The organism is Thermosynechococcus sp. TG215 (genome assembly GCF_031583455.1).
In the GTDB taxonomy this organism is placed as follows: Bacteria; Cyanobacteriota; Cyanobacteriia; order Thermosynechococcales; family Thermosynechococcaceae; genus Thermosynechococcus.
The window spans coordinates 918,119-975,092 of the sequence record NZ_CP134178.1 but is presented as its reverse complement, the minus strand read 5'-3'; the positions used below and the strand labels follow the sequence as shown (position 1 = coordinate 975,092).

Here is a 56,974-nt window from a genome sequence, read left to right as displayed (position 1 = left end):
GAATTTTATCCCCGTCCCGCAGGGGCCGACCCGAACGGACGACATAGCGATCGCCAGCATTCAAACCACTGAGGATTTCCACTTTGTCCTCCCGCCGTTGGCCCAGGGTGACCTGCCGCTCCTGCACGCGATCGCCAACCACCACAAAAACGCTGCCTTGCCGTGAGGATAGTTGCCCCTCCTCAAAACCACTGAGGGCGGATTGCGGAATCATCAAGCGCGGCGCATTCGCTCCTTGGAAGGCCACCCGTGCCAGTAAACCACTGCCCAGGCGTTCATCGGCATTGTCAATCACGACTTCCACAGGAATCAGACGGGCAGCGGCAGCGGCAGGTGAAATTCGCGTAATCCGTCCTTCATAAGTGCGGTTGGGCACGGCATCAAACGTCACTGTTGCCCCTTGGCCGGGAGCTAATCTCGCTAATTCCCGTTCCGAGACTTCCACAACAACTTTGAGTTGACGAATATCGCCAAGGCGAAGAACTTCTCCCCCCGGTTGCAGTAGGTTGCCCACTTCTGTCAGTCGCTCTAGCACCACGCCATTGAGGGGCGATCGCAGGAGGGCTTGATTCAACCGTGCCCGTGCCTGTTGGACAAAGGCGATTTGGGCTTGCACCCGACCTTGGGCAACGGCCACCCCCTGTTGGGCGGTCACCACCTCTGCTTCACGAGACCGCAGTACCTGCCGTGCTGTTTGCGCCGTTGTGCGTGCCTGTTCCGCTGCTTGTGCTGAGACGGCACCATCCCGCAGCAGGGTTTCAAGGCGGCGGGCGTCACTTTCCGCCTGTTGGAGGGTAAGACGGGCTTCTTCGACGGCTGTACGGGCGCGATTGACGGCGGCTTGGGCTTGGATCACCTCGTTGCGACGGGCAGCCAGTTCTGCCTCTGCTGCAAAGACGGCATTTTTGAGGACAACGGGATCCACCTCCGCCAACAGTTGCCCCGCTTGCACGCGATCGCCCACATCTACACTCAGGTGAAGAACTTGTCCCTCCACCTGCGATCGCACCATCACTTCACGGTAGGGGCGAGTGGTACCTGTCAGGGTTGAGCCTGTTTCCAGCCGTTCCAAGCGTGCCACCGCCACATCAGCAGTAACCCCTTCACTCTCCGGACGCGCGACTGCCGGTGATTCTAAGCGATTTATTGCCGACTGGCATCCCCCCAAGAGCACCGCGATCGCGATCGCCCCCAGCCATTGTTGTTTCGCCATCATCTGTCTATTTATCTTCCCAACTGCTGCCGATAGCCTATCACACCGTCCCCAACTGCATCAGTAACACCTCCCAGACAAGGCGAGGCTGAACGTACTGCTGCAAATACTGACGGGCACGCTCCAATTGCTGAAGCATAGACACCTTCTGCGGGAACGATCCCCCTTGCCAAATTTGCTGCTGCATTAGACCGAGGAGCCAGAGCTGTCGTTCCACATCAAGGGATTGGCTAATATCTCGTGCCAATTCCAAAGCAGTTTGTAAAGGGAGGGGTGTGGTCAGTTGTTTGCCGAGGTGGCGGAACGGCTCAGGAATCTCTCGCCATGTTTGCCACGCTTGCAGAACTGCTCCTGGGGAGCCAGCTCCTAGGTCAAAGAGGGCGGGGCTAACCTCCTGCCAAAATTCAGGGGGGGCGACCTGTCGCAGGACCTGTTCGAGATCGGAACGGTTGAGGGGATAGAAGGGAATTTTCTGACAACGGGAAACTATCGTATTCAAGAGTGCTGACGGACTGGGAGCAATGAGAATCAACGTGGCACGCCCCGGTTCTTCGAGGGTTTTTAGCAGGGCATTGGCGGCGGCTTCGTTCATGGTTTCAGCTTGGGTCAAGACCACTAGCGATCGCGACGCACGCATCGGCGGTTGGCTGAGGTGACGGCTGAGTTGGCGAATTTGCTCTAGACGAATCTGGGGGGCACTGCGGGGAATCTCCTTCTCAGCGGCGAGGAGTTGGCGACGGGTGTAGAGCGTCCCTTGGACACTGTAGGTGGGTTCAATCCAGAGGACATCCGGGTGGTTGCTGAGATCACTGGCCTCGTTGAGAATTGCTTGCAGAAAACAGCGGGCAGTGAGGGCACGGCCTACCCCTTCAGGTCCAATAAAGAGATAGGCGGGGGCGAGTCGCTGGCGATCGAGGGCATGGGTCAGGAGTTGCACAGCGGTTGGCTGACCAATGACAGAGCGAAACCAATTCATGGTTTGGGGAAATGGGCTGCAACATAGGCAATGGCACTGGGGCGATCGCTGACAAGGCCATCAAGCATTGCCGATCGCAGGGCAAGGAGAATTTGCCGTAACTGCGGTCCGCGAGGATAGCCCAACTGTTGCAGATCATGGCCATTTAGGGGCGGCTTTTGCAATCGCCAATGCCAGAGATACTCCCGCAATAGGGCGACATCCCCTAAATCGGCTGCGCTACCTTTTGCCTGCTGTACTGCGGCCAAAAGCACAATGACGGGTAAGGGGTGACGCTCTAAAAATTCACAGTAGCGACTGCGCTGTTGCTGGCTCTGCCGCAATCTCTGCCACTCCTGTTGGCATTGAGGAAAAGTGTCCAGCCACTCACAGATGTGCTCCCCCAGTTGCAGTTGACGGGCGATCGCCCCCGCCGTGGGGACAGTCACAATCAAGGCCAAGAGTTCTAGCTCCCACAGGGGAAAGGTTTGCCACTCTTGCCGCTCAGGCACTTCTGGCCACCACTCCCAAACCAATTTCAAGCGCACCTTGGCCGCCTGATCAAACCTCACTTGGCGATCTAAACACTCAAGGGCACCCAATTCCGCCAGCAGGGTCAAGGCACGCTCACCGCCAAAGTGTTCCGTTGGCGCAAGGGGCAGTTCAAGGATGTGGCGCAGTTCATTGCGCAGCCGACTTTGGAGGGAAGGCCGTTTTGAGGTGGGGCGATCGCGGGTGGCAAAGACACCACTGGTGAGGGCATATTCAATGTACTGGCGGGTTTGCGGCTCTAGGTCAAAGCCAAGGCGCACAGCAAAGCGCACGGCTCGAAAAATCCGCGTCGGGTCTTCAATAAAGCTATTGGGGTGGAGCACCCGAATCAGTCGCCGCTGCAAATCCTCCCGTCCGCCAAAAAAATCAAGGACTTCCCCATGGCGCGGTGGTGTTAGGCGCATGGCTAGGGCATTGATGGTAAAATCGCGGCGGTAGAGATCTTGGCGAATCGAACTGGCAGCCACTTCCGGATGCGCGGCTGGATAGGGATAAAACTCACTGCGGGCGGTGGCAATATCCACAGCAAACCCGGCTAAGGGCAAGGCCTTCGGCCAGTGAAGTGCAGCGGTTTGAAACTGACCGTAGATCTGTAAATCGGTCTCTGGGTAGAGGTCATGGAGCGCTTGTGCCAAATGCACGCCAGCAGCTTCCTCCTGTTGCACCCCATCCACCACCAAATCAAACTCCCGTGTCGGTAAATGGTGATTCCCTTGGGCGATCGCCAGCAGCAGATCCCGCACTGCGCCACCCACAAGGTATAGTTGCCAGCCGCGTTCCTTGGCGATCGCTGCCGCCCGTTGTAGTAGTGTCCACAGTTGCTCCGGCAGCCGTTGTTGCAGTGCCTCGTAAAGATTTAGGGTTGGCAAGGGGCAGACCGTTTCCGTTTCGCGGCTGAGGGCATAGAGGTGGCGCAGCACATCGGTACGGGTGACAATTCCCACAAGATCACCTTGCTCATTCACCACCGGTAGCCGCCCAATATCGTACTGCACCATTAGGGCTTGAATCTCTGGCAGTGGCGTTGTCGGGGAAACCGTGCGCACCGGTGCTTTCATGTATCCTTTGACCGGGGCATGGGCAAAGCCGTGGTGCAGCGCTACATCCAAATCTCGCCGTGAAATAATCCCCAGCAATTCCCCTGCGGCACTCACCACCGACAGACCAGAGTGGCCATAGCGCAGCAAGACGCGGTGGGCATCGGCAATGGGGGTTTCTGGACGTACTGTTCGTACGGGTGAGGACATGAGTTCTGCCGCTGTTGGCGGATGGGGAATCTGTGCTTGAAGCGCTGTAAATATCTCTTTGAGCACCGCCTCTGGCTGGTCTGTGGTCATCGTCACTGCGGCGGCTTGGGCATGGCCACCCCCGCCAAGGGGAGCCAGCAAATGGGCAACATTGACATTGGGAATTTGGCTGCGGGCAATAATGGCGAGATGATGTTGGCGATAGTAGTGCCCAAGGAGAATGGCATCGCATTCACTGAGATCCGCCAATTGGGTGATTAACCGCGAGAGGCCGGGGAGATACTCCGCCGTGTGCAGCAGCACCCAGCCCAGCCGATAGCCCTGATAAACTACTTGCTGGAGATTTGCCCATGCTTGGCGTAGATAAGGTTGCAGGTCTGCACTCAAGCCAGCCTCGGAATAGGTGGCGATCGCCCGCTGATTGGCGCCTTGGCTCAACAGCCACGCCAAGGCCTGCACATCCCGCACCGTGGTTTGCTCAAAGGTCAAGGAACCCGTATCGGCGTGAATCCCTAGGGCAAGAACCGTTGCTTCTGTGGGTGTGAGGCGAATCTCTGCGGTCTGCAACTGCTCGCAAATGATAGTACTGGTGGCTCCAACGGGTTCTAACCATTGCTGCTGGGAGACAATATCCCCCGTCATCTCCAAATGGTGATCGTACAGGCCAATTTGGACTTGGGGTTGATCCAGCCATCCTGCGGCTTGCCCCAACTGGCGACGCCACTGCGTATCCACCACCCAAATCTGGCGCAATTGACTGGGGTCAACGGCTCTTGCTTCAATGAGGAGATATTCATCGCGATGGTAGGCCAAAAACTCCCCCACCTTGGGATGGGTTCCCCCAGTCAAGACAATTTTGGTTCCCGGATAAAGGCGTGTGACACCGACGGCTGCCCCAAGGGTGTCAAAATCAGCAATTTGATGACAAAGGACAACATCCATCAAAGATTCCGCAAGGGGATTGCAATCATAGCGTAGCTTAATGGCCTAGGCAATAAATGAGTACAAAAATTAGTGTTAAGTATTTTAGTACAGGAAGGGAATCAGTTTCTTCACCCTTTGCCGATACGTGGCATAGTCCTTAAACTTGGCCAACAGCCACTGTTCTTCTTGAGCGGCCTTGTGGTCAAAGAAGATAAAGAGGGCGATCGCCCCCAGCCCGTGGGAAAGACTCATTTGCCATACACCATAGGCCAAGGCCAAAAAGATCACACTGCTATAGATCGGATGGCGCACCCAACCATAAACCCCCGTGGTCACTAACTGACTGTCCTCCTTGGGATGGGGTAGGGGCGTCAAGTTGTTCCCTAGGTGAAACAAGCCAGCCATGCCTAGACCAAGGCCAATCAGACCCAAGCCAAGGGTCAATCCTAGGCGCACCACCAAGGGCAGGCTAACCACTCGGACCACTGGCAAGAGAATAAAGCCGATACTGAGTACCGTTTGGCCAATGACCCAAAATTCTCCCCGTTGATTGCGCCACCAGTCTTTGCTGAAGCCCCACTCTTCCAGTTTATTCACCTTGGTTGCCGCTGTTGGTGGATATCTTCAATTCTAGCGATCGCGCGCTCATTCCACAGGGGGCAACAATTTTGTGGCTTTCGCACTGGCCTTTTTCGCCTTCGTCTGGCCACTTCCCAGTTTACCCAAGGATTCTTGGAGTGTGCCCATCGGGCAAATCGCGCACCATGCCCGCTGATTAAAGATCACCCCCAAGAGAATCGCAACAATGGAGGTGACGACGCACATATTGACAAAGAGGCCACCCACCGCCACCCAGTTGCCCCATGCCAATGTCATGCGAAGGGCAAAAACCGTCATGATGAAGCTAAACACCGCCCAGCGAAAACTTTGTTTTTTGAAGAGTTTGGGATAGGGACGGTGGGGACTAAAGTGATAAAGCACAATGTCTAGGAACGCGCCACGCGGGCAGAGGTTGCCACACCAATAGCGGCTGCGAAAATAGGCCAGCACAGGAATACCCAGCATCATGGCCAGCATGAGGTACCCCAACCAAGGATACCAGAGGCCACCGATCGCAATTAGAAAAAATAGCCAAATCATTGCCCACTGACTGGGCTTGCCCCTCAACGATCGCTTCATAACCTGCCTAGTTTTATAGTCTTATATGACTATAGAGTTATTTAATAGAAAAAATCAAGGCCTAGATGCAGTGTCTTTATGACTCTTTACGTTGCTCAGGGGAATAGCTAGCCGTGCCGCTCTAGGGCCAATTGCACCAAGCGATGGACTAATTCTGGAAAGGGCACACCACTCGCCGCCCACAGTTGGGGGTACATACTCAGGGCGGTAAACCCCGGTAGGGTATTTACTTCATTAATCAGGATTTCGCCAGTGCTGGGTACATAGAAAAAATCAAAGCGGGCAAGGCCAGCGGCATCAAGGGCTTGAAAGGCCTGTAGGGACATCGTGCGGATCTGCTCACTCACCGCTGGGGGAATCTCCGCAGGAATATGGAGTTGAGCGCGGCCATCGGTGTATTTGGTTTCGTAGTCATAGAACTCGCTGCTGTAGGTAATCTCCCCCACCACCGAAGCTTGGGGTTTATCATTGCCGAGCACCGCGCACTCTAGCTCACGGGCAACCACACCCGCTTCCACAATGATGCGGCGATCCAGTTCGGCAGCGGCCTCAAGGGCAGTTGTCAGTTGTTGGCGATTTTTGGCCTTGGAGATGCCCACGGAGGAGCCAAGGTTGGCAGGTTTGACAAAGCAGGGATAGCCCAATTCAGTTTCAATGCGATCGCACAAATGGTTGTAACGACAGGGATCCGACCACAGGTCACTGCGCTGCAGGGCTACGTAGCGCACTTGGGGTAAGCCCACAGCCCCAAAGACCGTTTTCATCAAGATTTTGTCCATACCAATGGCCGAGGCAGCCACCCCCGAACCCACGTAGGGGCGTTGCATCAATTGCAGCAGGCCTTGCATCGTACCATCTTCACCATTGGGGCCGTGGAGAATCGGGAACCAAACATCAATGGTTTCGGCAACCGCAGGAAACTGCCACAGGGAGTCCTCTGGTGCTGCGCCCTCGGGGATGCCAACATGGTCTGTGGAGCGCCAGCGGCCATCTTTTTGGATGTAGATCGGAATCACTTCATAGCGATCGCGATTGTCGCCCTCGGTAAAGGCTTGGGCGATCGCTGCCGCCGAGACCACCGAAACTTCATGCTCCCGTGAGCGACCGCCAAACAATAGCCCGACCCGCAGACGACCCATAGGACAAACCCGTGTGAATGTGACGGTTTCTTGGTACGATTTTCAAGGATTATACAAAGTTTGGGAGTTGCTATGGACGTGGGGCAAAAAGTGCGCGTCTGTCGAATTCGCGATCGCGTCGCCCAAGACATCATTCAAAAACTCGGCCAAGTGGGTCAAATTACTGGTTTTAAGATGACCGATGGCAGTGGGGTTGGCGTCATTGTCACCTTTGACGATCGCTCCAGCACTTGGTTTTTTGAGGACGAAATTGAAGTCGTCGGCTAATTCCTGCCCTGCCGCCTTTTTCACAGCAACTGAGCGGGGTCAATAAGACCTCAGATTTGGATCCCACTGAATCCGATAGAAAAAGGCTGCATTAGTGGTACGTTGTATTGTGGTGCGCTTGCACCAAACGCTGCATTCCACTTTCAGTCTCGATCGTTGTGCCCCTTGGGGAGCGATCGCCCTCTGAAAAAACGCAAATGAATTTACCTAGACAGTAGGCAAACGTCCATGGTCATATCAGCAGAACGAACCAATGTAGGCTTTATTACTCAGGTCATTGGCCCTGTCGTTGACATTGAATTTCCCAGCGGCAAAATGCCCGCCATTTACAACGCCCTGCGGATTCAAGGCAAAAACGAGGCCGGCTTAGACGTGGCTGTAACCTGTGAAGTGCAACAACTCCTTGGCGATAACCGCGTCCGTGCCGTTGCCATGAGCAGCACCGATGGCTTAGTGCGGGGAATGGAAGCCGTAGATACCGGTGCCCCCATCAGCGTGCCCGTAGGGACAGCCACCTTGGGTCGCATCTTCAACGTGCTGGGTGAACCCGTGGACGAAAAAGGCGCTGTCAGTGCCACTGAAACCCTGCCCATTCACCGTCCTGCTCCCAGCTTTACGCAACTGGAAACCAAGCCCTCGGTGTTTGAAACGGGCATCAAGGTGATTGACCTGCTCACCCCCTATCGCCGTGGCGGTAAAATTGGCCTCTTTGGCGGTGCGGGCGTCGGCAAAACCGTGATCATGATGGAACTGATCAACAACATTGCGACCCAACACGGTGGAGTGTCGGTGTTTGCTGGCGTGGGCGAACGTACCCGCGAAGGCAATGACCTCTACAACGAAATGATTGAATCGGGCGTGATCGACAAAAACGATCCCAGCAAATCTAAAATCGCCCTTGTGTACGGTCAAATGAACGAACCCCCCGGCGCACGGATGCGTGTGGGTCTGTCGGGGCTGACGATGGCCGAATACTTCCGCGATGTCAACAAGCAGGATGTGCTGCTGTTTATTGATAACATCTTCCGCTTTGTGCAAGCCGGTTCTGAGGTGTCGGCGCTACTCGGTCGGATGCCCTCTGCGGTGGGATACCAGCCCACCCTCGGTACCGATGTGGGTGCCCTACAAGAGCGGATTACCTCGACCACGGAAGGTTCGATTACTTCGATTCAAGCGGTCTATGTGCCTGCGGACGACCTGACTGACCCTGCTCCGGCCACGACCTTTGCCCACTTGGATGGAACAACAGTGCTCTCCCGTGGTCTAGCCGCAAAAGGGATTTACCCCGCTGTGGATCCCCTTGGCTCCACCTCCAACATGTTACAGCCGAACATTGTGGGTCAGGAGCACTATCAAACGGCACGGGCGGTTCAGGCCACCCTTCAGCGCTACAAAGAGCTGCAGGACATTATCGCCATTTTGGGTCTCGATGAACTCTCAGAGGAAGACCGTCTAACCGTGGCGCGGGCACGCAAAATTGAGCGCTTCCTGTCTCAGCCCTTCTTTGTGGCGGAAGTGTTCACCGGTGCCCCCGGCAAATACGTCACCCTCGAAGAAACCATCAAAGGCTTCCAGATGATCCTCAGCGGTGAGCTGGATGATCTGCCCGAACAAGCCTTCTACATGGTGGGCAATATCGAAGAAGCCAAAGCTAAGGCTGAAAAACTCAAAGCCTAGGTTTCACAGGTGTCCATACAGGGTGGGGCAACCCGCCCTTTGATCATTGAGTGGCAAGGGAAGCGTTATGGTGATGACCGTCCGGGTAATTGCACCCGATAAAACCGTTTGGGATGCCCCCGCTGAGGAAGTGATTTTGCCCAGCACAACGGGGCAATTGGGTATTCTCTCAAATCATGCCCCTCTCTTAACCGCCTTGGAAACGGGCGTGATGCGGGTGCGCCAAGACCGCGAATGGGTGGCGATCGCCCTCATGGGGGGCTTTGCCGAAGTTGAAAACAACGAAGTGACCATTCTTGTCAACGGTGCTGAGCGCGGGGACACAATTGACCTCGAAAAAGCCAAGTCCGAATTTGCTGAAGCACAGGCCGCCCTCGCTAAAGCCGAACAGGGGGAATCTAAACAGGCCAAAATTCAAGCCACCCAAGCCTTTCGTCGTGCCCGTGCTCGCTTGCAGGCCGCAGGGGGCGTGGTCGAGATTTAGGTTCTTTCCCTGATTTGCTGAACTGCAATTGCTCCCCCTAGGGGGAGTTTTTTGTTTAACTGGCTTCCTCCGTTTGCTGCCGCAGGTAGGCTTGGATAAAGGGATCGAGGTCACCATCCATGACCTCTTGAATGGCTGTCGTTTCCACCTCCGTGCGCAGGTCTTTGACCAGTTGATAGGGATGGAAGACATAGTTGCGAATTTGGTTGCCCCAAGCCGCTTCAACAGCATCACCGCGAATATCAGCAATTTCCTTGGCCTTTTGTTCTTGGGCAATGACTAATAGCTTGGCCTTGAGAATGGCAAGGGCTTTTTCCTTGTTTTGTAGTTGCGATCGCTCCTGCGTACAGCGGACGGCCAAGCCCGTTGGCTTATGGACAATGCGCACGGCTGTTTCCACCTTGTTGACGTTTTGTCCTCCCTTGCCGCCACTGCGAGAGGTGGTAATTTCTAAGTCGCTTTCGGGAATCTCTACCGTAACGGATTGATCCAGTTCGGGCATCACATCCACGCCGGCAAAGCTGGTTTGCCGTTTACCATTGGCATTAAAGGGAGAAATGCGCACCAGCCGATGGGTGCCCTTTTCAGAGCGCAGATAACCGTAGGCATAGCGCCCCCGAATTTCTAGGGTGGCTGACTTAATGCCCGCCTCCTCCCCCTCCGATAACTCGGCCAGATGGGTTTGGTAACCATGGCGCTCCGCCCAGCGGGTGTACATTCGCAGCAACATTTCTGCCCAATCCTGAGCATCAGTCCCGCCAGCACCAGCATTGATCGTGAGAATGGCGTTGTTTTTGTCGTAGGGGCCACTGAGGAGTTGTTCCAGTTCCCATCGACTCAACTGGGCGTCTAAATCCTTGAGCAGCGTAGTCGCCTCTGTCACCAGCCCTTCATCCGGCTCTAGCTCCAGCAGTTCCAGTGCCGTTTCCACGTGTTCAATCGTTTTTTGCCATTGCTGAAGTTGGTTGAGGGCGTCTTTGGCTTCGGTCAACTGTTGGAGTGTGACTTGGGCGATCGCTTGATCATTCCAGAAGTCTGGCTGAGCGGCGGTGTGCTCAAGGTCGTGAATCTTGGCGTTTAAGGCCGCCGGGTCAAAGATAGTCCTGGGTATGACCCAGGCGATCGCGCAACAAAGAAAAATCGCGTTTGAGGGTACTTAAATCAATCATTCTACGATGCAAAAGAGAGGAATTCTGTTGATATTTTATCAAAGGCTTGCCCGCTTCCTCACTGTAGCGTCGGGCATTTCTAGGCTAGCTGCGGGGTTGAGTGACCGAATGTTAAGCTTCTTGCCCTTGCCCTGAGTCCCTTCCAAGTGTCACCATGATCGGTAGGTGAACTCTGGGGAATCTAACCTATGGCCATCAAGAACCCGCCCGAAGTACCCCGTAATCGCTGGATTGGTAATCTGCTTCTTTTCGTGGGGTTGGGATTTCTCCTATTGAACCTACTTTTCCCCCAACTTTTTGCCCCCCGTCCACCTCAGGTTCCCTACAGTATGTTTATCCATCAGGTGCAAGAGGGGAAAGTGGCGCGTGCCTATGTCAGCCAAAATGAAATTCTCTACCAATTAAAGCCAGAGGGAGATAAACCGCCCCAAGTACTAGCGACAACGCCAATCTTTGATCTGGAGCTACCGAAACTCCTACAGGAAAAAGGTGTTGAGTTTGCCGCTGCCCCCCCACCGCGCAACAGTTGGTTGTTGAATGTCCTTGGTTGGGTCATTCCGCCGATTGTGTTTGTGCTCATCTTTCAATTCTTTGCCAGTCGCCAAGCGGGCGGTGGTCCTCAGGGGGTTCTCTCCATCAGCAAAAGCCGCGCTAAGGTCTATGTCGAGGGTGCCAACACGGGGATTCGCTTTGATGATGTGGCTGGGGTTGAGGAAGCTAAGGCGGAGCTGGTCGAAATTGTTGATTTTCTGAAAAATCCCCAACGCTATATTCAAATTGGTGCCCGCATTCCCAAGGGGGTGCTGCTGGTGGGGCCACCGGGAACAGGGAAAACCCTGCTGGCCAAAGCTGTTGCTGGCGAAGCCAATGTCCCCTTCTTCTCCATTTCGGGTTCGGAGTTTGTCGAGCTATTTGTGGGTGTCGGGTCGGCCCGCGTACGGGATCTCTTTGAGCAGGCGAAAAAGCAAGCCCCCTGTATTGTCTTTATTGATGAGTTAGATGCCATTGGTAAGTCCCGTTCCAGTGCCGGTTTTTATGGCGGGAACGATGAGCGGGAGCAAACCCTCAACCAACTGCTCACAGAAATGGATGGCTTTGATGCTACGGGGGCAACGGTCATTGTCCTTGCGGCAACCAACCGCCCAGAAACCCTTGATCCGGCATTGCTGCGCCCTGGACGCTTTGACCGCCAAGTCTTGGTCGATCGCCCCGATTTGAGTGGTCGGGAGGCAATTTTGAAAATCCATGCCAAAAAGGTGAAACTGGCTCCTGAAGTGGATCTGCACGCGATCGCTGCCCGTACACCGGGGTTTGCTGGCGCAGACTTGGCCAACCTAGTCAATGAAGCAGCCCTACTGGCGGCGCGCAATCAACGGGAAGTGGTGACGCAGCAGGACTTTGCCGAAGCCATTGAACGCATCGTGGCTGGCCTTGAGAAAAAAAGCCGTGTCCTCAACGACAAGGAGAAGAAAATTGTCGCCTACCACGAAGTCGGTCATGCCCTTGTCGGCTGTGCGCTGCCAGGCAGTGGTCGGGTAGAGAAAATCTCGATTGTGCCCCGTGGCATGGCGGCTCTTGGTTACACATTGCAGTTGCCGACGGAGGATCGCTTCCTCCTTGATGAGCAAGAATTGCGCGCCCAAATTGCCACGTTGCTAGGGGGACGATCGGCAGAGGAAATTGTCTTTGGCACGATCACAACTGGAGCCGCGAACGATCTACAACGGGCCACAGATTTGGCAGAGCGGATGGTGCGCAGCTACGGCATGAGCAAAGTCCTTGGTCCTCTTGCCTTTGAGCAACAACAGGCGAGCTTTTTGACGAACAATGGCATGATGCTACGGGCAGTCAGTGAGGAAACCGCTCAAGCCATCGATCGCGAAGTCAAAGAAATTGTCGAGTCAGCTCACCAGCAGGCGCTCAGTATTCTTAAGGAGAACCGTGACCTTCTCGAAGCGATCGCCCAAAAACTCTTGGAAAAAGAAGTGATTGAGGGCGAAGAACTCCACGAACTACTGAGCCAAGTAAAAACCCCAACCGCTGCCTAACCAAGGGAGCTGCAAAACCGCCAAAAAAAAAAGACCAGCGGATTACTGGTCATTCAGTCCAATGTTTTTGTCTCAGAAGAGAAGTCAAGGCGCACACAAAGCGGTGAGGGCGATCAAAAAGCTGCACTGCCTTAGCTCCCCTTCTTCTTCCATGATAATGTAGCGAGAGTCACAAAAATTCACATATAAAATCTTTAGGCATTTCTACTCAAACCCATAACCGCAGGTAATCAGTTTAGCGGCCACCGACGGTAATGGCATCGACTTTAATGTGGGGTTGACCAACGGTGACGTAGATGCTGCCGCTAATCGAGCCACAGAAACCGGGGGCAAGGGCGAGATCGTTGGCAGACATTGAAATTCGCTGCATGATTTCTTTGGCTTCGCCAATCAGTGTGGCTCCCTTGAGGGGCTGTTTGATTTGGCCATGTTCAATCCAGTAGGCTTCCTCAACGGCAAAGTTAAATTGCCCCGTGGCACCGACACTGCCACCCCCCATGCGTTTGCAGTAAATGCCGCGATCAATGGAGGCAATTAAGTCCTCAACACGGTATTCACCGGGGGCAATGTAGGTATTGCGCATCCGCGAAGCGGCAGCATAGGTATAACTTTGGCGGCGGCCACTGCCCGTGCGAGGGTGCCCTGTGCGCATCGAACCCGCGCGATCGCTCAGGAAATTCTTAAGGATGCCATTTTCAATCAGCAACGTGCGCTGCGTCGGCATCCCCTCATCGTCCATATCAATACTGCCAAAGGCACCGCTGGTAATTCCCTCATCCCAAGCGGTCAAGTTTTCATGGGCAATTTTTTCGCCTTTTTTATCGGCAAAGGGGGTCGTACCGCGTTCAATTTGAGTGGTTTCCAAGAGGTGACCACAGGCTTCATGGAAGATCACCCCGCCAAATTGGTTGGCCATGATCACCGGGTAAGTGCCCGATTCCACATAGTCAGCATAGAGCATTTTGCCCGCCGCTTCGGCAACGGTATCGGCCAAGGTGGTGTAGTCCCACTGGCGCAAAAAGTCTGGATTACTGGTATCGCCATTGCGCTCACCAATGGAGGCGCGGTGCTCGCCATCCGCACAGAGAACAGAGGCCACTGCTGATTGGGTGAGGCGAATATCGCGACCAAAGGTGCCATCACTGGCGGCCACCATGACCTCTTGCCAATCGCGAAAATAACTGAGGCGGCGGGATTGCAGATGCTGGGTTTTCTGGCGTAGGCGATCGCTGCCCGCCAGCAGAATATCGGCCACTTCAGCAATAGAACTACAGGCGGCTAGCCAGCCTTCCTTGCGGCCTTGGGCATAGTCCCGCAGCAATTCAAGGTGGATTTCAGGCACGTAAGCTTGCGGACTGGGCAAAAGCAGCCCCATTAAGCCAAGGGCTTTTTCAAGGGCGGCGCGCAAGCCGTTGAAGCTGAGATCATTGGTGCTGACATAGCAATCACTGGTACCGCGAAAAACGCGAATACCCGCCCCTAAACTCAAGCGAGGGGAGACACTCGTCAGGCGATCGTCCTCGACAAGAGTACTAAGGTAATGGTTGCGCTCAAGGAAAATCTCGACAAAATCAGCGCCAGCCGCCCGCCCAAGGCCAAGGAGCGTAGCGAGGGGAGATTCCCAAGAGCCATCAAAGCGATCGCCTTCGGGGGAATAGCTAAGGTGGGCAAGATCTGCAGAACGAAGGAGCGTGGCTGGCATTGTTAACAATCACTTAACATATCCCCACTATAGCAAATTCCCCCTTGCAGCCTAGTTTTCAGCTTTGGCTAAAAAGGAGAGGTGGTAAAGGGTATCCTTGGCGGGGTGGGCTTGCACCTCTTGGAGCACCACCGTTCCCTGCCACGGCAAATCGGGGATCGAAAGCTGGATCGGGGTTTTCTGGAGACGGGCATCCCGCACCAAAAATTCGGCGGCATGGGTATCCACCACCAAGGAAATCGAAGACTCAATCGTCGGGCCGTAGAGGACGGCAGGGGTTTTGCCCTCACGGCGTAGGGCATTGGGTTTAGCATCGGCAGGGCGTAGGTGCCCCTCAATAGCTAAGGAACGAGACATTGCTACAACTCCAATTAAGATAAAACGGGATGGACTTGGGTGCCATCATCCTTGAGGAGTGCCCGTTTCGGACCATGGATCGGATCCTCAACAATGATGGTTTGGCTGCGCTCTGCCCCCAACGAGACAATGGCGATGGGCACAGACATAATTTCAGCCAAAAACTTGAGATAGTTCAATGCCGCCTTGGGCAGATCATCAAGGGAGCGGCAATGACGGGTGGATTGCTGCCACCCCGGCAGGGTTTCATAGATGGGACGACAGCGGGCAAATTTGAGGGCATTGCTGGGGAAGTGTTCGCAGCGCTCACCGTCAATATCATAGGCAACACAGACTTTGATCTCTGGCAGCTCATCGAGGACATCGAGCTTCGTAATTGCTAAGCAATCGAGACCATTGATGCGCACCGCATAACGGCCAATCACGGCATCAAACCAGCCACAGCGGCGGCGCCGTCCAGTTGTGGTACCAAATTCAGCACCGCGATCGCCCAAGAGTTCTCCCACCTCATCCAGTAATTCCGTTGGAAAAGGCCCTTCGCCGACCCGCGTGGTATAGGCTTTGGCCACACCAATGACGCGGTCAATCATCGTTGGACCAATCCCCGCCCCGACACAAGCACCCCCGGCCACAGGGTTTGAGGAGGTGACGTAGGGATAGGTGCCATGGTCAAGGTCTAAAAGAGTACCTTGGGCACCTTCAAAGAGAATGTTGCGCCGCCGGCGGATGGCATCATCCAGCACGAGGGAACCATCGACAATGTGCGATCGCAGGCGCTCACCGTAGGCACAGTACTCTTCAATGATCGGCTGCGGTTCGAGGGGCGCCAGTCCGTAGAGCTTTTCGAGGATCAAATTCTTTTGGGCGATCGCCCACTCCAGCTTGGCGGCCAACTGATCAGCATCCAGCAGATCCAGCATGCGAATCCCCGTGCGCTCCGATTTATCGGCATAGGTGGGGCCAATGCCGCGTCCTGTGGTACCAATGCGCCGTGAGCCACGCCGTTCCTCAGCAGCAATATCCAACTGGCGATGGTAGGGCATCGTCACATGGGCTGTTTCTGCAATCAGCAGATTCTCAGTGCTCACCCCCAACTGTTCCAGTTGTTCGAGTTCCTCAAGGAGCACCTTAGGATCCACCACCGTTCCCGCCCCAATGATGCACTGGGTATCGGGGTAGAGAATCCCTGACGGAATCAGGTGCAATTTTAGGGTCTGGTCTTTGACGACAATCGTGTGACCTGCATTGACACCGCCCTGATAGCGGACTACCACATCGGCAGACTTGCTCAGGAGATCGGTGATTTTACCCTTGCCTTCATCGCCCCACTGGGCACCAACAACGACGACGTTTGCCAAGTGATTTTCTTAACTCGTTAATTAACACAATCGTCTATTGTAACCCTTGGGGCAAATGCACACAAGCGCGCGATCGCAAAAATTTTGCCATTGCCCTGCCCGTCCTAGGGGCGATCGTGCTAGCATAAATAATGCTTTGAATGCCGATGTAGCTCAGTGGTAGAGCACTCGATTCGTAATCGAGCGGTCGTGAGTTCGAATCTCATCATCGGCTTGGCTCACCCATTTCCAATCGTCTGCGAGCAGGAACAGACTGTGTTTGCCTACCTCAGAGGAACTGTTGTTGCCCATCAATCGGAGGGGAGCCATCGCTCTGCCCTCATCCTAGAGGTGAATGGGGTCGGCTATCGCTTACTGGTCCCGTCCCATCTGTTGCGGCAGTACCCACCGAGTGCTGAGGTGGTGCAGATTTTTACCCATCTCAGTGTCCGTGAGGATCAGATGCTCCTCTATGGCTTTGCCTCGGCAGCGGAGCGGGATCTCTTTTTGCGTTTGATCCGTGTCAATGGGGTTGGGCCACAGATGGCGCTATCGTTGCTGGATACCCTACCTTTGCCAGAGCTAGTCCAAGCGATCGTCAGTGGCAATACCCGTCGTCTCAGCCGCGCGCCCGGAGTCGGCAATAAAACCGCTGAGCGCATTGCCTTGGAACTGAAAGCCGCCCTGAGTGCTTGGCGACAGGAAACGGGGTTAACAACGGCTCCCGCTGGCCTGCCCACGGAAGCGATGCGTGAAGAACTGGAGTTGACTCTTTTAGCCTTGGGTTATAGCGATCGCGAGATTGAAGCTGCCCTTACTGCCATCGGCCAAACGAGCACCCTCGCCAAGAATAGCGATCCAGAGGCATGGCTACGGGAAGCCATCACATGGCTAAGTGCCAATACCTAGGCCTTAGGATAAATAAAGACGACACCTAACTCTAGACTGCTATGGGGCAGCCAACCTTCATTGATCTATTTGCTGGCATCGGTGGCATGCGGCTCGGTTTTAGCCAAGCAGGTGGTTGCTGTGTTTTTAGCTCAGAGTGGAATAAGTTTGCCCAAATAACCTACGAAGCAAACTTTGGCGAAGTGCCAGCAGGAGACATTACTCAAATCCCCTCGGAGAGGATTCCTGACCATGACATATTATTAGCGGGTTTTCCCTGTCAGCCCTTTAGCATTGCGGGTGTCAGCAAGCACAATGCCCTAGGAATTGATCATGGTTTTCAGCACCCGACTCAAGGCAATCTATTTTTTGAAATTGCGAGGATCATCAACGATAAACGTCCTAGGGCTTTTTTGCTAGAAAATGTTAAAAATCTTCAAAGCCACGATCGCGGTAGAACCTTTCAAAGGATTCAAGAAATTCTAAATGATTTGGGATACTACATCTATTACCAAGTCATCAATGCTGTTCATTTTGTGCCCCAGCATCGAGAAAGAATTTTTATTGTGGGTTTTAGAGAACCCCTTGAATTTACATTTCCTCAGGTACCAATTCAGCAACATAGAGTTAGGGATATTCTGGAACCGTCAGTAGATGCTAAATATACGTTGAGCAATCATCTGTGGCAGTATTTGCAAAACTATGCTGAAAAGCATCGTGCCCGTGGTAATGGATTTGGCTATGGGCTAGTTGATTTAGAGGGAGTAACCCGAACATTAAGCGCAAGGTATTACAAAGATGGCTCGGAAATCCTCATTCCCCAAGAAAACAAGAATCCCCGCCGCCTGACGCCAAGGGAATGTGCCCGCTTAATGGGGTTTCCCGACTCTTTCAAAATTGTGGTGAGTGATACAAGGGCATACCAGCAGTTTGGCAATTCAGTTGTGGTGCCGCTGGTGAAAGTTATTGCTGATGAGATATTAAAATCCCTAAAGCAGGGAAAATTATTAAAACAAACTAGGCAGCTTACGCTCTTTTAGTTCAGATATGTCATTCAAGGTTTTAAGCAAGCAGGAAAAGAAAGTTTTAAGAAAGATATGTTCAGGCAATAAGTATTACATGAAGCCTATTGTTAAGAGAGTTAATCAATGGGTTGCTAGTCAGAAAAACATTAAGGAAGCATGGCTATTAGTGCTTAACCAGTTACACGACATCATACGAGCTTCTCAGATTGATGTGGAAATACTTTTAGATCAAAAGGTTAAACAGGGGAAAATAGAGAATAAAAATCAAGCAATAAAGAGCATTGCTGGCAATGCTTTTTCAAACGCCTTAATTTACATCTTTCTTGTTAACAAATGTTGCAAAAACATACCTGAATGGATGTTCATAACATCTCAGCTATCAAGTGTTCCAAATTTCAGGCAGTCAATTAATATCAATATCCAAAATGAAGTGCAAAAACCAGATATGGATATTGTGATTTATGCAAATAATAATATTAAGCAAAAACATACACCTGAAAGCTATATCATTTTGTCTCTTAAAACATCCTTAAGGGAAAGGGCGGCTCAAACTTATAAGTGGAAACTCCTAATGGAAGTTGCTCTACATAGCCCTGAATTATGCGAAAAATATAATATCTCCTATCGATCGTCAGTAGTTCCGATTATTTGCTTTGCAACAACAAACTTTTATAACGAAATTAATAACCCTCAGCAACGCGGAATGTTGAAATTCTTTGATCGGTCTTTTATCGCTAAGGAAATAATAGATTTTACAGAAGATGCGTTTATTTATCCTCTTTCTAACTTAATTCCATTTGCTATAGAAAAGCTGTCAAATCCCTATGTTCAGCTTAGTTTGTTTTAACCCGCAAATAAAAAAGGGGCAGTTTTATGCCCCCTAGTATTAGCAAACTATAGCGAACAATTTGAATCTCTAGGAAAACATCGGCAGGTGAGAATAGATGGCTGTCCACAGCGGACTCCAAGGCCCAAGGTTGAGTACTAGAGTTGCGATCGCCACGGTGCTGCTGAGCCATGTCAGCCATTGGGCGTAGATATTTGCTCCTTGCTTCTGTGTTTGCAGGTGTTCAACAGTTTGCTGAAGCTGCTCAACTTCTTGGTTAAGATCTGTAATCTCATGGCGTAGCCCGTCAATTTCACGATCGCGCTCGCTGACTGTGGCATGACAAGCCGCTAGTTCTGCCTCTTTTTCGCGACAGGTGGCTTCAATCGTGGTCAGAGAAGCGGTCAATGTCGCCGTTTGACTGGCGTATTCTTCTTCGAGGCTGCTACTGCGCTGGTAGGCGGTTTCTAGCTCTTGGCGATAGCGATCGCAATTGTCCCGTAGGGCTTTGTTTTCCGCTTGGCTAGTGTTGAGGGCATGCGTCAATTCCGCCACCTGTTGGCGATAGTCACTAACTTGAGTGTGTAGTTGCTGTTGTTGGTCTTCTAGCTCTTGGCGATAGCGATCGCAATTGTCCCGTAGGGCTTCGTTTTCCGCTTGGCTAGTGTTGAGGGCATGCGTCAATTCCACCACCTGTTGGCGATAGTCACTAACTTGAGTGTGTAGTTGCTGTTGTTGGTCTTCTAGCTCTTGACAGCGGTTTTGCAACCGTTCCACCTCTGAGCGCAATTGCTCAATTTCTTGGCGCTGGCGATCGCGCTCCTGCTCGCTACGGCTGACTAGTTCCTTTAGCCCTTCGATGCGCTGGGCTTGTTCGCTGACAATCCGGTGCAGGCGATCGCACTCTTCCTTCAAACGTTGCACAGAACCCTTGTACTGCCGCTGTACCCAAGCCCGCAAAAACGATAGGCCAGAGATGGTAAATCCAATCAGGGCATAGGTGCCCACCAATATATGACCCGTGGCCGACATCTGTAACATATTGAACCCCTGAACTTCAGTTGAATGTCAATGAAAACGCCGCCATCCAGAATACAGCCCTTTTCCCAAGGATGGAACCCGCCCAAAACAGTCAAAGCCGCTGTCGGACAGGCCTCTATCTCTTTATCCTTTGGCGATCGCTCCCCTATGCAGGGGCACAGCGATAACTTTATGGGAATGCATGCAGAAACTTCTATTTCCTAGTCTAGCGAGGGAGAATGACCGCTGGGGCTAGCTTCTTGCCAGCATTGGTACAATAAGGGATGCACTTGAATTTGCAAGGGGAAGACCAATGACCGAGGCACCTGTATTGCCCATTCTATTGATGGGGATTGCGAACTTTTTGCAGATCTACTTAATTGTGCTGCTGATTCGGGTTCTGCTGTCGTGGTTTCCCAATATCAACTGGTACAATCCGCCCTTTTCGATTCTCAGTCAGTTAACGGATCCCTACCTGAATATCTTTCGTGGCCTGATTCCCCCCATCGGTGGCCTTGACTTTTCGCCGATTATTGCCTTCTTCCTCTTGCAATTTATTGTCCAACTCTTATCGGGGTTCTCCAGTAGCGCCACGTTCTTCTAAACCATCGCTAGCCTAGGGTGCAATCGCCATGTCAACGCTGCCTGCGTTTCAGGATGAATTTGATGTCATTGTTGTTGGTGCCGGTCACGCCGGCTGTGAAGCGGCCTTGGCAACGGCACGGTTGGGTTGTCGTACCCTCTTGCTGACCCTCAACCTCGATAAAATTGCTTGGCAGCCCTGTAATCCTGCCGTGGGTGGCCCCGCAAAATCGCAACTGGTGCATGAAGTGGATGCCCTTGGGGGCGAAATTGGGCGTGTGACCGATCGCACTTATCTGCAAAAGCGGCTCCTGAATGCCTCACGGGGGCCAGCGGTCTGGGCATTGCGGGCGCAAACCGATAAGCGCGAATACAGCGCCGTCATGAAGCAGGTGGTGGAAAATCAGCCCAACTTGCTCGTGCGCGAAGGCATGGTCACGGATTTAGTCCTTGATGCCAATGACACGGTGATTGGGGTTGAAACCTACTTTGGCGTCGCCTTTCGCTGTCAAGCAGTGATCCTGACAACGGGAACCTTCCTCGGTGGCCGCATTTGGGTGGGAAATAAATCCATGGCCGCTGGTCGGGCTGGCGAATTTGCCGCTGAGGGACTCTCCCAAACCTTAGCACAGCTCGGTTTTGAGGTGGATCGCCTGAAAACAGGAACACCCGCACGGGTGGATCGGCGATCGGTGGACTACAGCAAGATGGAACCGCAACCCCCAGATGAGCAGGTACGCTGGTTTAGCTTTGACCCCACCGCATGGGTGGAAAGACCCCAAATGAACTGCTACTTGACGCGCACCACCGCTGCTACCCACCAACTCATTCGCGAGAATTTGCACCTGACGCCCGTCTATGGCGGTTGGGTGGATGCCAAAGGCCCCCGCTACTGCCCCAGCATTGAGGATAAAATTGTCCGCTTTGCTGACAAAGAAAGCCATCAAATTTTCATTGAACCCGAAGGCCGCGATACACCAGAACTCTATATCCAAGGCTTTTCCACGGGGCTACCGGAACCGCTGCAATTGCAACTGTTGCGCACCCTGCCGGGGCTAGAAAACTGCATCATGCTGCGGCCAGCCTATGCAGTGGAATACGACTACTTGCCGGCAACCCAGTGCTTTCCCACCCTGATGACGAAAAAGATTCAGGGGCTGTTTTGTGCCGGACAAATCAACGGTACCACCGGCTATGAGGAGGCCGCCGCCCAAGGGATTGTGGCCGGGATCAATGCGGCTCGCTTTGTTCAGGGGAAACCGATGATCACCTTCCCACGCCAAGAGAGCTACATCGGCACCCTGATTGATGATCTGTGCACGAAGGAACTGCGGGAACCCTACCGCATGCTCACCAGCCGCTCGGAATACCGCTTGGTGTTGCGATCGGACAATGCTGACCAGCGGCTCACCCCCTTGGGGTACGAGATTGGCTTGGTGAGTGAAGCCCAGTGGCAAGTGTTTCAAGCCAAGCAACGCCGTCTTGCGGCGGAGACCCAACGCCTGCAAAGCACCCGCATTAAAGCCCATGAACCCGTGGGCGAAGCGATTGTGGTCGCGACGGGTCAAGCGATTAAGAGTGCCATTGCCCTTGATGAGTTGCTGCGGCGATCGGGGGTACATTACGACCTACTGGATCGCCATGGCCTTGGCAATCCCGATCTGACTCCCCAAGAGAAAGAGGCGGTTGAAATTGCCATTAAATACGCCGGCTACATTGAACGGCAGCAACGGGAAATTGAGCAGATTGCCCGTCAAGACCAGCGTCCGCTCCCTGCGGATTTGGATTACTTTGCCATCCCCACCCTTTCAATGGAAGCACGGGAAAAACTCAGTACCATCCGCCCCCTCACCATTGGTCAAGCCAGCCGTATTGGTGGGGTCAACCCGGCAGATATTAATGCCCTTTTGGTCTATCTCCAAGTGCAACAGCAGCGGCAATCCCTAACGGCGGTGGGGAGCTAGAACCGTGTGGCCGGCTGAACTAGAGTTGTCCTATGTCAGACATCAAGCTCCCCTGTATACTTCTGGCAACCCAGTTGGGGAAGCGAGCAAGCATCTCCCTTGGCCAAAAGCTCCCTTTTTTGCAAAACAAACCCATGATTGCTCTGAACCTGCGTCCCACGATTGAATTAACTGATGAAGCCTTCGAGCAACTTTGCCGTAGTAACCCTGAGCTACGGCTAGAGCGTAGCGCTCAGGGAGAATTGATTGCCATGGCGCCTGCCGGCAGTGAAAGTAGCCGTCAAAACCTCAGTCTCAGTGCCCAGTTATGGCACTGGAACCAACAAACAAAGCTGGGTGTAGCCTTTGACTCCTCCGCTGGTTTTCGTTTACCCAATGGCGCCATTCGCTCCCCTGATGCTGCTTGGATTGAAAAAAGTCGCTGGCAACGCCTCACCCCTGAGCAACGGCGCCGCTTTGCCCCCATCTGTCCTGATTTTGTGTTGGAACTCAAGTCGCCAACCGATGATTTGGCTGCTCTCCAAGTCAAGATGCAGGAGTATGTGGACAATGGTGCCCAACTGGGTTGGTTAGTTGATCCCGAAATGCGACAGGTTTACTGTTATCGATCTGGGCAAGCTGTGCAGGTTTTGGAACATCCCCCTTGTCTTTCAGGAGAGCCCCTGTTGCCTAACTTTGTAATGGATTTCACCTTGATTTGGGATTAGGGATTCTCTATTATAGGACGGCTCTGCCGTTCGTACTGCCCTTCCCCAGCATGAGTGTCGAGGCTTGGCGCGCCCTAGGTCAGTGCCCTGATTCGTGGAGTGGTTTGTCGCTATCGCGGTTACTCTATGGGGGAATTATGGCGCTGGTTTGTGGCGGCTTGGCAATTGCTGCGGCAGGAGCAAGGTTCTCATCTTACGGTTTGTTATTCCCGGGTGTGGCCACGATGACCCGCAATCTTGCTCTTACGGATTATGAGCGGCAACAAATTAAAAAAATCAGTGCTTGGCTGCGGGAAGAAACGAACCCTCTGCAACAGGCGGTGCAATCGGTCAATGCCACAGTCGAGCGTCATGTCAGTCGGATGTTGTCCCCTGAACATCTAGCGATTCTGCGTCAGGCGGGCGATCGCCTACTGGCCAATAGTGATCAGGCTTGGCAACACCTGAAACAGCGATTGGGGAACACTCGGATGCCAGTCGATCATTGGCAGGATCTCAAGGATCAACCCCTAGAGGTGTGCGATCGCCTGCAAGCTAGGGTTGCCGGTGCGGCCTTGACCAACGCTGCCTTGGAAGCCCTGATCACTGCTCCCTTTGACTTTCTGGGCGAACTGGTGGATGTGGGGTTGACTCTGCTATTGGGTCTCAAAACCATTCAAGCGGTGGGCTTGTGCTATGGCTTTGGCAGTGAGACCACAGTTGAACAGCACATCATCTGGGGCACATTGGGGATCAGTTTTGCCGGCACTGCCAAGGAACGTCAGCATCTATTGTTGAGTTTGCTGCATCCTTCTGAGGACAGTGAACGGGGGGCGATCGCCGGCCTCTTGGAAGACAGTGCCTTTGAAGTTTTTACCGACAACACGGTGGAGGCGGTGTTGAGTCGCGCATTAGTGATGTTGAGGGAAGAATTGAGTGGCGAGTTGATCCCCGTGATTGGCACTGCTTTGGGGGTTCTGGAAAGCGAACAATTTGCCCGAGAAGTGGCAACGACCGCGCGATATGTTTATCAGTTGCGTTGGCTACTGTGTGCTCACAGTGGCAGCGGAGTGGATGGTTGACAGCGGCTACCGCCGCCAAAGTCCATGGTCGTGCCAAAATCTCTGTGGAAGAAACAATCCACTACTATCTTGCCGATGACGCTGTTTTGGAATGGCTACCTCAAGAAAAGAAACAGTCGTTTGTCACTATCGGGGTTACTCAATTTTATTCAATTAATGGAGTCAATTCTCTTTTCATTTCTTCTGCTGTCTTGATACAGTTAAATCCCCAAAAATAGTTACAGGCTTCATACTGATCATGTGTAACACTCAGTGAGATATCGCGAAATAAATTCGTTAAATGTGATGAAATTGATTGATATGTTTTTCTTTCTTGATAAGATTTTATACCATTCTCTACCCTGATTTTCAAGGGAATGTTGATCAGAACATCTGCTGTACAGATTATCTGTTGTTCAAATAGCCAATGGGGTTTATTCATGTAAATACAGTACCCAATGTGAGTACCAATAGCGTTAGAAGCAGTGACATCTGACAGCCAGATGATTGATTTAAGACGATTCAGAAAATTCCAATCATAAATGTGACCTGCTGTTGTGCAGTGAAACCCTGCATTCAGGTAGAGTTCTACAATTTCAGGACGGCAATCTTTCCAGTAAAAACAAATAAGTACTGATTCAAACTGATGATCCTTTGATACTCTTCTAAGCCATTCGATAGCCTGTAAATGATTGAATGAAGTTTTAATTAGATGGGTTGAGTGTGCAGGGAAAAATAGTAGCGTTTTTCCAAGTTTTTTCTTGTAATCCTTTAGTGTTTCAATATCGATTAACTCTGCGTAATGTATATATGGCCCTATAGGTAATACTTTCCTCTCTGTATGTTTTGAAATAACTTCTTTTCTAAACTCACTGAATGTAATAATTGCCCTTGCAAAGGGATCATCGTCAGGTGCTCCGGAATCATCTAGATAGCAACCATGTTCGATAGGCGCCAGAAGCTTTTTTTTAGGCTGAATGCCAGCATAATGCTTGATTGTTTTGGATATACCATAGAGTGAGTTTTGTGAAAATTCTTCCGGAACTAAGTGATAGCAAATTCTCATAGGGATATCTACGTTATTAATATCCCGGTCAAACTGAAGTATGTTTGCATTCTTTTCTATGTAGGGCAAATATAGGTAAGACTCAAGTTTTGTAATTGGGTTTCTTGCAGGTGCAATCAGAAACAGTCTAATAGCCCTGATCGTTTTCTCAATCCCTCTTGACAAAGATCGATTTAGTAGCATGACTTCTTGTATATCCGTTTTTAGAGGAGGAATAATTCTTCGTCTAAGATTATACTAGGCGCTGATTCTTATTAACAGAAGCTAAAGCTAATTTGGTTAGTAATAGAGTTTATTAAGTTTGGGCAAATGACATTGGCGGTACTGTTGGGTCTGAAAATGATCCAAGAGTTGGATCTATGCTCCTAGCAGTGAGATTGTGGCTGAACAGAAGATCATTTGGGGCACGTCGGGGTGAGTTTTCTAGCTATAGTCTATAGTCAAGGATCATGAGTATCTCTACACTGCTGGCTACTGCGTGCTCACGGTGGCAGCGGAGTGGATCGTGCTTGCAGTTGATCGCCAATGCGCTGTAGGGCAGCCATAGAGCCAGTGAGGAGGAGGCGATCGCCCGCCATTAGGGGACAGTCCTCCTTGGGTTCCAAGAGCAGCGTTCCCTCTCGCCGCAGGGCACGGATGGTGATGGTCTCAGGCAGATGCAGATCGGCAATGGTGCGATGTTGTTCGCCAATCTCTTTGGGCAACATGATCCAAAGAAACAAGGTTTCCCCTTGGGGCACACTGACACGGCCATTGATCAGGGCTTCACAAGCTTCAAACTCTGCTGGCTGACCAACAATCAGGAGGCGATCGCCCCCCTCAAGACAGGTTTCACCACTGGGATAATCCACCTCAGTACCATCGGCACGGACAATGGCCAACAGAGTCACCCCCGTCAACTGGCGCAGTTCAATTTCCGCAAGACTCATGCCTCGAATGGGGGAATCCTCAGGGACGGTCAGCCAGCGACTATTCATATCCTGAGCTGCTTGCCGCAGGAGACGGGCGGTTCCCTCAGGGGGAGTATCGCCGCGCAAATTGGCGTAGTGGCTGTCGCGCACCTGTTGTACCTGCTGCTGAATGTGGCGTTCACCCATGCCTAGCGTAAAGAATAGATGAGCGGCCAACTCCAGACTGGCTTCAAACTCGGGCTGCACCACCTCCCGTGCCCCCAGTTGATAAAGCAACTCAATGTCGCGATCGCTATTGGCGCGCACAATGACATCCAGTTCCGGGGCAAACTCTAGGGCACGCTTGAGACAGAGGCGGGTACTCATACTATCCGAGAGGGCGATCGCCATACCAAGGGCTTGATCGACGCCTGCTTTGGCCAGAATGGTGGTACTAGCGGCATTGCCGTAAATGTAGGGCAGTTGGGCATCGCGCACTTCGTTAATCACCGTTTCACTTTGCTCAATGACCAACACGGGATAATTTTGTTTTTGGAGGAGTTTCACCACACTCTTGCCGACGCGACCATAGCCACAGACAATCACATGGTTCCGCTGCGGCAACCCCGTTAAATCCATGTCGAGGATTTCATCTTCCTTGAGGATGCGGCGCAGTAGGGGCAGTTCCAACAGCACAGGCACCAGCTTTAACAAAAAGGGCGTCACCAGCAACGTCACTGCTGTCGTGCCGAGGGTGAGCAGATAAACTTGTTGGGACACCAATCCCAAGCCCCGCCCTGCCGTCAGCAGCACAAAGGAAAATTCCCCAATCTGAGCCAGCCCAATCCCCGCCAGTAATGACGTTTTCCACGAATAGCCAAAGAGCTTGACTATGGGGGTGGTGATCAGGAATTTACCCAGAATCACTAGGCTGACCAGTTCAATAATGCGATCCAAGTGCTGCCAGAGAAACACTGGATCAATGAGCATACCAATGGAAGCGAAGAAGAGCGTGGTAAAGACATTGCGGATCGATTCCACGTAATCGAGAGTTTGATCGGCATACTCCACCTCGGAGATCATCAGACCGGCAATAAAGGCACCAATCTCAATCGAAAGCCCCAAATACTGGGTCAGCAGGGCAATTCCCAAACAGAGGGCAACGACGCCTAAAAGGAAAAGCTCACGACTTTCTGTTTTGGCCAGTAGCCGTAGCAGAGGGGGCAGCAACCACATCCCAGCGGCGATCGCCCCCACGGCAATCAAAGCAATGGTCAAGACTGCTTGGCCGAGGGCAAGTCCCAACTCCTCTGGGGGTTTGTTCAGGGCGGGTAAGACGGCAATCATCAAGCCCACCGCCAGATCCTGCACCACCAAGATGCCCAGCATAATTTGCCCTTGGATCGACTCCAGCTCATTGCGATCCATGAGGCTGCGCAGCACCACTGCTGTTGAAGAGAGGGAGAGGACAGCACCGAGGAAAATCCCCTGATTGGGGGAACTTACCCAGCCAACCCCAACGGAAATGAGCGTTGTAACTGCAATGGTCAGGAAAATTTGCAGGGCACTGCCCCCCAAGCTAACCCCTTGAACTTTGCGAATTTCACCGAGGGAGAAGCTCACCCCTAGGGCAAAGAGCAAAAAGGCCACCCCCAGTTGTGCCAAACCTTCCACTTGAGGTACTTCCTTGAGGAGTCCCAAGCCCGTTGGCCCGACCAACATACCGGCCAAAAGGTAGCCCAGCAGGATCGGTTGTCGCAGCAAAGCCGCCAACACACCTCCTACTGCCGCTGCCCCCAGTACCACACTGAGGTCAATGACAAGGCGAAAATCTTCGGTCATGGGATCTCATGCTAGGGCATCAAGGCTAGCATCTGAGCCACAACGGCAAAACTCTCACTGTAGAGGAAGTCTTGTCCCCAGCGCTGAAGTTCCTGACTCAAGAGCACCTCAGCCGTGAGATCACTCAGGGGAGACACATGATAAGTACGGCACATTTGAGCACTGCCCCCGGCCTCCATGCGCATACAGCCACGGGTTTCTGAGCAAATGATTGTACAGCAATCGGCTTGGAGATTGGAGGAGGTGAGTTTGAGGTCAATTAAATCCCCCAGCACGAGGCCAGCATCACCCGTGGGAATGCCTGCTAATTCTGCCTTAATCAACCGTTGATCGGAGGCCACCAGTTCCACGTGATAGACATCATAGTCACCGCACTCGTGGCGGATCTGGCGCGGCTGCCACTGAAGCCGGGAAGCTAACCAGCCAAGGTACATTAAAGCTTGGGCGGGATTGCCCTTTTCGTAGTCAATGACCACCTGATCAATTTCCTGAATGGCCAAACGGCGTTCGGGGGGATCAAAGGCTTCGGCGGCCAGTTCTTGCCATGCCCCCAGACGGCGCCAGTTTAGATCTGTTAGGGGAAGCGGTTGTTCAAGGAGGGGGGCAATTGCCCGCAAGCCCCGCAGCGGATCGAGAAATTCACTGGAATCCACAATCACGCGGCTAAATTGGGGCGCAAGGGTTTGAAACAACTCAAAGTTATTGAACAAGTCCCCCTTCCACCACAAAAAGCGGGGGAGTTCGCGAATGATTAAAGACTGCAACAGGGGTTCCACCCGCTGGAAGGCGCTATGGGTGCCCTTGAGGGTAATGTATTCACAGCAAACGAGGGAACTGCGCATCTTTTTGTTGATCGGGCAGTAGGCCGCCACCTGAGCAGTAATTCCCGTATCTTCGCCAAGGGTAGGACACAGGGCAATCACCCGACAGGGATTTTGGCTGGCGATCGCGTCAGCAATGCCACTACCGCGCATATCCACGGCATAGCGATCGCTCCGAGGGGTTCCCTGAGCATATTCTGCCTGCAAGGCCTGCCGCAGTTGGGGCGTGACTCGACCCGTCAAGGGCAAGTTGTGATTCTTTTCAGCAGCACGAATCGCCGACTGCATGCGGGGGCCAAGGATACCATCAATGGGGCCTGTGTAGTAGCCCAAGGCCGCTAGCAATTGTTGGGTATCATCCGCCTCATAGACAACTAGGGTAAAGGTGGTTGCCCGCACTGCTGCTGGCGCCGTACCATCCCCGCCATGGCTGAGCCAAATTTGCCGCAAACTTTGCTCAATATCATCTAACGAGACATCCACGGGATCTTGGAGCGCTACGAGGGGAGTTGATTCAGTTGCCATACCTAGGTACCTATCTGTGAATGAAGTTCGGCCTTGATTCCCATCTCTTCCCATGATGGATAAAGATCACAGTCGCCGCCACCGCCGACCATCGGCATTAATCATCGCTTCTGCGGCATCGGGATCCCATGTCCCCGCTTCATAGGTGGGAATCGTGTCTGGATCCGTAGGGGCATCCCAAGCACTGAGCACCGGCATCACCACCCGCCAAGCTGCTTCCACCTCATCCGCCCGGGTAAACAGGGTTTGATCCCCGAGCATGCAGTCCAGCAAGAGCCGCGCATAGGCATCCGCCGTTGCCATTCCAAAGGAGGAGCCGTAGCTAAAGTCCATTTCCACCGTGCGCGTGCGCAGATCTGCACCGGGCATCTTTGCCTCAAAGCGCAGGGCAATCCCCTCATTCGGCTGGATACGCATTGTTAGAATATTGGGGTTGGTTTGGCGGGCGGCCGACTGGAAAATCAGCAGGGGCACATCGCGAAACTGAATCGAGATTTCCGTCACTTTTTTTGCCAAGCGTTTACCCGTGCGCAAATAAAAGGGCACCCCCTGCCAGCGCCAGTTATCAATCACCAGTTTGAGTGCCACATAGGTGGGCGTGGTGGAGGTGGGACTCACCCCCGGCTCTTCGCGGTAACCCACCACAGGTTTGCCCTTCATCCAGCCGGCTCGGTATTGGCCGCGGACAGCACAGGCATCGAGATTATCCAAATCTGCTAAACGGGTGGCTTGGAGCACCTTCACCTTTTCGTTGCGCAGACTATCGGCATCGAGGGCATTGGGGGGTTCCATGGCGGTCAAGGCCAATAACTGAAGGATGTGGTTTTGCACCATGTCCCGCAGAGCACCCGAAGTTTCATAGTAGCCCGCGCGGTCTTCAACCCCCACGGTTTCGGCAACGGTAATCTGCACATGATCTATGTACTGGCGGTTCCAGAGGGGTTCAAAAATAGCATTAGCAAAGCGAAACACCATCAGGTTTTGAACGGTTTCTTTGCCGAGGTAGTGGTCAATACGGTAAACCTGCTCCTCTTTGCACACCGACTGCACCACTTCATTGAGGGCTTGGGCAGAGGTGAGATCGCGGCCAAAGGGCTTTTCAATGACGAGGCGATGCTTTTGGGGATCACTCAATAGACCGGCTGCCCCTAGTTGTTGAATCGCTTCAACGAAAAAGTTCGGTGAGACCGCAAGGTAAAAGACGCGATTGCCGCGAGTTTGGCGTTTTTCATCCAGCTCGGCCAAGAGGGTTTTCAGTTTGGTGTAGGCGGCGGGATCATCCATATTGCCAGAGCAGTAAAACAGGCCTTGGGCAAATTCCTGCCACAGGGGTTCCGCCTGAATGCCACCGCCAAATTCCTCGACCCCTTGGCGCAGATGCTCGCGAAAATAGTCATCACTCCAGTCGCGACGCGCCACACCAACAATCGTGAGTTCTGGGGGCAGACGGCGTTCCAGTTTCAGTTGATAAATGGAGGGAATGAGCTTGCGCTGGGTGAGATCTCCACTGGCACCAAAGATCACTAGAATCAGTGGTTCTGGGGTGCGCTCTTGGCGTAATCCGACCCGCAGGGGATTTTCAAATAGGATTACCATGGGTTACACCTGTGTCACAGTTGCGTTGGCAGGGGTAGGCTGAATAAAGGATTCCACAAGGGCAACGTTCTCAGGGCTGCCAATAATGAGTGGTGTGCGCATGTGCAGATGATCAGGCACGACATCGAGGAGGGGTTGGGTGCCGGTACTGGCTTTGCCACCGGCCTGTTCCACGAGGAAGGCGATCGGTGCCGCTTCGTAGAGTAGACGCAACTTCCCCGCGGGATTTTTCTGGGTGCCCGGATAGAGAAAGACCCCCCCCTGCATGAGGATGCGGTGAATATCGCCGACAAGGGCACCACTGTAGCGGGCACTGTAGCCGGGCTGGCGATGGACATGGCGGACATAGTTACGAATGGATTCTTCCCATGCCCAGAAGTTGCCTTCGTTGACACTGTAGATGGAGCCACTAGCGGGAATTTGCAGGTTCTCGATCGCCAGAATAAACTCGCCGAGGCTAGGGTCAAGGACAAAAACATGGGTGCCCCTGCCCAGGGAATAGACCAGCATCGTACTAGGGCCATAGAGAATATAGCCCGCGGCAATTTGCTTGTGGCCATCTTGTAGAAGATCAGCAGCGGTGCCGTCTAGATCAGTGCCCTCCTGCTGGCGAATCGCAAAAATGGAGCCTACGTTCAGGTTAATGTCCACATTGGAGGAACCATCGAGGGGATCGTAAAGCAGCGTGTAGCGGCCAATGGGGCAGTTTTCGGGAATGTAGTAGGGCTTTTCCATTTCCTCAGAAGCAAGGCGACACACCAAGCCACTTTGCTTGAAGGCCGCAATAAAGACTTCATTGGCATAGACATCCATTTTTTTGACGTCTTCCCCTTGGATGTTCACTGCCCCTGTAAAGCCCAACACCCCCTCCATGAGACCCGCTCGACTCAAACGGCGGGCAATGAGCTTGCCAGCAAGGGCAATGCGATTCATTAGGGCACTCAGGTCTTGGGCAGCGGCGTCAAAGCTTTGGAGTTGCTGGAGAACGTGCCGAGATAGGGTCAAACAATCGCGATCGAGGGCTTGTTCGTGGGCTGCAAAATCAGTCATAGCCCCTCCCTAGTGAGGATGCATCTAGCCCCGATCCTAAACTGTCTCTTTTCAGAAGTGGTAAGTCTTTAGATCAACTAAAGATTCCAAGGAGCACTGCTAGTGGTGATCCGGTGCATGCCGGCAGCAGCAAACTCGGCAAAGGTTGCATTGGCAGTTTCGCTAAAGTCCACGACCCCCGGCACCACCACAGGGGACATACAATCCTCAAGGAGATAGACCCGCTGGGCGAGTTGGGGATCGCGCTGCTGAATTTCACTGAGCAGGTCGGCTACCGTCCAAGCAACACAGTGACTTTTGGCTTGACCGGCAATGATCAGGCGATCGCCCGCCAGCAGATGCTCAATCAAAGCGCTATTCACCGCCACTAAAGGACGCCCTTGGAGGTCATGGCTCACCTCTGGACGCAACACCGAATAATTCTCCGTCAGGGGGTGGCTCCCCTTGAGTTCGATGCGGGTTTGCTGCTGTCGCGCCACAGTATGAAAGAAACAGGCCTCCTCCACAGCAGACACCAGTGCATGGCCAATCCCCCCCAGCATCGAGTGGTAAGGCCAAATCGTCAACGGAAATTTGCCTTTGGCGGCTAACTGGGCAACGTAGTGCCGGGCATAGGCCTGCAAACTCTCTTGATCAGTCATGCCGAGGGAGGTTAGCAGATGGGGATTGGGTTGCCAGCGCCCCCGCTCAACATCGTCAACGGTAATCGTGGTTAGAGGTGGCGGCGGTTCCCCGGTAGCATCTCGCCAAAAGAGGGGATGAAAAATTTGACTGGCGGTATGGGTATCGAGGGTAACGATAATCTCGCTAATGTGGGCAAGGTGGGTGTAGATAAAGCGGCAGAGGCGTTGATTATCCGCAACCGCCCCTTGGACAAATAGCTCAAAGTCGGGTAGGCAAAAGGTGTTTTGCACATCAATGAGCAAAAGGATCGTACGCTGCCGATCCTCAGCGGCAGGGGGAATTTGATACTGCTGTGCCCATTGCCGCGCCTGCACTGCTCGCTCTTGGTAGGGAACGCGCCACACTTGAGCAACCTTAGTGGCATCAAAAAAATCGGGGATAGGCAGTTCTTTGATCGGCGCCATAGGCAAGGGATCCGCTGCAGACCCGCTGCAAAATAGTGTAAAAAGTATTTGTGGATACAATTGTTAATTTTTAATAAAAGTCTAGAATATCAGAAATTCTACGGATGCGCAACAATTGATTACCTCTATAAAGTAGAGTTAGTCAAAGCTTAATCTTGATTGGGAAATTCGCAATGCTGGTGCGTACACTCAAGAGTGTTTTAGAGCAACATATTGCCGGAGTCCCGGGCGTGTTAGCTGTGTTAATTGGCCGCACGACGGATGGAGCAACCATTGCCGAAATTAACTACAGTGGCAATAGCCTTGAAAATGAGTCCTTGAGTTCTTTGGGTGCCTATGCCAGCGATCTGCTGCGAGCCAACAATCGCGTGTGCCAAGTGGTGGATCCGGCCTCAGAGGCAGACTATCTGCTAGCGGGTTCGGCAGAGGTGCGATTGGTCATCAAAGCCTTTAGCAAAACTCCCTACTTTGTCCTCTTTCTCACCAAGGGTAGCACGAACCTGAAGCTGGTCTTTGAGCGGATCAAGGCGATCTTGGCGGATGGCAAGCCCCTGTTGCCGCCTGTCCAAGACAACACCACCTCCGTCGCTCAACTGCTGCTTAGCTATGCCCGTCGCTATGCGCCGGATCCCAACTTTGTGGCGCTGCGGCTGTCGTTGAAAACGGGCTTGCACCGCGAGCGATTGGAAAAAGGCCAGTTGGATGAACGGGAAGTGCGCATTCTCTACAAGGGCGTGGCCGATATCTTGGGTGTGGAACGCCTGCCGGTTGCCCTTCCCTAGGTTGATTTGACTCACCCTTCACCATTTAACAAAAGATTGGCCCTATGTTTGAGCATCTCCGTATCGATCGCCCCCGCAAGCTGGTGGCTTTTTTTGACGAACCAGTGATTTTCCACTGCCACCACTACAACCTATTTCTCCAGCAAACCATTGAAGACCCCGACTGGATTGATGGCGTCAGTATCCTACAGACCTCAGCCCAAGAGATTTTCTATAGCTTGCTCGCCAATGCCTTTAATACGTTGGGAGTGCAAACGCCAGCGGAACGCCTTGCCACCGCCGCCCAGATTTTTAGCTTTTTGGGCTTTGGCCGCCTCAACTTTGAGGTGACAGAAGAAGGGGGTGAGGTGGAATTAACCCACTCCCACTATGCAGAGGGCTGGCTTGGAAAATACGGTGAGCAGGTGAGCCGCACGAAACCCATTGATCACTTGGCAGTGGGTTATGTGGCCGCAGCCCTAGATGCCACCTTTGCGGCGTTGGGTACCTATGTGGCTGAAGAAACCAGTTGTATGGTGGTGACGCGGCAGGATCACTGCATGATCCATGTGACCAAAGCACCGGTGCGCCGCTCCCTAACACCGAGTCCGCAAATGGGCAAGCTCATTGATCAACCGGCGCCCCTGCCGCAGCCAGAAACCAGTGTGGACTACGATGCGGTGAACGAAGCCCTCTGGGGACTGCCCCTAGAAGGGGATGTGAATGGTCAAATTCGTGCCTTTAATGTGCTGCTGACGCGGATGCCCGCCAACTACTACAACCGCATTCAGTACCGTTTCTTGGATGAGCTGCAAAAGGTAGATCCGCAGCTTTTAGAGGTGGGGCAGGCCTTGATCCGTGAATCAGGCCATGTTTGTGTCTTTTACACCTTTGGCAATATCATGGAGTCTTTGGAGTGGGAAACGGTCGTTGGCCCGATGTTAAAAACCGATACCGATTGGATTCACGGGGGGTATGCTGTTGCCAGTAGTTTGGGATGGGGGCGTTGGCAAGCCCTAGAGGTGGTCGGGAATGAATCCTGTCGGGTGGCCATTGATGGCAACTACGAAACCAACTACTTCTTGGCTTCCTATCCCCATACCCTGCAACCGGCCTGTTATTTTGCCCAAGGGGCGGTACCGGCAATGATGAACATTGTCTATAACGGGCGCATTCAACAGAAGCCTGTCTTAGATGAGGCGTTTTACAATCGTCTCTTTCAACGGGGCGGTGTGTTTCAAGGGGCAGAGGTGAAGGCGCGGGAAAAGGGTGATCCCTGGTGTGAATTTTATGCTCAACGCCTATAAGTTAAGTTCTGAGAATGCCAATTCAACTCTCTAAACGGCGGGAATGTGGCGGTACATGGGTGGTTGATGTGGATCTGGGGCGATCGCCCACCAACGAGGAACTCACTACCCTTGCCCAGCGCCATGGTGGTCGCTGTCGCCAATTTCAACAGTTGGTGTGGCTCGATTTCCCTAGCGGTCGGATTACGGCCTCCCTGCGGCTGTCGCGTCTGACGATTCGCCTTGGGGATAACGCCCTCGAAGCAGCCATTATTGCGGAGTTGCAGCAGCTTGCTGCGGCCAGCGTGCCGGCCTGTGCAATGGATGCTTAGCAGTAATTATGGCGGGTTGGCTCGGCACGTACGACTTCCTACTGGTTTCAATGACCTTGGGGGCGATGCTGGCCTTGTCACTCTATTTGCCCCTGATGAGTGGCCAACTCTCCCTTGCGAGTCCAGCGTTTTATGCCATGGGTGGCTATATTGCTGCCTTGGTCTCAACCCGTCTTTTTCCTGACCTGAACCCCTATCCCGTGCCCTTGGTGCTGGGGGAAATGGTGTTGGCGGCTGTGGTCTGTGGTGTGGTGGGCTGGGGCTTGGGGGTGCCGGTGCTGCGGTTACGGGGCATTTATTTTGCCATTGCCACGATTGCTTTCTCTGAGGTGCTGCGGGTGTTGGCACTCAATCTGGAGGTGACCGGGGGGGCGATCGGCATCTTTGGCATTCCCCAACCCTTTAGTACACCCTTGGGCTATTTGTGGCTGACGCTGCCCTTGCTGGTCATGGTGGCGATCGCCATCGGTCGCTTGGAACAGACCCGTGCGGGCAAGGCGATGCAGGCCATTCGTGCCGATGAATTGGTGGCGCAGACCCTTGGCATTGATACCACTCGCTACAAGGTTTTGGGTTTTGTCTTGGGGGCAATTCTAGCGGGGGTGGCGGGAGTTTTGGCGGCCCATCTTTTGAATACTTGGAATCCGCGTCAGGGCACGTTTGATATGGGGGTGTTGGCACTGACAGCAGTGCTGGTGGGGGGCAATCGCACGTTTGTGGGGGCGATCGCTGGCGGTATGCTCTTTACAGCTCTGCCTGAACTCCTGCGGGGACTCGCCGATCAACCCTATTTGCCAGTGGCAGTGGCCACTTTTTTCCGCGATGGCCGTCTGATGCTCTATGGGTTGCTGATTATCCTCGGCACACGGTTCTTTCCCCAGGGGTTGTGCCAGCCTCCCAACTGGCGATCGCTCTGGTGCACCCTATTGGGCAACAAAACGAGGAAAATGTAATCAGTCCTCCTGCATTTGGCTGCTTCATGTCCCATCTGCGTTGCCCCATTGAACCCTCTTTCTCCTGCAGCCCATCTCAGCAGCCCTCCAGCGGCGAAACGTCTATTCGTCATGGCTCCATTTGCATCCTTTACATTCAGTGGGCAGGGCGAGCTGCGGAGCTGTTTTTGACCTCTTGGTATCCGATCCTAAAGCTCTGCAACTGATTCCACCCCAGCAAGGACAACTCAGCCTATGACGCCTCCCTTCACCACGGTTTCCCTAACCCTGACCAGTGACCTGACCCAACTGGAGGCTCTCTTGGCATGGTTCAATCAATATCGCCCCACGACGCTGCCCATCGAAGAGTGGTTGAAATTGGAACTCGCCCTTGCCGAGGGGTTTACCAATGCTGTGCGCCATGCCCATCGCGATCGCGCCAGCGATACCCCCATTCGCATTGATCTCTCCCTTGCAGATACTGTGATTGAATTGCGCATTTGGGATCAAGGGGATCCCTTTGATTTGATGGCCAAACTGGCAACACTCCCCAGCCAAATTGCCCTCGATGCCGAAGGGGGACGCGGCCTACGCCTCTTGGCAACCATCATGGATGAATTGGACTATCAGCGCGTGGGCAATACGGGTAACTGTTTGATTCTGCGCAAAACCGTGAAGCCGACTCCCCAATAACCCTATTCCTTGTGGGGGAAAAGGCGGGCTGCCAATTCCTCGTAGGTGGCATCAAAGGGACAGCGATCGCCCATCGCACACTGGCGACAGTATTTGCCATCGCTATAGCGCTCGAGGTTTTGACGGTTAAAAAAGTAGGGCTTGTGGCTAAAGGTACTGGCCACCCACTGCCACGAGAGGTTATTACTGGCCGGATCGCCATCGAGGAGATGCTGCAAAAACCAAGCGGCTCCCGCCTGCCAGCGCACCCGACACCAATGCACCACATAGGCTGCCAACCATAACCGCGCATGGTTATGCAAGTAGCCCATTCGTTGTAGGTCGGCACTAAAGGCATCCATACAGGCCAGTCCCGTTTCCGCTGCGATGAGTGCAGGAGGTAAGTCGGTTTGATAATCGGTTGCTTGCCAACCCGTTTTATAGGGTTCGATGTCCTGCCACAGGCGATCGCCCCAACGGATATAGAGGCGCTGCCAATAGTCTCGCCACGCCAGTTGTTGCAGTAAGGCTTCCGCTTGATAGGGGTGAGACACCACTTCCCGCAGGCGATCGCGCACCGCCGCCAAACTGATCACCCCGTGGCGCAAATAGGCCGAAAGCCCCGTTACTGCCCCCGCCAAAAAGTTGCGACTCTTGCCATACCGTAGAGGCTGTATCTTGGCCAAACGCTCTTGGGCTGCTGCTAAGCCACCACGGGTTTCACTGACCGCGTCATCCTCCCCCACCACATCGGCAAAGACTTGGCGCAGATAGGGCACATAGGCATCACGAGTTCCCGCCATTCGCTCCACAGCAGCCGCCGCGAGCAGGTCTTTAGCAGAATTTGTCATCGGTCTAAGGGCTTAATAAACGTTGCAGGCGATCGCGATTATCCAAGTGTCCCACAAGGCGGCGCACCGGCTGGGGATAGACCCGCACTAAGGTTGGCGTGGCCTGCACTTGATCCTCCTCCGCCAGATCGGGTTGCTTGGTGACATCCACCACTTTGAGCGTATAGGGCACCTTGAGGAAGCGACTCAGCAAGTCATGGAGATTCTTCAGGGCAACTTCCGTGGCATGGGTTTCTCCACGCACATAGAGGCGAAAGACATAGCGATCGGGTTCCGAAGGACGCGGTGCAAAACTGCTCAGGGGGGTGGCTTCCTGCAAATCATAGATCAGTTGGTGCTGCTCCCACAGTTGGGGAAAGCTGCTGCGGTAGGCCTCTAGGGCTTGGACATCGCAGGGATGCTGCGGATCCTGTACCAACTGCCACGGCAATGTGGGCTGATGAGCAGGGGCAAAGAGGGCATTCAATAGGGGACGATGGGGCCATGCCAAGGGATAGACCTCCGCCGCCACTCGCAGGCATTGCTGCTCCTCATCAAACCAGTAATCTACCGCCGCTGTGTAGCAGGGGGATAGAAAAAGGGGCGGCTCCTCCAAATCCAACAGTTGTTGCAGGGCTTGACAAAGCGACTGATGCCAATGCCCCTGTTTTGATGGGTCACGGCAAAAGACCACATCCTCCCCCGGTGTAAAGAGGGCCAACCCCTTGTATAAGACAGGCTTGAGGCCAACCATTGCCCTAGACACGACCCCGTAGAATTTGCGCCATTTCGTTGGGTTTGGGGGAGTTTTCGATGGCGGTTTCCTCATCAATGCGCCCCGCCTCATAGAGTTCGTAGAGGCATTGGTTCATCGTGCACATGCCGTCATACCGACACTGCGGAATAATCGCCTCAATTTCCTCCACTTCACCCCGCAAAATGTAGTCCTTGATGGCATCGGTGTTGATCATGATCTCGTGAATCGCTGCCCGCTTACCATCCGTCGTACGCACAAGGGCTTGGGCAATGACTGCCACCAGCGACTCCGCCACCTGCATCCGCATCGGTCCTTGTTCATCGGGGTTGTAGAGGTTGAGGATCCGCTCAATCGTTTTCACGGCACTGTTGGTGTGCAACGTACCAAAGACCAAGTGACCCGTTTGCGCTGCTTTTAGGGCTGTATTCACTGTCTCGCGATCGCGCATCTCCCCAATCAGAATAATATCGGGGTCTTCCCGCAACGACGCCTTCAGAGCATTGTCAAACTTCAGTGTATGGATACCCACCTCCCGCTGGCGGATCAGGGCACGGCGACTTTGGTGCACAAACTCAATCGGGTCTTCAATGGAGATAATGTGCTTCGGCATTTCGGTATTGATATAGTCCACCATTGCCGCAAGGGTGGTGGATTTCCCAGAACCCGTTGGCCCTGTCACCAGAATCAGACCCTTGTGGTAGTGGCAGAGATCCTTGAAGACCGGCGGCAAATTCAATTGCTCTAGGGTCAGAATCTTCACCGGAATCAAGCGCAGCACCATGGCGGGGCCTTTGAGGGCGACAAAGATGTTGATCCGCACACGGCATAGCCCTTCGTACTGATAGGCACCATCGTATTCAAGGTGGGTGCGAAACTGCTCAATTTGTTGGGGGGTCAGCAGTTCATTCAGCCAGTAGTTAAAGGTTTCCTCATCAGTAACGGGATAGTTGGTAATTTCTAAACGTCCGCGATCGCGAAAGCGCGGCGCTTCGCCAACCCCAACATGAATATCGGAATAGCCGTGCTCAAAAGCCTCCCGCACCAGTTGTTCCATTGTCGGGCCAGAGATCCGCGCGGCTGGTGTGGGCATCGGTTGGGTCGGTACTGCCTGTTGGGGCATTCCCGGCTGCGGCGGCATTGGTCGTGGCGGCATCCCCGGTTGTGGTGGCATGGGTCGAGGCGGCATGCCGGGCTGTGGGGGCATCCCTTGGGGAGGCGGTGGGGGGGCAGCAGGACGGGGAGGCGCCATTCCCGGTTGGGGAGGCAGCGGCGGAACACCCGCCCCCATTGGCGGCCGGGGCGGTGGCATCGGGGGTGAATTGGGAACACGTGGCGGTGGAGGAGGAGGACTTTGGGGATTCGTCATAGGGAAACTCGTGAGAGGGCTAGCAATGGATCAGGTATTTTCAGTGTGCCACTGTTCTTGGAAAAGGAGAGCAGTCGTTAGCGTTATGTTAAAACTTGGCGGCACAGGAACACCCACAGCGGTAACACCGCCACAAAGCTCAGGGTACTCAGAGCAATCACCGCCGGTGGCAGTTCGGTATTGAGTTCGTATTCCTCTGCCAAAATTAGCGCGGCAAAGGCGGTGGGCGTACCAGTCATAATCGCGATCGCCAGCAACGTATCGCCCCGCAAGCCCAAACCATAGGCGATCGCCATCATCGTCAATGGCAGCAACAACGTCTTCACTAACATAGGCAGCAACCCCATACGAAAACTTTGCCAGCCGGGGAGCCGACTCAAACGAATTCCAGTGAGGACAAAGGCAAAGGGAATCACCAAGTGAATATCCATCTCACACAACTTTTCAATCGCCTCGGGAAAGGAAAGATCATGGGTCGCAAAGCCGGCCATGGAGGCCCAAAGGGTCGGCACGGTTGGAATCACCGCCAAGGCGCGCCACCAAGGTTGATCATTGCCCTTACCGTAGTACTGACCGAGAAATGAACCCAATCCATAGGTGCCGAGGGCATTTTGGGTAATGGCATAGAAGGCCGCCCAGGGCAATGCCGTGGCACTCAGGAGAGGAATCGTGACCCCCAAACCGACAAAGCCCGTATTGCCGAGAATGCTGGCAATCAGATAGCTCCCCTGAAAGCGGCGACTTTCTCCTTCGGGAACTGTACTTGTCAGGAAGGGAGGAGTATAGTGGAGCCATTGGGGCTGAAAGTAGCGTTGCTGCCAATAGTAAAGGCCTTGGGCAAGGGTATAGCCGACAATGAGCGCCACAAAGGCCAGCAGCGGTGCCAACCAAATTAACCCCGCGAAGTTGGTTTGCCGCACCAAAGCAAAAATTTGAATGGGTACCCCGACCCAATAGAGGCTGCGCCCCAACCATTGGGGAATCACTGCTGGCAACCAACGGCCACAGATGAACCCCAGACTTGTCCAAATGACTAAGGGACTAGCTGCGCTGAGTGCACCCACCATCGCGATCGCCCTTAACGATTCTCCACTCAATATACTGTGGACATTCCTAAATTCCTAAATACAGGAGTTGAGTCATGGTTTGCCAAAAAGGCTCCGCCCTCAGGTTTGTCGTGCTCCTAGGGGTGGTTTCCCTCTGTGCCGACGCCACCTATGAAGGCGCCCGCAGTCTTACGGGGGTCTATTTAGGAGTATTGGGTGCCAGTGGTACCGTTGTCGGCCTCGTAGCGGGTTTGGGGGAATTCATCGGCTATGGTCTACGCCTTGGGATTGGCTATCTCAGCGATCGTACCCGTGCCTATTGGCGCATTACCACCCTTGGTTATGCCATCAATACCTTAGCTGTGCCCCTCATGGCCTTGACCCATCGTTGGGAAGTCCTAGCGGGATTCATGATTGCTGAGCGCACCGGTAAAGCGATTCGTACACCCCCCCGCGATGTGTTGCTCTCCTACGGTGCTCGCCAAGTGGGTCGCGGCTTTGGCTTTGGTCTCCATGAGGCGATGGATCAAATTGGTGCCGTTGTTGGGCCGCTGATGGTGGCCGGCGTCTTTGCCCGCACCCAGCACTATCAATGGAGTTTTGCCGTCCTCGCCATCCCTGCCCTGATGGGGCTGGTCGTTTTATTGGTGACGCAGCGGCGGTACCCAGAGCCACGGGACTTTGAAACGGTGGTGCAGGATCTGAATACCAAAAGACTACCAACACTGTTTTGGATTTATCTATTGGCCGTGGCCTTTCTGGGCGCCGGTTATGTGGATTTCCCCTTGATTGCTTTTCATTTACAGCAGGGAGACAGTCTGCAAACGAGCCAAATCCCGCTGCTCTACGCCTTGGCGATGGGGGTTGATGCCGTGGCTGCGCTGCTCTTTGGGTACTTACTGGATCGCATTGGCATCATGGCCTTGATCCTTGCGGTTGTGCTGTCGGTAGGCTTTGCTCCCTTGGTCTTCCTCAGTTCTGCGGTGATTTGGGGCATGGTGCTGTGGGGTATTGGCATGGGTGCCCAAGAATCCATTGTGCGGGCGATCGTCGCCAACCTCGTCCCCCCAGAGCGGCGGGGGTCAGCCTATGGCATCTTTAGCACTGGCTATGGCTTAGCGTGGTTTCTCGGCAGTTTCCTCATGGGAGTGCTCTACGATCGCTCCTTGGGGCTGTTAGTATTGGTGTCGGTAGGGCTACAACTGCTAGGGCTGCCACTGCTGTTGTGGATTAGGATCAGGCGTCCTGGGTAGGGGCTGCTTCTTCGGCAAGCGCCTGTAACCGGTAGAGATGGGCATACACCCCATTGCGGGCCAAGAGTTCACTGTGGGTGCCCTGCTCCACCAGTTGTCCCCGTTTGAGCACAAAAATGCGATCCACATGGCGAATCGTGGCTAGGCGGTGGGCAATCATAATGGCGGTTCGATTCACCAACAGGCGGTTCAAGGCCTCCTGAATCATTACCTCTGTACCCACATCCAAATTGGCGGTTGCCTCATCAAGGACAAGGATTTCTGGATTGCGAATCGCTACCCGCGCCAAGGCTAAAAGTTGTCGCTGCCCCGCTGATAGATTCGTGCCCCGCTGCCGCAGGGGAGTGTCATAGCCTTGGGGCAACTGCTCAATGAAGTCGGCAATGTTCATTTCGGCGGCCACCCGCTGAATTTCGGCAAGGGTGTAGTTGTCACCGAGGGCAATGTTGCTTTTCACATCCCCTGAAAAGAGAAAGCTATCCTGCAAAATCACGCCAATGTGCTGCCGCAGTTCTGCTTGGGTAAAGTCGCGGACATTGCGACCACTAACAAGGACTTCACCGCGCGTTGGATCATAGAGGCGACAAAGCAAGCGAATAATTGAACTTTTACCTGCACCCGTAGGACCAACAATCGCCACCTTTTCGCCAGCATGGATCTGAAAGGAAAGTTGCTTGAGGACGTAGTCATCGTCTTTGTAGGCCAGCCAGACATCGCGAAACTCAACGGCAGCGGCTGTATTTTCTGGCTTGGGCAAACGCAAAAAGGTGCGATCGGGATCCTGAATTTCAATCGGTTCTGAGAGCAGATCATGGATGCGCTCAATGGCGGTTAAGCCCGCTTGCACCGTGGTAAATTTCTCCGCCAACTGCCGCAGCGGATCAAAAACGCGCTGGGAAAAGAGAATAAACGTGGCCAAAGTGCCAAAGTCAATCGTGCGCTGCTCCACCAAGGCACCGCCCAGCCAGAGAACCCCCGCGATCGCCACAAAGGCAATCCACTCCAACGTTGCTGATACTGCCGAATCGTAGAAAATCGTCCGATCCACCTCTTTGATGTAGCGTTGATTGCGCCGCCGAAACAGTTGGCTATTAAAGGCCTCACGGCGAAACAGTTGCACCACGGTAATGCCAACAATGTTTTCCTGAAGATCGGCATTCAGTAGCGACAGCTCCTCGCGGGATTTGTAGTTGGCCACGCGGTAGCGATGTTGAAAATAGATAATCAGGGCAGTGATCGGCAGTACCAAGGCCAGCAGCAGCGTTGCCAAGAGGCGGTCAATGAAAAACATCGTCAGGATGACCACCAGCATTGAGAAGACATCGCTGAGAACCCCCACGGCGCCAGTGGCAAACACATCCCCCAGAGCATCCACATCACTGGTCAAGCGGGTAATGAGCTTACCGACGGGGGTGCGGTCAAAAAAGCGCGACGATAACCGGAGCACGTGGTCAAATAAGTCATGGCGAATATCGGCAGTAATGTTTTGGCCAATTTTTTGAATCCAGTACCCCTGCACCGCCTGCACCCCAAAGCGCAGCACCACAGTCATCAGCAGTGCAATGCTCAGTAGATCAATCCCTTGGGTCAGGGTCAAAGGTTTCAAAAAGCTATAGGTACTCTCTTCGCCTTTGAGGAAGGCGATCGCCTGACCAATGATGATCGGTTGTAATGCTGCTGCTGCCGCCAAGGGAATCAAGAGCAAGCCACTTCCCACCAGTCCCCAGCGATAGGGCTTGAGGTAAGGAATCAGTCGTTGCAAAAGTTGCCAATCCGTGGAGCGTGTTGCCGCTGTCATGCCCTGCTGAAATTTGTGAACATCCTTTTTCCCAGTCTAGTGGGTGCTTGTAATTGTTTGTAACAATTTACACGCTTTAGGGAGTTGTCATCTGGCCATCCCTTAGCTACACTAAAGGTAGTTCGGGCTATTAATCCCCCGCATAGCCCCACTGAAATCCCCGAAAAGGTAAGTTACGCCGAAAGGGTAACGCACAAATCAAGGATCCTGTAGCCGCCGCTTCAGAAAATGGTATGGACGTCCTTGATGCCGAAGGGATTTTTTCCAAGCTTCTCAACCGCTCTAAACTTAGGGTGTAGGTTAGCTTGGTCGTTGATACGTAGGATAGTCAAGCGATCGCCACCCGCTTCCTATCACTCTTTTGAAATCGCAGTAGGCTAGAACTAGCGGCACCCCGTTCCATTCTATTGATCGGTTTATGAGTGATTCCCGTTTGCTGGATATTGCGCGGCAGGGCGACCCCCGTGCCATTGGTACGCTGCTGAATGCTGTCCTCCTGCCAAAGCGGGTAAAGGCCACTGTGGTACGTCAGGCCGAGGAGTTAATGATCACGCTGCATTCAGAAAAAATACTCAATCAGGGGGCAGCCGTAACCTTGATCCGCACTGCCTTAGAAAAATTGCACTTGCCAGAGATTCAACGGGTTTTCATTGAGTCACGGGTGTTGGGCGTCCCTCTCTGGGAAAGTCATTTTCAGCTCCAAGTCCTGCCACCCACCCAACCCCATCGAGACGTGGTCGAGGATCCATGGGGCACCGAAACGGCAGCGACTGAGCCACCCTCCCCTGAACCCACGCTGCTGGATTTAATGTCTGCTTTTATGACCTCCGAGGTACCTGCCACATCTGAAAGTCAGGATGCTGTGGCGCGATCGCCCGAAGAGAAGGAACACCCGATTCCAGTAGAGAGCACACCTGAATATGGGGATGTAGCTCCTCCCCTAGAGCAAGTCACTGAGAATGGAACAGGGGCAGAACCCATCAGTGAGCCGCAAGAGCGTTTCCTAGATGAGATTCCAGAAATCGATCCTGATGAGGACATTAGTTTGGCAGATTTAGCTGCCGCCTTTGACCCCAACCCACCCTCACCAGAACCCAATACTGATCGTGAAGAATCTCCATCTGAGTCGCCCCCCCTTCAAGAAGAGCGTATTGAATCCGACACCCTTGATGGGTTCTCAGGAGAATTGCCAGTCTTCGAGGTCGCTGCTGAACCACCTCCAGAAGCTTCTGAGTCCATAGAAGAGAGCATTGCAACACCAGAAGCCCAAGACAGTATTGCTGAGATCCCTGAACCAGCACCCGAACTCTCTGAAGCTACCCTAGAGCAACCGACCCTTGAAGCATACGACTTCCCTGAACCGACGACTGAGGACATTGCCGCCCTAGAAGCCTTAGAGGCGGAGATCGACCCCCAGCCCGCCATGACTGCTGAGATGACGGCTGAAGCTGAATCCTCGCCTGAGGGGGCGATCGCCCCAGACGCTGCCTCTGTTGTTGAGGATCCTTGGGCAGTCTCAGACATGTTGCCCACTGCACCCCCAGTTCCTTCAGAATCTTCTGCCCTTCCCCAACACCAAGAAGCCGCCAACTATCCTCCCCTACGGGATCCTTGGTTAGAGGCCGAGCCTGGGCCACAGGTTCAGGCAGATAAGACACAAGAACCCCCACCACCCCCTGAAACCGCCACAGAACCCCCCCAGCCCCCCTCTGAATCCGAGATTTACACCATTCCCACCATTGAAAAAGTCCCCCGCGATCATCAATCAAAGGTGGCAGGTCTTGCCGGCATAGTCATGGGTCTGGGCTTTTGTGCCACGGGATTAGGAACCATCATCGGTCTGCCGATGGTCGTGGGCAGTATGTGGATGCTTGGGGATGAGGAGGTATGGAGTGGCGAGTGTCCCCATTGTCATCACCCGCTGAAAGTTCCGGTCGGTAAGCTGTGGCGCTTTAGTTGTGAAAAGTGTCAAGGGTTGATTGAAATGAAGAATGGCCGCTTCTACGCGCGGCAAACGCCCCCTGCACCCCCCTCGTCTTGAATCTGAATCTAAACAGAACTCTAGATGTCTGACTTAGGTGTCTAAATTCTCTAAATTCAAACTAACCCGACCCCGTTGGCGACGGGCTTCAAGAGCTTGGGCAATGAGATCCAATAGCCCCGGTGCTTCTTCCTGAATCGTCAGCAATAGGCGTTCGCCCATGGCCAGATCCGCGTCGAGCGGCGGAGGCTCCTGTTCAACCAACTCTCGCAGTCGCGGCACTGTATTGTCAACGATTTCCACGAGTGCCCCCAAGCAGCGAAAAAATTGCCGTTCGGTGAGGGTGCTGTCCTCAATGGGGAATTCAATCATGGCACGCACTTCACCCTCATTGGGGTCGTACTCCCACTGCAACATTTTTGTCTGCCACGAAATGCACAGTAGCGTTTGCAAAATGGCATCACGAAACTGGTGGGTTTTAATCCCCGGCAAAAGATTGGGGGCATAAAGCTTAAAAAACTCGCCTCCCTCATCTAGCTCAATGACGACGATAAATCGCTCAAGGTGATCACCGTTGACGCCCGTAATAATTTGGTGGTTGGCCGCATTCAACCGATAGTTCAGTTGGTGCCGTTGGAGATATTGGGCAATTTGGCTGAGGGCGATCGCCATGCCACGGTGATCCTACACTGCTGCCAAGGGTCGGTGGCTAATCGTTGTTCCCAAAATCTCTAAAAATGCCGCCAACCACTGGGGATGGGCAGGCCAAGCGGGCGCCGTGACCAGATTGCCATCCACTACGACTGCATCCACTGCCACACTGGTAAAGTTACCCCCAGCACTCACGACCTCAGGGCCACAGGCCGGATAGGCCGTACAGGTTTTGCCCGCAAGAACGCCTGCTGCCGCCAACAGTTGGAGGCCGTGACAAATAGCTGCAATCGGTTTTTGGGTCTCGCCGAAGTGCTTGGTGATTTCCAAGACCCGTGGATTGAGGCGCAAATACTCTGGGGCACGACCCCCCGGCACCACTAGTGCATCGTAGGTAACGGGGTCAATCTCTGCAAAAGTGGCATTGAGGGTAAAGTTATGTCCCCGCTTTTCACTATAGGTTTGATCCCCCTCAAAATCGTGAACTGCCGTGCGAACAATGTCCCCAGCGACTTTATCAGGGCAGACAGCATGCACGGTATGACCCACCATTTGGAGGGCTTGGAACGGCACCATCACTTCGTAATCTTCTACATAGTCACCCACAAGCATGAGAATCCGTTTGCCGCTCATGATTCGCTGCCTCTTAAACTGACCTGTCTTGATCCTGACATAACTTGTGTTACCGGCAAAAGTTAATCTTAGTAAGGGGAATAATCAGGTGCAGTGTAGTGCTAAAAAGACAGACCTCGGCTGGGGTTTACTTTGTGGGTGCTGGCCCCGGTGATCCAGAATTACTCACCCTCAAGGGACAACGGCTGATCCAAGAGGCCGATGTGATTTTCTATGCCGATTCTCTTGTGCCGACGGGGATTTTGCAGTTTGCACCGCCGAGTGCCACCTGTATTCCCACAGCCGCAATGACTCTTGAAGAAATGATTCCGCTGATGGTTGAGGCAGTCCAAGCGGGTAAAAAAGTGGTACGGTTGCAATCGGGAGATCCGAGCCTCTACAGTGCCATTCACGAGCAGATTGCCCGCCTCACCGAAGCAGGCATTACCGTTGAAGTTGTCCCCGGCATCAGTGCCTATCAATTGGCCGCCGCCCGCCTCAATGCCGAACTCACCCTACCCGAATTGGTACAGACAATTATCCTCACCCGTGCCAGTGGCCGTACACGCGTCCCACCAACAGAAGAATTGGCCAGTCTAGCCGCCCACAAAGCCAGCCTTTGCCTCTACCTGAGTGCGAATTGTGTCCACCGTGCCCAGCGAGATTTGCTTCAGCACTATCCACCCGAAACCCCAGTTGCTGTGGGCTACCGCTTGGGATGGCCCGATGAGCAGTTGTGGCTGGTTCCCTTGGCTGAAATGGCGGCGTTTAGTCAGCAGCAGCGCTTGACGCGCACCACCCTTTACCTGATCAGTCCAGCACTGGCAGTACAACATCAAGGCCATGGCTCATTGCGCTCCTGCCTCTATAGTCCAGAACATCACCATCTATTTCGCCCCCATTAACCTGCGTATAATTGGGATACCTTGTAGGCAAAGGCTGTGGACAACTGGCTAAGCAAAGCACTGATCTTTTTGATTCGCGCTTATCAGCATTGGATTTCGCCCTTATTTTTGCCCACCTGTCGCTATAGGCCCACTTGTTCTGTCTATGCGATTGAGGCGATCGCCCGATTTGGAGCAGTCAAGGGAACCTATTTAGCTATTCGTCGTATTTTGCGCTGCCATCCCTTTGCCGCCGGCGGCTATGACCCTGTACCCGATCCCCACGATGACTCTGTGCCCCCCTCTTCCCCTTGTTAGTGTCCGGGAGAGCCTATCGACCCTCTACGGCATCGGCATAGCGATAAATTTCTATTCCCAATGCTGCGGCAACCGGTCGTGCCCGATCCTCTACCATTGGCGAAATCACGATTTTACGGTCAATTTGGCGTTGGGGGTGGCGTGCATAAAAATTCACCTTGCGATCAAAGATATACATCCCTGCCTTGTCAATTGAAGATTTATAGCTATTTCGAAAAAGAATGAGATATTTTCAAGAGGGATAGGCTATACTCAAAGCGTCATGAATGTTACTCAAGAATATGAGCTATGGCTTGAACTGACGAGAGCGGGTTGTCTCCTACATCCAGCAAGGTGGCAAAATCAGTGAAGCAACTCAAATCTTCCAGGTGAGCCGCGCCACTATCCATCGCTGGCTGAAGCGAGAGGACTCAGCCCCCACGGTTGTCCCCCGTCGTCCTTGGAAACTGGATTGGGCGGCTTTAGCAGCCGATGTTGCTGCCCATCCCGATTGATGGAGAGCGAGCGGGGAAGCGTCAGAAAAGAGAGAGTTGAGTCGCAGGACGGTATAGACACCAGAAAGACTTCATCGCCCCAATGCTGTTTTGCGGATACTTGAATGCGTTAGGGTTTGTGAGCTGGCTGAGTCAGTACTGTTTGCCGGCGTTAAAGAGACCGTCGTTGTTGATGATGGATAATGCACCGATTCATCCAAAAGGGGCGATTCAGGCAGTGGTGAAAGCGGCGGGTCACGCGGTGTTATTTTTACCGAAATACTCTCCTGATTTGAATGTGATTGAGCACGACTTTAGTGCGCTGAAGCGAGCGCGGATGTATGCAGGGTCAAACAGTTCGATTGATGAAGTGATTCGCAAGTATTGTGCTGGATGATATCTCATTTTTTATTGGAATAGCTATATGTGGTGAATGGCAAGCCTGCCATCGAGTGGGTGATGGATCGCTATCAAGTCACTGTGGATAAAGACAGCCAAATTCGCAATGACCCCAACGACTGGTCAGCAGATCCCCGCTACATTATTGACTTACTGAAGCGCGTGGTGCGAGTGAGCGTCGAAACGCTCCAGATTGTCCAACAGCTTCCAAAGTTCAAGCTCCTCAGCAAAAAGGCAACTGCCCCCTGATTAGCGCCTAGGCAAAGACTGCCGTGCGATTGCCATACACGAGAATGCGGTTCTGCAAATGCAGCCGTACTGCCCGTGCCAAGACCACCCGTTCTAAATCCTTGCCCTTGCGAATCAGATCTGCCACCGTATCGCGATGGCTAATGTGCACAACTGCCTGCTCAATAATCGGTCCTTCATCCAAATCCGCTGTAGCATAGTGGGCCGTGGCACCAATGATTTTTACCCCCCGCTCATAGGCACGGTGGTAGGGATTCGCCCCCGCAAAGGCAGGCAAAAATGAATGGTGAATGTTGATCACTTGGGGAAAGGCCTCAATAAATTCTGGACTGAGTACCTGCATATACTTGGCCAGCACCACCAGATCGATGTTGTAGTCCTTGAGCAGTTGCAGCTGCTTGGCTTCGGCAAGGGGCTTGGTCTCTGGTGTCACGGGGATATAGTGAAAGTCAATGCCAAACTGTTCGGCAATGGGACGTAAATGCTCATGGTTACTGATAATCAGGGGAATTTCCGCAAAGAGATCCCCCGCTCGCTGCCGCAGCAGCAAATCCCACAGGCAATGATCTTGGCGGCTCACCCAAATGGCCAAGCGATAGGGAATATCCGACGCCCGCAACTGCCAGCGCACCCCTTGCCAACTGGCAAAGACTTTTTCCCGCTGTGCATAGTTGATAAATGTGGCAGCAATCTGATCGCGGGGGATTTCAAAGCCCTCTAGTTCCCACTCGAGGCGGGAGAGAAAAATGCCCGCGACAGCATCCGTGTGGTGATCAGCATGAACAATGTTACCGTTGTAGCGATAGACAAACTGCGCCAACTTGGCCACTAACCCCCGCTGATCAGGACAGGAAATGCAGAGGGTCATGGTGGGCATGGACATAGGAATAAAGGGAATAAAGCAAGGCAGAGCAACCTGTATTCTACTACTGCTGAGGACTGGCGGCGCGATTTAACACCTTGGCGAGGTACTGCCCTGTGTAGGATTGGGGCACCAGTGCCACCGCTTCAGGGGTGCCGACGGCAACCACCTCTCCGCCGCGATCGCCCCCCTCTGGTCCAAGGTCAATAATCCAATCGGCACAGCGAATCACATCCAGATTGTGCTCAATCACCAAAATCGAGTTGCCCTTGTCCACGAGACGCTGCAATACATCGAGGAGTTTATGCACATCGTAAAAAGACAGCCCCGTGGTGGGTTCATCAATGAGGTAGAGCGTTTTGCCCGTGGCACGCCGCGACAGTTCAGCCGCCAATTTGAGGCGTTGGGCTTCGCCCCCAGAGAGGGTCGGTGCCGTTTGCCCTAGTTTGAGATAGCCCAAGCCCACATCCACGAGGGTTTGCAGCTTGCTCACTGCCTTGGGGATATTTTCAAAAAAGGCCAGTGCCGTCTCGGCGGTCATATCCAAAACGTCGGCGATCGAGCAGCCTTTGTACTTCACTTGCAGGGTATCGCGATTGTAGCGTGCCCCCTTGCACACTTCACACTGCACATAGACATCGGGCAAAAAGTTCATCTCAATCACATTGACCCCTTGGCCAGCGCAGGCTTCACAGCGTCCGCCCTTGATATTGAAGGAAAATTGCCCTGGTTTATAGCCCCGTGCCTTGGCCTCCACGGTTTGGCTAAAGACCTCACGGATAACATCAAACACCCCAATGTAGGTGGCAGGGTTCGAGCGGGGGGTACGACCAATGGGAGACTGGTCAATGACAATCACCTTGTCAATGGCATTTAAGCCTTCAATCTCGCCAAGTCCCTTGGGGAGCGGCACACTGTGACCAAGATGGTGCTGCAGGGCAGGATAGAGGACTTCGTGCATGAGGGTGGATTTTCCCGACCCCGATACCCCCGTCAGACACACCAGCTTACCGAGGGGAATTTCTACGGTGATGTTCTTGAGATTATTGCGAGATACCTGTTTGAGAATCAGGGATTGACCATTCCCCGGCCGGCGATCGCTGGGGGTTTCAATGCGCTTGCGCCCCGACAGATAAGCCCCCGTCAGGGAGTCGGGATGATTGAGAATCGCCTCTAGGCTGCCTTGAGCCACAATCTGGCCGCCGTAGATCCCCGCCCCTGGGCCAATATCAACAATGTGATCGGCAGCGCGGATCGTGTCCTCATCGTGTTCAACCACAATCAGCGTATTCCCCAAGTCCCGCAGGCGAAACAGTGTTTGCAGGAGGCGATCATTATCCCGCTGATGCAAGCCAATACTGGGTTCATCGAGGACATAGAGCACTCCCGTCAGGCCAGAGCCAATTTGAGTGGCCAAGCGAATGCGTTGGGCTTCACCACCAGAGAGGGTGGCCGCACTGCGATCCAGCGTCAGGTAATCTAGCCCCACATCCACGAGAAACTGTAATCGCGCGGTCACTTCCCGCAGAGCCAGCTCCGCAATCTGCTGTTGGCGGGCACTCAGTTGGAGCGATCGCAGCCGTGCTAAACACTCGCGAATCGAGACACTGGTGAGATCCGTGAGGCGATATTGCCCCAAGCGCACTGCTAGGGCGGCGGGTTTTAGGCGTTGACCACCACAGGCGGGGCAGGTTTGATTGACTTGGTACTCTTCCAATTTTTGCTTGTAGGCCTCGGAGGTGGTCTCGCGGTACTGCCGCTCTAGAATTGGGATCACCCCTTGGAATTGGCGGTAATAGTCCCGTTTGCGATAGCGGGAATCGGCAGGAACGAGAATTGGGGTATCGGTGCCGTAGAGGATAATTTCCCGTTGCAACTCCGTGAGGCGGTACCACGGTGTATTGATGTCAAAGCCAAAGGCCTCAGCAATACCACAGAGGAGAGCAAGGTAGTAGTCGTGTTCTTTATTGGCCCAGGGGGCGATCGCCAGATAGACCGGTAGTTCAGGATTGGGGACAATCAACTCCGGACTAAATTTGCGCAAATAGCCCAAGCCATGGCACTCTGGACAGGCACCGTAGGGGGAGTTAAAGGAAAAGAGCCGCGGCGATAGCTCATCCATCACGGCCCCATGCTCCGGACAGGCAAAATTTTCGGAAAATAGGAGCGTTTGACCCTCAGCCTCACCCTCGCGGGGTACCACACTGACCATTGCCGTACCATTGGCATGGTGCAACGCCGTTCGCAGCGAGTCCGCTAAGCGTTCTTCAATGCCAGGTTTGAGCACAAGGCGATCGACAACAATTTCAATCGTGTGGGCATGGTTTTTATCCAGTTCAATGGCATCACTGAGGTCGCGCACCTCGCCATTAATGCGAACCCGCACAAAACCTTCACTAGCAAGACTCGACAGCAGTTTTTTATGCGTGCCCTTTTTCCCCTTGACAATAGGAGCTAGAACTTGAAAGCGCGTCTGAGGGGGCAACTGCATCACCTGATCCACCATTTCATCAATGGTTTGGGGGCGAATCGAGCGATCGCAATGGGGGCAATGGGGTTCACCCGCACGGCCATAGAGCAGCCGCAGGTAATCATAGATTTCCGTCACCGTGCCCACCGTCGAGCGAGGATTGTGGGAAGTGGACTTTTGATCAATGGAAATCGCTGGACTCAGCCCCTCAATGGCATCCACATCCGGCTTATCCAACCGACCGAGGAATTGCCGTGCATAGGCACTCAGCGACTCCACATAGCGGCGTTGCCCTTCAGCAAAAATCGTGTCAAAGGCCAGAGAGGACTTACCGGAACCAGAAACCCCTGTCATCACAATCAGGCGATCGCGGGGCAGATCGAGGTCAATGTTTTTCAGATTATGCTGCCGTGCACCCCGAACCCGAATTTCACCCGTAGGCACTGGATCGCCCATGCTGCAAACTGCGAATGTTAAAAAACGTTACATTGAGGGTTATTATAGCAACGCGGCCAGACCCGTTTGGCACCATCCAATAAAAAAGCGGGGTGTGGTTTCCCCGCTGTGAGTGTGACTTAGGTTACTTGCGCTGAACCCAGTGAGTTTCAGGGATTCACCGACGGGTTGGGCTTAGTAGTCGAAGTCACCGCCCATGCCGGCACTGGCACCCGCAGGATTGTTGTCCTTGGGTTCGGGTTTGTCAACGATGATGCACTCGGTGGTCAGCACCATACCGGCAATAGAGGCCGCATTTTGCAGAGCCGAGCGGGTGACTTTGGCAGGGTCAACGATACCAGCATCGAACATGTTGACATATTCATCTTTGGCGGCATCATAACCCACATCGAAGGGTTTTTCTTTGACCCGTTCGACAATGATGGCACCGTTTTGACCCGCGTTTTCAGCGATGCGACGCAGGGGAGCGCTAAGGGCACGCTCAACAATGTTGGCACCAATCAGTTCTTCACCCGTCAGGTGCTCAGCCGCCCAGTTGCTCAACTCAGGCGCCAAGTGCACCAAGGTGGTACCGCCACCGGGAACGATCCCCTCTTCAACAGCGGCTTTGGTGGCGTTAATCGCATCTTCCAGACGGAGTTTGCGATCTTTCATTTCGGTTTCAGTGGCAGCACCGACTTTAATCACTGCCACACCACCGGCCAGTTTGGCCAACCGCTCCTGCAGTTTTTCTTTGTCATAGCTGGAGTCGGTTTCTTCGATTTGGCGACGGATTTGCTCGCAGCGAGCTTTGACGGCTTTTTCATTGCCTTCGGCCACAATCGTGGTGTGATCTTTGGTGATGGTGATGCGGCGAGCTTTACCGAGCATATCCAGCTTGGTATTTTCCAGCTTCAGACCGGCATCTTCGGTGATCACTTGACCCGCTGTGAGGACGGCAATATCTTCGAGCATTGCTTTACGGCGATCGCCAAAGCCGGGAGCTTTCACCGCAGCCACATTCAAGACACCGCGCAGACGGTTGACCACGAGGGTCGCCAAGGCTTCTTTCTCGATATCTTCAGCAATGATCACCAGCGGTTTACCGGCGCGAGCCACTTGTTCGAGGATCGGCACCAGATCTTGCACTAAGGTAATTTTCTTGTCGGTGATCAGCACGAAGGGTTCATCAAGCACCGCTTCCATGCGCTCGGTGTCGGTGGCAAAGTAGGGGGAGATGTAGCCCTTGTCAAAGCGCATCCCCTCAGTGACCTCGAGTTCGGTGGTCATGGATTTGCCTTCTTCGAGGGAGATCACGCCTTCTTTGCCCACCTTGTCCATGGCATCGGCAATCATCCGACCCACTTCTTCATCGTTGCCCGCGGAAATTGCTGCCACTTGGGCAATGGCTTTGGAATCTTCCACCGGACGGGCATGTTCAGCAATTTTTTCCACAAGGAAGTGGGTGGCTTTGTCAATCCCGCGTTTCAGGGCAATGGGGTTAGCACCGGCAGCTACGTTGCGCAGCCCCTCTTTCACCATGGCATGGGCAAGAACCGTTGCCGTAGTCGTACCGTCACCGGCAGCATCATTGGTTTTCGAGGCGGCTTGGCGGATCAGCGCCACACCGGTATTTTCAATGTGATCTTCCAGTTCAATTTCCTTGGCGATCGTCACCCCGTCGTTGACAATTTGGGGGGCGCCAAATTTTTTCTCCAGAACTACGTTCCGTCCTTTAGGACCAAGGGTCACGGCCACGGATTCAGCCAAGATGTCCATCCCTTTTTCGAGGGCACGACGAGCATTTTCGTTGTAGATAATGCGCTTCGCCATAGGTGTTTCCTACCTCAATCGTTCAACAGTGATGAAAAATCGCACAGAAATGTAAGGAGTGTCAGCGACTTAGCCAACAATGGCCAAGATGTCTTTTTCCGAGAGGAGAACGTAGTCTTCGCCCGCCAGTTTCACTTCAGTACCGGCATATTTGGAGTACAGCACTTTGTCCCCCACTTTCACATCCATGGGCTGACGCTTGCCGTCTTCAGTGAGTTTGCCAGGACCGACGGCGGTCACTTCGCCCACTTGGGGTTTTTCACGGGCATTGTCGGGCAGGAGGATGCCCCCTGCGGTACGTTCTTCACTTTCGCTGACTTTGACAAAAATGCGATCGCCCAACGGCTTCACAGTTGAAACGCTTAGAGATACGGCTGCCATAGCGTACTGTTCTCCCAATTGTAAGAGTATGGATTGATAGCACTCACTGCACGGCTCATCGCGCAGTTTTTGGGGGGCAAGAGCATCACTTGCAGTTGTTTAGCACTCTCACCCTTCGAGTGCTAATGTAGCGAGAGACGGTTGGCGATCGCAACTCCTGTTGCAGTACGGTTTTCCGAACGGAACTTTAGCTCTTTAGTCCCGTCGTGGCAATGCCGCGAATCAGTTGCCGCTGACCCAAAATAAACAAAATCATCACCGGCACAGTGGCAATCACCGCTGCCGCCATCATCAACGGCCAATCATTGGTGAACTGCTCCTGAAAACTGGCCAAGGAAAGCTGCACTGTGATCAGTTCTGGCTTAGTGGTAAAGACCAAGGGCTTAAAGAGGTCATTCCACTCCCCAATAAAGGTAAAGATAAAGAGTGTGACCAAGGCCGGTCGGCTCAGGGGCAAGAGAATATGCCAGAGGACTTGCCAGCGATTTGCCCCATCCAAGAGGGCTGCCTCCTCAAGGGCAACGGGCAATGTGAGAAAAAACTGCCGCATCAAAAAGACGCCAAAGCCATTGGCCGCCGTCGGCAAGATCAAGGCGCCATAGGTATTGATCAGATGACCCGCCTTGAGGATGAGGAAAATTGGGATCACCAAAAGTTGAAATGGGATCACTAGGGTTGCCAGCATCAGCAGCAAAATCGTCTGTTGCCCCGGAAACGAAAGTCGCGCAAGGGCGTAACCCGCTAGGGCTGAGGTCACCAACTGGAGCGCCGTTACCGCTAAAGCCACAAACGTTGAGTTGGCAAAGGCCAAGATAAAGTGTCCCTGCTGCCATGCTGCCTGATAGCTCTGCCATGTCCAGCCTTGGGGTGGCAACAATTGGGTAGGTAGGGTTCCCGGTGGCCAGCCCGACGTACAGAGCACCACCAGTAGGGGGCTGAGAACCAGCAACGCCCCCAATGTCAATACTAGGGTCAACCCCAAGGAGTGACCCCTGCCCAAGAGCCGTTTCAGCCCATCCACAACCTTCCTTTCCCCAAACAAAACCCTGCGCCCTTCGGAAAGCCGGCCTCTTGAGAGCTGCATGTCCAATTCTCCCTCATCCCTGCTTTAACTGCCAGTGAGGTACATTCTCCTTCCCCCTTTCATAGAGATTTATCTGCCCCACTCAGGGGGTTGGGAGGGCGCTTGAGGACATCCTTGCAATCAAGATTT

General features: G+C 53.5%; 50 protein-coding genes, 1 tRNA gene and 2 pseudogenes (1 of these 53 only partly in view). 23 read left to right on the top strand and 30 right to left on the bottom strand.

All coding sequences use genetic code 11. The features are described 5' to 3' along the window. The 6 genes from RHJ02_RS04580 to RHJ02_RS04555 form a co-directional block, all read right to left on the bottom strand. Positions 1 to 1,216, bottom strand: partial view of an efflux RND transporter periplasmic adaptor subunit gene (locus RHJ02_RS04580; protein ID WP_310743452.1) — the 5' portion only. The gene continues 26 nt to the left of window position 1, outside the view; 1,216 of the gene's 1,242 nt are visible here — the first part of the coding sequence; the start codon lies at positions 1,214 to 1,216; its stop codon lies beyond the left edge, outside the window. Between the two features lie 37 nt (positions 1,217 to 1,253). Then, complete coding sequence (locus RHJ02_RS04575) at positions 1,254 to 2,189, bottom strand: DNA polymerase III subunit delta' (RefSeq protein WP_206201262.1); 936 nt, start codon at positions 2,187 to 2,189, stop codon at positions 1,254 to 1,256. Next, positions 2,186 to 4,909, bottom strand: coding sequence for a CBS domain-containing protein (locus tag RHJ02_RS04570; protein ID WP_310743451.1), 2,724 nt, complete (start codon positions 4,907 to 4,909; stop codon positions 2,186 to 2,188). Before RHJ02_RS04570 ends, RHJ02_RS04575 begins: the two co-directional genes overlap by 4 nt. An 84-nt stretch (positions 4,910 to 4,993) precedes the next feature. Then, on the bottom strand, positions 4,994 to 5,488 hold the full coding sequence (locus tag RHJ02_RS04565) for an isoprenylcysteine carboxylmethyltransferase family protein (protein ID WP_310800502.1): 495 nt from the start codon (positions 5,486 to 5,488) through the stop codon (positions 4,994 to 4,996). A 48-nt stretch (positions 5,489 to 5,536) separates the two neighbouring features. Beyond that, the gene (locus tag RHJ02_RS04560) at positions 5,537 to 6,070 is read right to left on the bottom strand and encodes a 4Fe-4S binding protein (RefSeq protein WP_206201259.1); all 534 of its coding nucleotides are present in this window, start codon (positions 6,068 to 6,070) and stop codon (positions 5,537 to 5,539) included. Positions 6,071 to 6,177: 107 nt separating this feature from the next. Then, the gene (locus RHJ02_RS04555) at positions 6,178 to 7,209 is read right to left on the bottom strand and encodes a D-alanine--D-alanine ligase family protein (RefSeq protein ID WP_310743450.1); all 1,032 of its coding nucleotides are present in this window, start codon (positions 7,207 to 7,209) and stop codon (positions 6,178 to 6,180) included. Between the two features lie 72 nt (positions 7,210 to 7,281). Here RHJ02_RS04555 and RHJ02_RS04550 point away from each other — a divergent pair, with 72 nt between their 5' ends. From RHJ02_RS04550 to atpC, 3 genes are all read left to right on the top strand, one after another. Then, positions 7,282 to 7,476, top strand: coding sequence for a DUF2862 domain-containing protein (locus RHJ02_RS04550; protein ID WP_149817325.1), 195 nt, complete (start codon positions 7,282 to 7,284; stop codon positions 7,474 to 7,476). A 228-nt stretch (positions 7,477 to 7,704) separates the two neighbouring features. Beyond that, a complete protein-coding gene (gene atpD, locus RHJ02_RS04545) occupies positions 7,705 to 9,153 on the top strand; it encodes a F0F1 ATP synthase subunit beta (RefSeq protein WP_310744881.1) in 1,449 nt (482 codons plus the stop codon). 67 nt (positions 9,154 to 9,220) lie between these two features. After that, on the top strand, positions 9,221 to 9,637 hold the full coding sequence (atpC, locus tag RHJ02_RS04540) for an ATP synthase F1 subunit epsilon (RefSeq protein WP_206201257.1): 417 nt from the start codon (positions 9,221 to 9,223) through the stop codon (positions 9,635 to 9,637). Between the two features lie 55 nt (positions 9,638 to 9,692). Here the strand turns inward: atpC and prfB are convergent. Continuing rightward, positions 9,693 to 10,806 (bottom strand): peptide chain release factor 2 gene (gene prfB / locus RHJ02_RS04535; RefSeq protein ID WP_206201256.1). Its coding sequence is split into 2 segments (ribosomal slippage): positions 9,693 to 10,730 and positions 10,732 to 10,806, totalling 1,113 coding nucleotides; the frame shifts between segments, so codons are not numbered across the junction. Between the two features lie 188 nt (positions 10,807 to 10,994). Here prfB and ftsH4 point away from each other — a divergent pair. Then, positions 10,995 to 12,854, top strand: a complete 1,860-nt coding sequence (gene ftsH4 / locus RHJ02_RS04530; RefSeq protein WP_206201255.1) for an ATP-dependent zinc metalloprotease FtsH4 — start codon at positions 10,995 to 10,997, stop codon at positions 12,852 to 12,854. Between the two features lie 235 nt (positions 12,855 to 13,089). Here ftsH4 and RHJ02_RS04525 read toward each other — a convergent pair whose 3' ends face one another. The 3 genes from RHJ02_RS04525 to RHJ02_RS04515 are packed head-to-tail and all read right to left on the bottom strand — an operon-like array spanning position 13,090 to position 16,271. Further along, positions 13,090 to 14,556 carry a TldD/PmbA family protein gene (locus RHJ02_RS04525; protein WP_206201254.1) on the bottom strand — a complete coding sequence of 489 codons (1,467 nt, stop codon included), beginning with the start codon at positions 14,554 to 14,556 and terminating at the stop codon, positions 13,090 to 13,092. A 51-nt stretch (positions 14,557 to 14,607) separates the two neighbouring features. Beyond that, on the bottom strand, positions 14,608 to 14,913 hold the full coding sequence (gene rplY, locus RHJ02_RS04520) for a 50S ribosomal protein L25 (protein ID WP_206201253.1): 306 nt from the start codon (positions 14,911 to 14,913) through the stop codon (positions 14,608 to 14,610). 14 nt (positions 14,914 to 14,927) lie between these two features. Continuing rightward, positions 14,928 to 16,271, bottom strand: coding sequence for an adenylosuccinate synthase (locus RHJ02_RS04515; RefSeq protein ID WP_149817309.1), 1,344 nt, complete (start codon positions 16,269 to 16,271; stop codon positions 14,928 to 14,930). Between the two features lie 142 nt (positions 16,272 to 16,413). Between RHJ02_RS04515 and RHJ02_RS04510 the strand changes: the two genes are divergently transcribed. The 4 genes from RHJ02_RS04510 (at position 16,414) to RHJ02_RS04495 (ending at position 19,010) form a co-directional block, all read left to right on the top strand. Beyond that, a tRNA-Thr gene (locus RHJ02_RS04510) sits at positions 16,414 to 16,485 on the top strand. A 41-nt stretch (positions 16,486 to 16,526) separates the two neighbouring features. Beyond that, positions 16,527 to 17,159, top strand: coding sequence for a Holliday junction branch migration protein RuvA (ruvA, locus tag RHJ02_RS04505; RefSeq protein WP_310453314.1), 633 nt, complete (start codon positions 16,527 to 16,529; stop codon positions 17,157 to 17,159). Between the two features lie 41 nt (positions 17,160 to 17,200). Next, the gene (dcm, locus tag RHJ02_RS04500; RefSeq protein WP_310743447.1) at positions 17,201 to 18,178 is read left to right on the top strand and encodes a DNA (cytosine-5-)-methyltransferase; all 978 of its coding nucleotides are present in this window, start codon (positions 17,201 to 17,203) and stop codon (positions 18,176 to 18,178) included. Positions 18,179 to 18,257: 79 nt separating this feature from the next. Then, positions 18,258 to 19,010, top strand: a complete 753-nt coding sequence (locus RHJ02_RS04495) for a BsaWI family type II restriction enzyme (protein WP_310800501.1) — start codon at positions 18,258 to 18,260, stop codon at positions 19,008 to 19,010. A gap of 69 nt (positions 19,011 to 19,079) precedes the next feature. Here RHJ02_RS04495 and RHJ02_RS04490 read toward each other — a convergent pair whose 3' ends face one another. Continuing rightward, positions 19,080 to 20,030, bottom strand: coding sequence for a hypothetical protein (locus tag RHJ02_RS04490; protein WP_206201249.1), 951 nt, complete (start codon positions 20,028 to 20,030; stop codon positions 19,080 to 19,082). A 292-nt stretch (positions 20,031 to 20,322) separates the two neighbouring features. Here RHJ02_RS04490 and RHJ02_RS04485 point away from each other — a divergent pair, with 292 nt between their 5' ends. The 4 genes from RHJ02_RS04485 (at position 20,323) to RHJ02_RS04470 (ending at position 24,323) form a co-directional block, all read left to right on the top strand. After that, a complete protein-coding gene (locus RHJ02_RS04485; RefSeq protein WP_149817300.1) occupies positions 20,323 to 20,613 on the top strand; it encodes a YggT family protein in 291 nt (96 codons plus the stop codon). Positions 20,614 to 20,641: 28 nt separating this feature from the next. After that, the gene (mnmG, locus tag RHJ02_RS04480) at positions 20,642 to 22,555 is read left to right on the top strand and encodes a tRNA uridine-5-carboxymethylaminomethyl(34) synthesis enzyme MnmG (protein ID WP_310800500.1); all 1,914 of its coding nucleotides are present in this window, start codon (positions 20,642 to 20,644) and stop codon (positions 22,553 to 22,555) included. A gap of 134 nt (positions 22,556 to 22,689) precedes the next feature. Continuing rightward, entirely contained in the window at positions 22,690 to 23,262 is a 573-nt protein-coding gene (locus RHJ02_RS04475) for a Uma2 family endonuclease (RefSeq protein ID WP_206201247.1), read from the top strand. A gap of 224 nt (positions 23,263 to 23,486) precedes the next feature. After that, entirely contained in the window at positions 23,487 to 24,323 is an 837-nt protein-coding gene (locus tag RHJ02_RS04470) for an EcsC family protein (protein ID WP_310800499.1), read from the top strand. 145 nt (positions 24,324 to 24,468) lie between these two features. Here the strand turns inward: RHJ02_RS04470 and RHJ02_RS04465 are convergent, their stop codons facing one another. The 6 genes from RHJ02_RS04465 to RHJ02_RS04440 all read right to left on the bottom strand — a co-directional run bounded on the left by RHJ02_RS04465 (position 24,469) and on the right by RHJ02_RS04440 (position 33,180). Beyond that, positions 24,469 to 25,551, bottom strand: a complete 1,083-nt coding sequence (locus tag RHJ02_RS04465) for a hypothetical protein (RefSeq protein ID WP_310744877.1) — start codon at positions 25,549 to 25,551, stop codon at positions 24,469 to 24,471. 299 nt (positions 25,552 to 25,850) lie between these two features. Beyond that, positions 25,851 to 28,100, bottom strand: a complete 2,250-nt coding sequence (locus RHJ02_RS04460) for a cation:proton antiporter (protein WP_310744876.1) — start codon at positions 28,098 to 28,100, stop codon at positions 25,851 to 25,853. An 11-nt stretch (positions 28,101 to 28,111) separates the two neighbouring features. After that, positions 28,112 to 29,446: a glucose-6-phosphate dehydrogenase assembly protein OpcA gene (gene opcA, locus RHJ02_RS04455; RefSeq protein ID WP_206201244.1), complete on the bottom strand. Its 1,335-nt coding sequence runs from the start codon at positions 29,444 to 29,446 to the stop codon at positions 28,112 to 28,114. 66 nt (positions 29,447 to 29,512) lie between these two features. Next, positions 29,513 to 31,042 (bottom strand): glucose-6-phosphate dehydrogenase, encoded by a 1,530-nt coding sequence (gene zwf, locus RHJ02_RS04450; protein ID WP_206201243.1) that lies wholly within the window; start codon positions 31,040 to 31,042, stop codon positions 29,513 to 29,515. Positions 31,043 to 31,045: 3 nt separating this feature from the next. Then, positions 31,046 to 32,092, bottom strand: coding sequence for a class 1 fructose-bisphosphatase (gene fbp, locus RHJ02_RS04445; protein WP_206201242.1), 1,047 nt, complete (start codon positions 32,090 to 32,092; stop codon positions 31,046 to 31,048). Positions 32,093 to 32,169: 77 nt separating this feature from the next. Next, positions 32,170 to 33,180, bottom strand: a complete 1,011-nt coding sequence (locus tag RHJ02_RS04440) for an isochorismatase (protein WP_206201241.1) — start codon at positions 33,178 to 33,180, stop codon at positions 32,170 to 32,172. A 173-nt stretch (positions 33,181 to 33,353) separates the two neighbouring features. On the opposite strand from RHJ02_RS04440, the gene RHJ02_RS04435 reads away from it, so the two are divergent. From RHJ02_RS04435 to RHJ02_RS04415, 5 genes are all read left to right on the top strand, one after another. Continuing rightward, positions 33,354 to 33,962, top strand: a complete 609-nt coding sequence (locus RHJ02_RS04435) for a hypothetical protein (RefSeq protein WP_206201240.1) — start codon at positions 33,354 to 33,356, stop codon at positions 33,960 to 33,962. A gap of 44 nt (positions 33,963 to 34,006) precedes the next feature. Continuing rightward, positions 34,007 to 35,248: a hypothetical protein gene (locus RHJ02_RS04430; protein WP_206201239.1), complete on the top strand. Its 1,242-nt coding sequence runs from the start codon at positions 34,007 to 34,009 to the stop codon at positions 35,246 to 35,248. A gap of 14 nt (positions 35,249 to 35,262) precedes the next feature. Continuing rightward, complete coding sequence (locus tag RHJ02_RS04425; protein WP_206201238.1) at positions 35,263 to 35,559, top strand: hypothetical protein; 297 nt, start codon at positions 35,263 to 35,265, stop codon at positions 35,557 to 35,559. An 8-nt stretch (positions 35,560 to 35,567) separates the two neighbouring features. Beyond that, a complete protein-coding gene (locus RHJ02_RS04420) occupies positions 35,568 to 36,512 on the top strand; it encodes a branched-chain amino acid ABC transporter permease (RefSeq protein ID WP_206201237.1) in 945 nt (314 codons plus the stop codon). Positions 36,513 to 36,746: 234 nt separating this feature from the next. After that, a complete protein-coding gene (locus RHJ02_RS04415; protein WP_149817272.1) occupies positions 36,747 to 37,184 on the top strand; it encodes an ATP-binding protein in 438 nt (145 codons plus the stop codon). Positions 37,185 to 37,186: 2 nt separating this feature from the next. On the opposite strand, the gene RHJ02_RS04410 is transcribed toward RHJ02_RS04415, so the two are convergent. The 4 genes from RHJ02_RS04410 to RHJ02_RS04395 form a co-directional block, all read right to left on the bottom strand. Continuing rightward, positions 37,187 to 38,014: an FAD-binding domain-containing protein gene (locus RHJ02_RS04410; protein WP_206201236.1), complete on the bottom strand. Its 828-nt coding sequence runs from the start codon at positions 38,012 to 38,014 to the stop codon at positions 37,187 to 37,189. A 4-nt stretch (positions 38,015 to 38,018) separates the two neighbouring features. Next, a complete protein-coding gene (locus RHJ02_RS04405; protein ID WP_302678960.1) occupies positions 38,019 to 38,747 on the bottom strand; it encodes a circadian clock KaiB family protein in 729 nt (242 codons plus the stop codon). A gap of 4 nt (positions 38,748 to 38,751) precedes the next feature. Beyond that, positions 38,752 to 40,116 (bottom strand): type IV pilus twitching motility protein PilT, encoded by a 1,365-nt coding sequence (locus tag RHJ02_RS04400; protein ID WP_302678959.1) that lies wholly within the window; start codon positions 40,114 to 40,116, stop codon positions 38,752 to 38,754. Between the two features lie 83 nt (positions 40,117 to 40,199). After that, on the bottom strand, positions 40,200 to 41,183 hold the full coding sequence (locus tag RHJ02_RS04395) for an AEC family transporter (protein ID WP_302678958.1): 984 nt from the start codon (positions 41,181 to 41,183) through the stop codon (positions 40,200 to 40,202). Positions 41,184 to 41,257: 74 nt separating this feature from the next. On the opposite strand from RHJ02_RS04395, the gene RHJ02_RS04390 reads away from it, so the two are divergent. Then, positions 41,258 to 42,415, top strand: coding sequence for an MFS transporter (locus tag RHJ02_RS04390; protein ID WP_310453284.1), 1,158 nt, complete (start codon positions 41,258 to 41,260; stop codon positions 42,413 to 42,415). On the opposite strand, the gene RHJ02_RS04385 is transcribed toward RHJ02_RS04390, so the two are convergent. Beyond that, complete coding sequence (locus RHJ02_RS04385; protein ID WP_310800498.1) at positions 42,399 to 44,213, bottom strand: ABC transporter ATP-binding protein; 1,815 nt, start codon at positions 44,211 to 44,213, stop codon at positions 42,399 to 42,401. The genes RHJ02_RS04390 and RHJ02_RS04385 overlap by 17 nt on opposite strands. A gap of 418 nt (positions 44,214 to 44,631) precedes the next feature. Between RHJ02_RS04385 and RHJ02_RS04380 the strand changes: the two genes are divergently transcribed. Next, complete coding sequence (locus tag RHJ02_RS04380; RefSeq protein ID WP_310800497.1) at positions 44,632 to 46,254, top strand: hypothetical protein; 1,623 nt, start codon at positions 44,632 to 44,634, stop codon at positions 46,252 to 46,254. A gap of 33 nt (positions 46,255 to 46,287) precedes the next feature. Here RHJ02_RS04380 and RHJ02_RS04375 read toward each other — a convergent pair whose 3' ends face one another. Continuing rightward, entirely contained in the window at positions 46,288 to 46,866 is a 579-nt protein-coding gene (locus tag RHJ02_RS04375) for a hypothetical protein (RefSeq protein WP_206201229.1), read from the bottom strand. 12 nt (positions 46,867 to 46,878) lie between these two features. Beyond that, positions 46,879 to 47,478, bottom strand: a complete 600-nt coding sequence (locus RHJ02_RS04370; RefSeq protein ID WP_206201228.1) for a DJ-1/PfpI family protein — start codon at positions 47,476 to 47,478, stop codon at positions 46,879 to 46,881. An 80-nt stretch (positions 47,479 to 47,558) separates the two neighbouring features. On the opposite strand from RHJ02_RS04370, the gene cobM reads away from it, so the two are divergent. Together cobM and yidD are read left to right on the top strand one after the other, a co-directional pair. Further along, on the top strand, positions 47,559 to 48,362 hold the full coding sequence (gene cobM, locus RHJ02_RS04365) for a precorrin-4 C(11)-methyltransferase (protein ID WP_399379838.1): 804 nt from the start codon (positions 47,559 to 47,561) through the stop codon (positions 48,360 to 48,362). Between the two features lie 36 nt (positions 48,363 to 48,398). Further along, the gene (gene yidD / locus RHJ02_RS04360) at positions 48,399 to 48,659 is read left to right on the top strand and encodes a membrane protein insertion efficiency factor YidD (RefSeq protein WP_206201226.1); all 261 of its coding nucleotides are present in this window, start codon (positions 48,399 to 48,401) and stop codon (positions 48,657 to 48,659) included. 13 nt (positions 48,660 to 48,672) lie between these two features. On the opposite strand, the pseudogene RHJ02_RS04355 reads toward yidD, so the two are convergent. Beyond that, positions 48,673 to 48,861: pseudogene (locus RHJ02_RS04355) on the bottom strand (hypothetical protein); the annotation flags it as partial. Positions 48,862 to 48,982: 121 nt separating this feature from the next. Here RHJ02_RS04355 and RHJ02_RS04350 point away from each other — a divergent pair. Together RHJ02_RS04350 and RHJ02_RS04345 are read left to right on the top strand one after the other, a co-directional pair. Beyond that, positions 48,983 to 49,529: pseudogene (locus RHJ02_RS04350) on the top strand (transposase). A gap of 32 nt (positions 49,530 to 49,561) precedes the next feature. After that, positions 49,562 to 49,780, top strand: coding sequence for a type ISP restriction/modification enzyme (locus RHJ02_RS04345; protein WP_206201224.1), 219 nt, complete (start codon positions 49,562 to 49,564; stop codon positions 49,778 to 49,780). Positions 49,781 to 49,787: 7 nt separating this feature from the next. On the opposite strand, the gene purU is transcribed toward RHJ02_RS04345, so the two are convergent. The 5 genes from purU to RHJ02_RS04320 all read right to left on the bottom strand — a co-directional run bounded on the left by purU (position 49,788) and on the right by RHJ02_RS04320 (position 56,773). Further along, positions 49,788 to 50,663, bottom strand: a complete 876-nt coding sequence (gene purU, locus RHJ02_RS04340; protein ID WP_206201223.1) for a formyltetrahydrofolate deformylase — start codon at positions 50,661 to 50,663, stop codon at positions 49,788 to 49,790. Between the two features lie 43 nt (positions 50,664 to 50,706). Then, on the bottom strand, positions 50,707 to 53,568 hold the full coding sequence (gene uvrA / locus RHJ02_RS04335; protein ID WP_310800496.1) for an excinuclease ABC subunit UvrA: 2,862 nt from the start codon (positions 53,566 to 53,568) through the stop codon (positions 50,707 to 50,709). Positions 53,569 to 53,742: 174 nt separating this feature from the next. After that, positions 53,743 to 55,380, bottom strand: coding sequence for a chaperonin GroEL (gene groL / locus RHJ02_RS04330; protein ID WP_206201221.1), 1,638 nt, complete (start codon positions 55,378 to 55,380; stop codon positions 53,743 to 53,745). 69 nt (positions 55,381 to 55,449) lie between these two features. Next, positions 55,450 to 55,761, bottom strand: coding sequence for a co-chaperone GroES (gene groES, locus RHJ02_RS04325; RefSeq protein ID WP_149820030.1), 312 nt, complete (start codon positions 55,759 to 55,761; stop codon positions 55,450 to 55,452). 187 nt (positions 55,762 to 55,948) lie between these two features. Further along, positions 55,949 to 56,773 (bottom strand): carbohydrate ABC transporter permease, encoded by an 825-nt coding sequence (locus RHJ02_RS04320; protein WP_225901698.1) that lies wholly within the window; start codon positions 56,771 to 56,773, stop codon positions 55,949 to 55,951. Positions 56,774 to 56,974 lie beyond the last annotated feature (201 nt).

What these genes read in the sequence shown, in the direction of transcription:
- RHJ02_RS04380 (WP_310800497.1), top strand. Translation starts at nt 44,632, where the DNA reads ATGAGTGATTCCCGTTTGCTGGATATTGCGCGGCAGGGCGACCCCCGT.
- RHJ02_RS04570 (WP_310743451.1), bottom strand. Translation starts at nt 4,909, where the DNA reads ATGGATGTTGTCCTTTGTCATCAAATTGCTGATTTTGACACCCTTGGG.
- RHJ02_RS04475 (WP_206201247.1), top strand. Translation starts at nt 22,690, where the DNA reads ATGATTGCTCTGAACCTGCGTCCCACGATTGAATTAACTGATGAAGCC.
- uvrA (WP_310800496.1), bottom strand. Translation starts at nt 53,568, where the DNA reads ATGGGCGATCCAGTGCCTACGGGTGAAATTCGGGTTCGGGGTGCACGG.
- zwf (WP_206201243.1), bottom strand. Translation starts at nt 31,042, where the DNA reads ATGGTAATCCTATTTGAAAATCCCCTGCGGGTCGGATTACGCCAAGAG.
- RHJ02_RS04575 (WP_206201262.1), bottom strand. Translation starts at nt 2,189, where the DNA reads ATGAATTGGTTTCGCTCTGTCATTGGTCAGCCAACCGCTGTGCAACTC.
- RHJ02_RS04400 (WP_302678959.1), bottom strand. Translation starts at nt 40,116, where the DNA reads ATGACGAATCCCCAAAGTCCTCCTCCTCCACCGCCACGTGTTCCCAAT.
- RHJ02_RS04430 (WP_206201239.1), top strand. Translation starts at nt 34,007, where the DNA reads ATGTTTGAGCATCTCCGTATCGATCGCCCCCGCAAGCTGGTGGCTTTT.
- RHJ02_RS04485 (WP_149817300.1), top strand. Translation starts at nt 20,323, where the DNA reads ATGACCGAGGCACCTGTATTGCCCATTCTATTGATGGGGATTGCGAAC.
- opcA (WP_206201244.1), bottom strand. Translation starts at nt 29,446, where the DNA reads ATGGCAACTGAATCAACTCCCCTCGTAGCGCTCCAAGATCCCGTGGAT.
- RHJ02_RS04555 (WP_310743450.1), bottom strand. Translation starts at nt 7,209, where the DNA reads ATGGGTCGTCTGCGGGTCGGGCTATTGTTTGGCGGTCGCTCACGGGAG.
- RHJ02_RS04415 (WP_149817272.1), top strand. Translation starts at nt 36,747, where the DNA reads ATGACGCCTCCCTTCACCACGGTTTCCCTAACCCTGACCAGTGACCTG.
- RHJ02_RS04435 (WP_206201240.1), top strand. Translation starts at nt 33,354, where the DNA reads ATGCTGGTGCGTACACTCAAGAGTGTTTTAGAGCAACATATTGCCGGA.
- RHJ02_RS04375 (WP_206201229.1), bottom strand. Translation starts at nt 46,866, where the DNA reads ATGGCGATCGCCCTCAGCCAAATTGCCCAATATCTCCAACGGCACCAA.
- RHJ02_RS04370 (WP_206201228.1), bottom strand. Translation starts at nt 47,478, where the DNA reads ATGAGCGGCAAACGGATTCTCATGCTTGTGGGTGACTATGTAGAAGAT.
- rplY (WP_206201253.1), bottom strand. Translation starts at nt 14,913, where the DNA reads ATGTCTCGTTCCTTAGCTATTGAGGGGCACCTACGCCCTGCCGATGCT.
- fbp (WP_206201242.1), bottom strand. Translation starts at nt 32,092, where the DNA reads ATGACTGATTTTGCAGCCCACGAACAAGCCCTCGATCGCGATTGTTTG.
- dcm (WP_310743447.1), top strand. Translation starts at nt 17,201, where the DNA reads ATGGGGCAGCCAACCTTCATTGATCTATTTGCTGGCATCGGTGGCATG.
- ftsH4 (WP_206201255.1), top strand. Translation starts at nt 10,995, where the DNA reads ATGGCCATCAAGAACCCGCCCGAAGTACCCCGTAATCGCTGGATTGGT.
- RHJ02_RS04410 (WP_206201236.1), bottom strand. Translation starts at nt 38,014, where the DNA reads ATGACAAATTCTGCTAAAGACCTGCTCGCGGCGGCTGCTGTGGAGCGA.
- RHJ02_RS04465 (WP_310744877.1), bottom strand. Translation starts at nt 25,551, where the DNA reads ATGCTACTAAATCGATCTTTGTCAAGAGGGATTGAGAAAACGATCAGG.
- RHJ02_RS04560 (WP_206201259.1), bottom strand. Translation starts at nt 6,070, where the DNA reads ATGAAGCGATCGTTGAGGGGCAAGCCCAGTCAGTGGGCAATGATTTGG.
- purU (WP_206201223.1), bottom strand. Translation starts at nt 50,663, where the DNA reads ATGTCCATGCCCACCATGACCCTCTGCATTTCCTGTCCTGATCAGCGG.
- RHJ02_RS04490 (WP_206201249.1), bottom strand. Translation starts at nt 20,030, where the DNA reads ATGTTACAGATGTCGGCCACGGGTCATATATTGGTGGGCACCTATGCC.
- RHJ02_RS04495 (WP_310800501.1), top strand. Translation starts at nt 18,258, where the DNA reads ATGAAGCCTATTGTTAAGAGAGTTAATCAATGGGTTGCTAGTCAGAAA.
- RHJ02_RS04550 (WP_149817325.1), top strand. Translation starts at nt 7,282, where the DNA reads ATGGACGTGGGGCAAAAAGTGCGCGTCTGTCGAATTCGCGATCGCGTC.
- RHJ02_RS04405 (WP_302678960.1), bottom strand. Translation starts at nt 38,747, where the DNA reads ATGGTTGGCCTCAAGCCTGTCTTATACAAGGGGTTGGCCCTCTTTACA.
- RHJ02_RS04420 (WP_206201237.1), top strand. Translation starts at nt 35,568, where the DNA reads ATGGCGGGTTGGCTCGGCACGTACGACTTCCTACTGGTTTCAATGACC.
- RHJ02_RS04440 (WP_206201241.1), bottom strand. Translation starts at nt 33,180, where the DNA reads ATGGCGCCGATCAAAGAACTGCCTATCCCCGATTTTTTTGATGCCACT.
- RHJ02_RS04390 (WP_310453284.1), top strand. Translation starts at nt 41,258, where the DNA reads ATGGTTTGCCAAAAAGGCTCCGCCCTCAGGTTTGTCGTGCTCCTAGGG.
- RHJ02_RS04425 (WP_206201238.1), top strand. Translation starts at nt 35,263, where the DNA reads ATGCCAATTCAACTCTCTAAACGGCGGGAATGTGGCGGTACATGGGTG.
- RHJ02_RS04470 (WP_310800499.1), top strand. Translation starts at nt 23,487, where the DNA reads ATGACCCGCAATCTTGCTCTTACGGATTATGAGCGGCAACAAATTAAA.
- atpD (WP_310744881.1), top strand. Translation starts at nt 7,705, where the DNA reads ATGGTCATATCAGCAGAACGAACCAATGTAGGCTTTATTACTCAGGTC.
- atpC (WP_206201257.1), top strand. Translation starts at nt 9,221, where the DNA reads ATGGTGATGACCGTCCGGGTAATTGCACCCGATAAAACCGTTTGGGAT.
- groES (WP_149820030.1), bottom strand. Translation starts at nt 55,761, where the DNA reads ATGGCAGCCGTATCTCTAAGCGTTTCAACTGTGAAGCCGTTGGGCGAT.
- RHJ02_RS04385 (WP_310800498.1), bottom strand. Translation starts at nt 44,213, where the DNA reads ATGACAGCGGCAACACGCTCCACGGATTGGCAACTTTTGCAACGACTG.
- groL (WP_206201221.1), bottom strand. Translation starts at nt 55,380, where the DNA reads ATGGCGAAGCGCATTATCTACAACGAAAATGCTCGTCGTGCCCTCGAA.
- RHJ02_RS04460 (WP_310744876.1), bottom strand. Translation starts at nt 28,100, where the DNA reads ATGACCGAAGATTTTCGCCTTGTCATTGACCTCAGTGTGGTACTGGGG.
- RHJ02_RS04395 (WP_302678958.1), bottom strand. Translation starts at nt 41,183, where the DNA reads ATGGTGGGTGCACTCAGCGCAGCTAGTCCCTTAGTCATTTGGACAAGT.
- mnmG (WP_310800500.1), top strand. Translation starts at nt 20,642, where the DNA reads ATGTCAACGCTGCCTGCGTTTCAGGATGAATTTGATGTCATTGTTGTT.
- RHJ02_RS04525 (WP_206201254.1), bottom strand. Translation starts at nt 14,556, where the DNA reads ATGCCAGCCACGCTCCTTCGTTCTGCAGATCTTGCCCACCTTAGCTAT.